General features: G+C 75.2%; 52 protein-coding genes and 1 rRNA gene (1 of these 53 cut by a window edge). 27 read left to right on the top strand and 26 right to left on the bottom strand.

Annotated elements, in window-relative coordinates; all coding sequences use genetic code 11:
* A protein-coding gene (locus KDL28_RS04575) for a malate synthase G (protein ID WP_252435934.1) crosses the window boundary here: on the bottom strand, positions 1-2045 show its 5' portion. 103 nt of this gene lie to the left of the window's left edge; the window shows 2045 of its 2148 coding nt (coding positions 1-2045); the start codon lies at positions 2043-2045; its stop codon lies beyond the left edge, outside the window.
* A gap of 99 nt (positions 2046-2144) precedes the next feature.
* Here KDL28_RS04575 and KDL28_RS04570 point away from each other — a divergent pair, with 99 nt between their 5' ends.
* Entirely contained in the window at positions 2145-2894 is a 750-nt protein-coding gene (locus KDL28_RS04570) for an IclR family transcriptional regulator (protein WP_308215922.1), read from the top strand.
* 14 nt (positions 2895-2908) lie between these two features.
* Here the strand turns inward: KDL28_RS04570 and KDL28_RS04565 are convergent, their stop codons facing one another.
* The gene (locus KDL28_RS04565) at positions 2909-3355 is read right to left on the bottom strand and encodes an SDR family NAD(P)-dependent oxidoreductase (RefSeq protein WP_252435933.1); all 447 of its coding nucleotides are present in this window, start codon (positions 3353-3355) and stop codon (positions 2909-2911) included.
* A gap of 210 nt (positions 3356-3565) precedes the next feature.
* The gene (locus KDL28_RS04560) at positions 3566-3715 is read right to left on the bottom strand and encodes a hypothetical protein (RefSeq protein WP_252435932.1); all 150 of its coding nucleotides are present in this window, start codon (positions 3713-3715) and stop codon (positions 3566-3568) included.
* A 271-nt stretch (positions 3716-3986) separates the two neighbouring features.
* Here KDL28_RS04560 and KDL28_RS04555 point away from each other — a divergent pair, with 271 nt between their 5' ends.
* The 5 genes from KDL28_RS04555 to KDL28_RS04535 all read left to right on the top strand — a co-directional run bounded on the left by KDL28_RS04555 (position 3987) and on the right by KDL28_RS04535 (position 10659).
* On the top strand, positions 3987-5441 hold the full coding sequence (locus KDL28_RS04555; RefSeq protein ID WP_252435931.1) for an FAD-linked oxidase C-terminal domain-containing protein: 1455 nt from the start codon (positions 3987-3989) through the stop codon (positions 5439-5441).
* A gap of 68 nt (positions 5442-5509) precedes the next feature.
* Positions 5510-6637, top strand: a complete 1128-nt coding sequence (locus tag KDL28_RS04550) for an FAD-binding oxidoreductase (RefSeq protein WP_252435930.1) — start codon at positions 5510-5512, stop codon at positions 6635-6637.
* Positions 6634-7971 carry a (Fe-S)-binding protein gene (locus KDL28_RS04545; RefSeq protein WP_252435929.1) on the top strand — a complete coding sequence of 446 codons (1338 nt, stop codon included), beginning with the start codon at positions 6634-6636 and terminating at the stop codon, positions 7969-7971. The genes KDL28_RS04550 and KDL28_RS04545 overlap by 4 nt, the downstream gene beginning before the upstream one ends.
* A 51-nt stretch (positions 7972-8022) precedes the next feature.
* Positions 8023-8808: an SRPBCC domain-containing protein gene (locus KDL28_RS04540; RefSeq protein WP_252435928.1), complete on the top strand. Its 786-nt coding sequence runs from the start codon at positions 8023-8025 to the stop codon at positions 8806-8808.
* A gap of 180 nt (positions 8809-8988) precedes the next feature.
* On the top strand, positions 8989-10659 hold the full coding sequence (locus tag KDL28_RS04535; RefSeq protein WP_252435927.1) for an L-lactate permease: 1671 nt from the start codon (positions 8989-8991) through the stop codon (positions 10657-10659).
* Between the two features lie 343 nt (positions 10660-11002).
* Here the strand turns inward: KDL28_RS04535 and KDL28_RS04530 are convergent, their stop codons facing one another.
* Positions 11003-11983, bottom strand: coding sequence for a thiamine-phosphate kinase (locus KDL28_RS04530; RefSeq protein WP_252435926.1), 981 nt, complete (start codon positions 11981-11983; stop codon positions 11003-11005).
* 74 nt (positions 11984-12057) lie between these two features.
* Between KDL28_RS04530 and KDL28_RS04525 the strand changes: the two genes are divergently transcribed.
* Genes KDL28_RS04525 through KDL28_RS04515 form a run of 3 tightly spaced genes read left to right on the top strand, consistent with a single transcriptional unit; the run spans position 12058 to position 13583 of the window.
* Positions 12058-12294, top strand: a complete 237-nt coding sequence (locus tag KDL28_RS04525) for an Lrp/AsnC family transcriptional regulator (protein WP_252435925.1) — start codon at positions 12058-12060, stop codon at positions 12292-12294.
* Positions 12295-12325: 31 nt separating this feature from the next.
* Positions 12326-12892: a DUF3515 domain-containing protein gene (locus KDL28_RS04520; protein WP_252435924.1), complete on the top strand. Its 567-nt coding sequence runs from the start codon at positions 12326-12328 to the stop codon at positions 12890-12892.
* 19 nt (positions 12893-12911) lie between these two features.
* Positions 12912-13583 (top strand): metal-dependent transcriptional regulator, encoded by a 672-nt coding sequence (locus tag KDL28_RS04515; RefSeq protein ID WP_252435923.1) that lies wholly within the window; start codon positions 12912-12914, stop codon positions 13581-13583.
* 21 nt (positions 13584-13604) lie between these two features.
* Here KDL28_RS04515 and KDL28_RS04510 read toward each other — a convergent pair whose 3' ends face one another.
* From KDL28_RS04510 to KDL28_RS04500, 3 genes are read right to left on the bottom strand one after another with little or no spacing between them, the layout of a single operon-like run.
* Positions 13605-14024: a hypothetical protein gene (locus tag KDL28_RS04510; RefSeq protein WP_252435922.1), complete on the bottom strand. Its 420-nt coding sequence runs from the start codon at positions 14022-14024 to the stop codon at positions 13605-13607.
* 45 nt (positions 14025-14069) lie between these two features.
* The gene (locus tag KDL28_RS04505; RefSeq protein WP_252435921.1) at positions 14070-15170 is read right to left on the bottom strand and encodes a D-alanine--D-alanine ligase family protein; all 1101 of its coding nucleotides are present in this window, start codon (positions 15168-15170) and stop codon (positions 14070-14072) included.
* 52 nt (positions 15171-15222) lie between these two features.
* Positions 15223-16119, bottom strand: a complete 897-nt coding sequence (locus tag KDL28_RS04500) for an isocitrate lyase/PEP mutase family protein (protein WP_252435920.1) — start codon at positions 16117-16119, stop codon at positions 15223-15225.
* A 106-nt stretch (positions 16120-16225) separates the two neighbouring features.
* Between KDL28_RS04500 and KDL28_RS04495 the strand changes: the two genes are divergently transcribed.
* The 5 genes from KDL28_RS04495 (at position 16226) to KDL28_RS04475 (ending at position 22186) form a co-directional block, all read left to right on the top strand.
* On the top strand, positions 16226-16885 hold the full coding sequence (locus KDL28_RS04495) for a GntR family transcriptional regulator (protein ID WP_252435919.1): 660 nt from the start codon (positions 16226-16228) through the stop codon (positions 16883-16885).
* Positions 16882-18936 (top strand): hydantoinase/oxoprolinase family protein, encoded by a 2055-nt coding sequence (locus KDL28_RS04490; RefSeq protein WP_252435918.1) that lies wholly within the window; start codon positions 16882-16884, stop codon positions 18934-18936. Before KDL28_RS04495 ends, KDL28_RS04490 begins: the two co-directional genes overlap by 4 nt.
* A gap of 3 nt (positions 18937-18939) precedes the next feature.
* Entirely contained in the window at positions 18940-20811 is a 1872-nt protein-coding gene (locus tag KDL28_RS04485; RefSeq protein WP_252435917.1) for a hydantoinase B/oxoprolinase family protein, read from the top strand.
* Between the two features lie 85 nt (positions 20812-20896).
* Positions 20897-21508 carry an isochorismatase family protein gene (locus KDL28_RS04480; RefSeq protein ID WP_252435916.1) on the top strand — a complete coding sequence of 204 codons (612 nt, stop codon included), beginning with the start codon at positions 20897-20899 and terminating at the stop codon, positions 21506-21508.
* A gap of 534 nt (positions 21509-22042) precedes the next feature.
* Positions 22043-22186 (top strand): putative endonuclease domain-containing protein, encoded by a 144-nt coding sequence (locus KDL28_RS04475; protein ID WP_252435915.1) that lies wholly within the window; start codon positions 22043-22045, stop codon positions 22184-22186.
* 86 nt (positions 22187-22272) lie between these two features.
* Here the strand turns inward: KDL28_RS04475 and KDL28_RS04470 are convergent, their stop codons facing one another.
* Genes KDL28_RS04470 through KDL28_RS04460 form a run of 3 tightly spaced genes read right to left on the bottom strand, consistent with a single transcriptional unit; the run spans position 22273 to position 25560 of the window.
* Entirely contained in the window at positions 22273-22953 is a 681-nt protein-coding gene (locus KDL28_RS04470) for a response regulator (protein ID WP_252435914.1), read from the bottom strand.
* Positions 22950-24110: a sensor histidine kinase gene (locus KDL28_RS41335; RefSeq protein ID WP_252435913.1), complete on the bottom strand. Its 1161-nt coding sequence runs from the start codon at positions 24108-24110 to the stop codon at positions 22950-22952. Before KDL28_RS41335 ends, KDL28_RS04470 begins: the two co-directional genes overlap by 4 nt.
* 19 nt (positions 24111-24129) lie before the next feature.
* Positions 24130-25560: an alpha/beta fold hydrolase gene (locus tag KDL28_RS04460; RefSeq protein ID WP_252435912.1), complete on the bottom strand. Its 1431-nt coding sequence runs from the start codon at positions 25558-25560 to the stop codon at positions 24130-24132.
* Between the two features lie 118 nt (positions 25561-25678).
* Between KDL28_RS04460 and KDL28_RS04455 the strand changes: the two genes are divergently transcribed.
* The 6 genes from KDL28_RS04455 (at position 25679) to KDL28_RS04430 (ending at position 31333) form a co-directional block, all read left to right on the top strand.
* Positions 25679-26125 (top strand): TIGR03618 family F420-dependent PPOX class oxidoreductase, encoded by a 447-nt coding sequence (locus KDL28_RS04455; protein WP_252435911.1) that lies wholly within the window; start codon positions 25679-25681, stop codon positions 26123-26125.
* A 3-nt stretch (positions 26126-26128) separates the two neighbouring features.
* Positions 26129-26716 (top strand): HAD family hydrolase, encoded by a 588-nt coding sequence (locus tag KDL28_RS04450; protein ID WP_252435910.1) that lies wholly within the window; start codon positions 26129-26131, stop codon positions 26714-26716.
* Between the two features lie 34 nt (positions 26717-26750).
* Complete coding sequence (locus tag KDL28_RS04445) at positions 26751-27956, top strand: MFS transporter (RefSeq protein ID WP_252435909.1); 1206 nt, start codon at positions 26751-26753, stop codon at positions 27954-27956.
* The gene (locus tag KDL28_RS04440) at positions 27940-28689 is read left to right on the top strand and encodes a helix-turn-helix domain-containing protein (RefSeq protein WP_252435908.1); all 750 of its coding nucleotides are present in this window, start codon (positions 27940-27942) and stop codon (positions 28687-28689) included. The genes KDL28_RS04445 and KDL28_RS04440 overlap by 17 nt, the downstream gene beginning before the upstream one ends.
* A gap of 119 nt (positions 28690-28808) precedes the next feature.
* Entirely contained in the window at positions 28809-29795 is a 987-nt protein-coding gene (locus KDL28_RS04435) for a phosphotriesterase family protein (protein WP_252435907.1), read from the top strand.
* Positions 29792-31333: a class I adenylate-forming enzyme family protein gene (locus tag KDL28_RS04430; protein ID WP_252435906.1), complete on the top strand. Its 1542-nt coding sequence runs from the start codon at positions 29792-29794 to the stop codon at positions 31331-31333. The genes KDL28_RS04435 and KDL28_RS04430 overlap by 4 nt, the downstream gene beginning before the upstream one ends.
* Positions 31334-31338: 5 nt before the next feature.
* On the opposite strand, the gene KDL28_RS04425 is transcribed toward KDL28_RS04430, so the two are convergent.
* Both KDL28_RS04425 and KDL28_RS04420 read right to left on the bottom strand, forming a co-directional pair.
* Positions 31339-32337: a lipoprotein gene (locus KDL28_RS04425; RefSeq protein WP_252435905.1), complete on the bottom strand. Its 999-nt coding sequence runs from the start codon at positions 32335-32337 to the stop codon at positions 31339-31341.
* A gap of 261 nt (positions 32338-32598) precedes the next feature.
* Positions 32599-33522 (bottom strand): proline dehydrogenase family protein, encoded by a 924-nt coding sequence (locus tag KDL28_RS04420; RefSeq protein ID WP_252435904.1) that lies wholly within the window; start codon positions 33520-33522, stop codon positions 32599-32601.
* 182 nt (positions 33523-33704) lie between these two features.
* Here KDL28_RS04420 and pruA point away from each other — a divergent pair, with 182 nt between their 5' ends.
* The gene (gene pruA / locus KDL28_RS04415) at positions 33705-35324 is read left to right on the top strand and encodes an L-glutamate gamma-semialdehyde dehydrogenase (protein ID WP_252435903.1); all 1620 of its coding nucleotides are present in this window, start codon (positions 33705-33707) and stop codon (positions 35322-35324) included.
* Positions 35325-35473: 149 nt separating this feature from the next.
* On the opposite strand, the gene KDL28_RS04410 is transcribed toward pruA, so the two are convergent.
* From KDL28_RS04410 to KDL28_RS04395, 4 genes are all read right to left on the bottom strand, one after another.
* Positions 35474-35908 (bottom strand): PASTA domain-containing protein, encoded by a 435-nt coding sequence (locus KDL28_RS04410; protein ID WP_252435902.1) that lies wholly within the window; start codon positions 35906-35908, stop codon positions 35474-35476.
* Positions 35909-36093: 185 nt separating this feature from the next.
* Entirely contained in the window at positions 36094-36333 is a 240-nt protein-coding gene (locus KDL28_RS04405) for a hypothetical protein (RefSeq protein WP_252435901.1), read from the bottom strand.
* Positions 36334-36490: 157 nt separating this feature from the next.
* Positions 36491-37072, bottom strand: coding sequence for a YdeI/OmpD-associated family protein (locus KDL28_RS04400; protein WP_252435900.1), 582 nt, complete (start codon positions 37070-37072; stop codon positions 36491-36493).
* Positions 37065-37280 carry a helix-turn-helix domain-containing protein gene (locus tag KDL28_RS04395; RefSeq protein WP_252435899.1) on the bottom strand — a complete coding sequence of 72 codons (216 nt, stop codon included), beginning with the start codon at positions 37278-37280 and terminating at the stop codon, positions 37065-37067. Before KDL28_RS04395 ends, KDL28_RS04400 begins: the two co-directional genes overlap by 8 nt.
* Positions 37281-37308: 28 nt before the next feature.
* Between KDL28_RS04395 and KDL28_RS04390 the strand changes: the two genes are divergently transcribed.
* Positions 37309-37569, top strand: coding sequence for a hypothetical protein (locus KDL28_RS04390; RefSeq protein WP_252435898.1), 261 nt, complete (start codon positions 37309-37311; stop codon positions 37567-37569).
* Here KDL28_RS04390 and pdxR read toward each other — a convergent pair.
* Positions 37556-38914, bottom strand: coding sequence for a MocR-like pyridoxine biosynthesis transcription factor PdxR (gene pdxR / locus KDL28_RS04385; protein ID WP_252435897.1), 1359 nt, complete (start codon positions 38912-38914; stop codon positions 37556-37558). The two genes, KDL28_RS04390 and pdxR, sit on opposite strands and share 14 nt — an antisense overlap.
* A gap of 68 nt (positions 38915-38982) precedes the next feature.
* On the opposite strand from pdxR, the gene KDL28_RS04380 reads away from it, so the two are divergent.
* The gene (locus KDL28_RS04380; RefSeq protein ID WP_252435896.1) at positions 38983-39642 is read left to right on the top strand and encodes a pyridoxamine 5'-phosphate oxidase family protein; all 660 of its coding nucleotides are present in this window, start codon (positions 38983-38985) and stop codon (positions 39640-39642) included.
* Positions 39643-39661: 19 nt separating this feature from the next.
* Here KDL28_RS04380 and KDL28_RS04375 read toward each other — a convergent pair whose 3' ends face one another.
* Positions 39662-39991 (bottom strand): hypothetical protein, encoded by a 330-nt coding sequence (locus KDL28_RS04375; protein WP_252435895.1) that lies wholly within the window; start codon positions 39989-39991, stop codon positions 39662-39664.
* A 243-nt stretch (positions 39992-40234) separates the two neighbouring features.
* Here KDL28_RS04375 and KDL28_RS04370 point away from each other — a divergent pair, with 243 nt between their 5' ends.
* The gene (locus KDL28_RS04370) at positions 40235-41263 is read left to right on the top strand and encodes a mechanosensitive ion channel family protein (RefSeq protein ID WP_252435894.1); all 1029 of its coding nucleotides are present in this window, start codon (positions 40235-40237) and stop codon (positions 41261-41263) included.
* Between the two features lie 7 nt (positions 41264-41270).
* Here KDL28_RS04370 and KDL28_RS40255 read toward each other — a convergent pair whose 3' ends face one another.
* Entirely contained in the window at positions 41271-41501 is a 231-nt protein-coding gene (locus KDL28_RS40255; RefSeq protein WP_252435893.1) for a nuclear transport factor 2 family protein, read from the bottom strand.
* Positions 41502-41563: 62 nt separating this feature from the next.
* Here KDL28_RS40255 and KDL28_RS04360 point away from each other — a divergent pair, with 62 nt between their 5' ends.
* Entirely contained in the window at positions 41564-41947 is a 384-nt protein-coding gene (locus KDL28_RS04360; RefSeq protein ID WP_252435892.1) for a globin, read from the top strand.
* Between the two features lie 85 nt (positions 41948-42032).
* Positions 42033-43598, top strand: coding sequence for a glycoside hydrolase family 13 protein (locus tag KDL28_RS04355; RefSeq protein WP_252435891.1), 1566 nt, complete (start codon positions 42033-42035; stop codon positions 43596-43598).
* Between the two features lie 15 nt (positions 43599-43613).
* Here KDL28_RS04355 and KDL28_RS04350 read toward each other — a convergent pair whose 3' ends face one another.
* From KDL28_RS04350 to KDL28_RS04325, 6 genes are all read right to left on the bottom strand, one after another.
* A complete protein-coding gene (locus KDL28_RS04350; RefSeq protein ID WP_252435890.1) occupies positions 43614-44276 on the bottom strand; it encodes a DUF8185 domain-containing protein in 663 nt (220 codons plus the stop codon).
* A complete protein-coding gene (locus tag KDL28_RS04345; RefSeq protein WP_252435889.1) occupies positions 44273-44662 on the bottom strand; it encodes an acyl-CoA thioesterase in 390 nt (129 codons plus the stop codon). The genes KDL28_RS04350 and KDL28_RS04345 overlap by 4 nt, the downstream gene beginning before the upstream one ends.
* Before the next feature lie 26 nt (positions 44663-44688).
* The gene (locus tag KDL28_RS04340) at positions 44689-49479 is read right to left on the bottom strand and encodes an NAD-glutamate dehydrogenase (RefSeq protein ID WP_252435888.1); all 4791 of its coding nucleotides are present in this window, start codon (positions 49477-49479) and stop codon (positions 44689-44691) included.
* Between the two features lie 178 nt (positions 49480-49657).
* Positions 49658-53584: a hypothetical protein gene (locus KDL28_RS04335; protein WP_252435887.1), complete on the bottom strand. Its 3927-nt coding sequence runs from the start codon at positions 53582-53584 to the stop codon at positions 49658-49660.
* Positions 53585-53651: 67 nt separating this feature from the next.
* Positions 53652-55331 (bottom strand): energy-dependent translational throttle protein EttA, encoded by a 1680-nt coding sequence (ettA, locus tag KDL28_RS04330; protein WP_252435886.1) that lies wholly within the window; start codon positions 55329-55331, stop codon positions 53652-53654.
* Between the two features lie 25 nt (positions 55332-55356).
* A complete protein-coding gene (locus KDL28_RS04325) occupies positions 55357-55920 on the bottom strand; it encodes a single-stranded DNA-binding protein (RefSeq protein WP_252435885.1) in 564 nt (187 codons plus the stop codon).
* Between the two features lie 213 nt (positions 55921-56133).
* Between KDL28_RS04325 and KDL28_RS04320 the strand changes: the two genes are divergently transcribed.
* A complete protein-coding gene (locus tag KDL28_RS04320; protein ID WP_252435884.1) occupies positions 56134-56775 on the top strand; it encodes a class I SAM-dependent DNA methyltransferase in 642 nt (213 codons plus the stop codon).
* Between the two features lie 52 nt (positions 56776-56827).
* Here the strand turns inward: KDL28_RS04320 and rrf are convergent.
* Positions 56828-56905: ribosomal RNA gene (rrf, locus tag KDL28_RS42385) — 5S ribosomal RNA — on the bottom strand; the annotation flags it as partial.

Here is a 56905-nt window from a genome sequence, read left to right as displayed (position 1 = left end):
AACGACTCGCTGCCCTCGAGGTCCTCCGCCATGGGCCGGTAGCCGGGCTCCCCGGCGTTCTGCTCGTCGACGAGCGCGGCCATCCGGGCGAAGGTCTCGCGCACCTCGTCCTCGGTGACCAGGCCGTGGTGCAGCCAGTTGGCGATGAGCTGGCTGGAGATGCGCAGCGTGGCCCGGTCCTCCATCAGCCCGACGCCCTCCAGGTCGGGCACCGTGGAGGCGCCGATCCCCAGCCCGACCCAGCGCACCACGTAGCCCAGGATCGACTGGGCGTTGGTCTCCAGCTCGTGGCGGCGCTCGTCGGCGGTCAGCTCGCGGTCGAGCACCGGCACGACCAGCAGCTGGCGCCGGTCGGTCCGCCGACCGGCCAGCTCCTTCTGCCGGGCCAGCACGTCGGTGCGCAGGTAGTGCAGGGCGTGCACGGTGGCCGCGGTCGGCGAGGGCACCCAGGCGCAGTTCGCGCCGGCCTGCGGGTGGGCGCCCTTGGTGGCCAGCAGCTCGGCCATGGCGGCCGGCTTGGCGAACATGCCCTTGCCGATCTGCGCCTTGCCCTCGAACCCGGCGGCGAGGGCCACGTCGACGTTGCGGTCCTCGTAGGCGGCGAGCCACGCGGTGGACTTCATGTCGTTCTTGCGGACCACCGGCCCGGCCTCGAAGTCGGTGTGGATCTCGTCGCCGGTGCGGTCCAGGAACCCGGTGTTGACGAAGATGCAGCGGTCCTGGGCGGCGGCGATGCAGGCGTCGAGGGTCAGCGAGGTGCGCTTCTCCTCGTCCATGATCCCGATCTTGAGGGTGCCGTGGTCCAGGCCGAGGGCCTGCTCGACGGCGCCGAAGAGCTCCGCGGTCAGCGCGACCTCGTCGGGCCCGTGCTGCTTGGGCTTGACGATGTAGACCGAGCCGGAGCGGGAGTTGCGGTAGCGGCCCAGCCCCCGCAGGTCGTGCAGGGCGGCGGTGGCGCAGACCAGCGCGTCCAGCACGCCCTCGGCGACCGGCTGGTCGTCGGCGGCGCGCACGGCGTCGGTGCTCATGTGGTGGCCGACGTTGCGCACCAGCATCAACGAGCGGCCCGGCAGCACCAGCTCGGAGCCGTCGGGGGCGGTGTAGGTGCGGTCGCCGTGCACCGCGCGCTCGACCGTCTTCCCGCCCTTCTCGAAGGTGGCGGTGAGCGCGCCGGTCATCAGCCCCAGCCAGGTGCGGTAGGCGTGCGCCTTGTCCTCGCCGTCCACGGTGGCCACCGAGTCCTCGAGGTCGACGATCGTGGTGATCGCCGACTCCAGCACGACGTCGGCGACGCCTGCGTGGTGCTGGCGGCCCACCCGGTGCTCGGCGTCGACGGTCAGCTCGACGTGCAGGCCGTTGCGCCGAAGCAGGACGGCGGTGGGTGCGTCGGCGTCCCCGGTGGAGCCGGCGAACTGCGCGGGGTCGGCCAGGCCCGTCTCCCCCGCCGCGGTGCGCACCACCAGCGCGCCGTCGCGCACGGCGTAGGCCGTCGCGTCGCCGTGGCCGCCCGCGGCCAGCGGGAAGAGCTCGTCGAGCAGGCGGTCGGCCTCGGCGATGACCTGGGCGCCGCGGCGCTCGTCGTAGCCCGAGCCGAGCTGGTAGCCGGGCTCGATGTCGTCGAGGGACAGCACGTCGGTGCCGTAGAGGGCGTCGTAGAGCGAGCCCCAGCGGGCGTTCGCGGCGTTCAGGGCGTAGCGCGGCACGGTGGCCGGGACCACCAGCTGCGGGCCCGGGACGGTGGCGATCTCGTCGTCGACGTTCGTCACGGTCAGCCGCGGCTGGGCCGGGGAGACCAGGTAGCCGATCGAGTTCAGGAAGGACTCGTACTCGGCCGGGTCGCCCGCGCGGTGCTCGCGGTGCCAGGCGTCGATCTGGCGGGCGAACTCGTCGCGCTTGGCCAGCAGCGCGGCGATCCGGGGCGCGAACCGCTGCTGCAGCTCGGCCAGGACCGACCAGAAGCCGTCGGGTTCCAGATCGAGCCCGACCAGCAGCTCGTCGGCCACGAAGGCCCGCAGCGCCGGGTCGATCCGCAGGTCCGTGCTCACCGTGCTCACCGTCCTCGTCTGGACTTCACCGATGTCGCCTGATTTTCTACCAGACGAACTCTGTTTTCCGCAGTGTGGAACTTCCGTAGGATCGGCCGGGTGACCGAACCGAGCTCCGGCGTCCAGGCCCTCACCCGGGGCGTCGACCTGCTCGAAGCGCTCGCCGACGCCGGTGGCGAGGCGGGCGTCTCCGAGCTGGCCGGCCGCACCGGGCTGGCCCCGGGCACCATCCACCGCCTGGTCCGCACCCTGCTCCACGCCGGCTACCTGCGCCAGCTGCCGTCCCGGCGGTACGCGCTCGGACCGCGGCTCATCCGCCTCGGCGACTCCGCCACCCGGATGCTCGGCCGCTGGGCCACCCCGACGCTCACCGAGCTCGTCGCGGCCATCGGCGAGACGGCCAACCTCGCCGTGCTCGACGGCGACCACGCCGTCTACGTCGCGCAGGTGCCCTCGCCGCACTCGGTGCGGGTGTTCGCCGAGATCGGCCGGCGCGTGCCGGTGCACTGCACGGGTGTGGGCAAGGCGCTGCTCAGCGCACTGCCCGCGGCCGAGGCGGAGACGCTGCTGGCCCGCACCGGGCTGCCCGCGGTCACGCCGTCGACGGTCACCGACCCGGACCGCATGCGCGCGGAGCTGGCCGCGACCCGCGAGCGCGGCTACGCCACCGACGACGGCGAGCAGGAACCCGGGGTGCGCTGCGTGGCGGTCCCGGTGGTCGGGGCCCACGGCGCGGTGGCGCTGTCGGTCTCCGGGCCGGAGGGGCGCATGGACGCGGCCGCGCTGCGCCGGGCCGTGCCGCTGGTCGTCGCGGCGGGCGAGCGCCTGCGCACCGCCCTCGCCGCCTGACGCTCCGGCGCCGATCAGGTCAGGGCCATCCCGCCGTCCACCGCCAGCACCTGCCCGGTGACCCAGCCCGCGGCCGGGTCGGCGAGGCGCACGACCCAGGCCGCGACCTCCTCCGGCCCGCCCCGCCTGCCGAGCGGGACCCGAGCGACCTCGGCCCGCTTGACCTGCTCCACCACCTCGGGCGACAGCCCCGCGGCAGCCAGGGCACCGCTCTCGGTCGGACCGGGAGCGACCGCGTTCAGCCGCGCACCATCGGCCGCGAGCTCCAGCGCCCAACTGCGGGTGAGGTGCTCCAACGCGGCTTTCGACGCACCGCGATGCGCCGCCCCCGGCGCGGGCCGGTGGCCGAACGTGCTCGTCACGTTGACGATCGCACCCCGACGCTCGCGCAGCGACGGGAGGGCGGCCGCGGCGAGCAGGCCGGGGGCGACCACGTCGGCGCGGCGACCGACCGCCAGCACGTCGGCACCGGCCGCGCCGAAGTCGAGGCCCGCTTCCCGGGTCTGCTGCCCAGCCTGCCGGCCGCGGCCGCGGCGGAGGGGGTCGGCGACGAGGTCTCCGCGGTGATGCCCGGCGCCCGGCGCTGACCGGCCGACTCGGGGCCTCCTACCGCGTCACCTGTTACGAGCAGTGGCCGGTCCGGCGACGACGCAGCGGGACCCGCGTCGGGCTCAGGGGCGGGCGAACCAGGGCACCATGACGCCGGCCGCGAAGGCGGGAGTCAGGGCGCCGGTGAGCGCGAGGAGCAGCGCGATGGCCGCGGCCAGCAGCAAGGACAGCTGCAGGATCCGACGGGGTCCCAGGAACCGTCGAGGTCGCACGGTCGCCTCCGGATCGGGTCGGTGTCCGACGCCCGCGGACGAGGTCAGTGCGGCGGCGTCGGGCCCCCACGGTAGTTGGTTGCGGCGTCACCCGTTCGGGCGGCCCCGCCATCGCCGGGTGGCAGGCGCGGGTCCGGTGGCGTCGTGGTGACCGGGCGCTTCCCCTCCACCCGGCCAGCCGGCGGGTCGCGGAGCCGGGCGCGATGCCCGTGCGGCACGTAGTCTCCGCACCAGCACAGTCCCGGCCCGAGCGAGCGCGAGGGGTGAGCCGATGACTCTGGACGGCGTGGTCCGGCGGGCCTTCGAGGAGGCGCTCGACCCCCGGGACGTGATCTGCGACGAGGTCCGCTGCCGGGCCTACGAGTGCGACGGCCTGACCGGCTACCGGGTGGTGCCCGAGCTGGTGCTGCTGCCGCGCGACGCCGCACAGGTCGCCGCGGCGGTGCGGGTGTGCGCCGAGCACGCCGTCCCGTTCGTGGCCCGCGGCGCCGGTACCGGCCTGTCCGGCGGGGCGCTGCCGGTCGCCGACGGGGTGGTGATCAGCCTGGCCCGGCTGAAGCGGGTGCTGGAGGTCGACCCCGTCGACCGGCTGGCCGTCGTGGAGCCGGGGGTGACCAACCTGGAGATCACCGCGGCCGCGGCCCCGCACGGGCTCTACTACGCCCCCGACCCGTCCAGCCAGCAGGTGTGCACCATCGGCGGCAACGTCGCGGAGAACTCCGGCGGCGCGCACTGCCTCAAGTACGGCTTCACCACCAACCACGTGCTCTCCTGCGAGGTGGTGCTGCCCGACGGCTCGCTGGTCACCCTGGGCGGCGACAGCGGCGAGCAGGCCGGCCCCGACCTGCGCGGGGTGTTCCTCGGCTCGGAGGGCACGCTCGGCATCACCACCAAGATCACCGTGCGGCTGCTGCGCACCCCGGAGTCGGTGCGCACGCTGCTGGCCGACTTCCCGTCGGTCACCGCGGCGGGCGACGTCGTCTCCGACGTCGTCGCGGCCGGCATCGTGCCCGCCGCCGTGGAGATGATGGACACGCTGGCCATCGAGGCCGCCGAGCAGGCCGTGCACGCCGGCTACACCCTGGGCACCCCCGCGGCGCTCGTCGTCGAGCTCGACGGCCCCGAGGCCGAGTGCGACGTGCAGTTCGAGCAGGTCAAGGAGATCTGCGAGCGGCACGGCTGCACCCGGCTGCACATCGCGGGCTCCGCGGAGGAGCGCGCGGCGATCTGGCGCGGGCGCAAGGCCGCCTTCGCCGCCGTCGGGCGCATCTCCCCCGACTACTTCGTGCAGGACGGCGTCGTCCCGCGCACCCGGCTCGCCGAGGTGCTCGGCCGCATCGCCGAGATGGGCGACGAGGCCGGCCTGCGGGTGGCCAACGTCTTCCACGCCGGAGACGGCAACCTGCACCCGCTGGTGCTCTACAGCGCCGCCGCCGGGGAGACCGAGCGCGCCGAGCACCTGTCCGGGGCGATCGCCGAGCTGTGCGTGGAGCTGGGCGGCTCGCTGTCCGGTGAGCACGGCATCGGCACCGACAAGGCCTGCTCGATGCCCAAGATGTTCGGCGAGGAGGACCTGGAGACCATGCGCCGGGTCCGCTCGGCCTTCGACCCGGCGGGCATCTGCAACCCGGGCAAGGTGCTGCCCACGCCGCGGCTGTGCGGGGAGCGGCCCGGGAGGTACCGCCCGCACGCGCTGGAGGAGGCGGGGGTGATCGAGCGGCTGTGAGCGGGTTTGCGAGCGAACCATCGAGAGCGCCTCTGCGAAGTGCCGACCGAGCGCAGCGAGGGAGAGCGGTGAGTGGGACGACCGGTTCGACGAGCGTCCGCCCGACCGACCTGAAGGCGGTGCGCGACGCCGTCCTCGACACCGCGGGCCCGATCGCGATCGCCGGGGCGGGCACCGCGGCCGATTGGGCCGGCGACCTCGACCCGGTCGACACCGTGCTCGACACCACCGGCCTGACCGGTGTCATCACCCACAACCCCGGGGACATGACGGTGGCGGTGCGCGCCGGCACCCCGCTGCGCGCGCTGCAGGACGAGCTGTCCCCGCACGGCCAGCACGTCTCGTTCGACGCCGCCCGGGTGGCCGACGGGGCCACCGTGGGCGGTCTGGTCGCCACCGCGGACGCCGGGCCGGCCGCGCTGGTCTTCGGATCCCTGCGCGACCTGGTCATCGGCGTGACGATCGTGCTGGCCGACGGGTCGGTGGCGCGCGGCGGCGGGCACGTCATCAAGAACGTGGCCGGCTACGACCTGGCCAAGGTGCTGCACGGCTCATACGGCGCGTTCGGCGTGCTGGCCGAGGTGGTGCTGCGGCTGCACCCGGTGCCCCGGGCGAGCACCACGATCGCGCTGCCCTGCCCGCTGGAGGGCGCCGGCGAGCGGGCCGCGCGGATCCTCGGCGGCCCGTACGAGCCCGCCGCCCTGGAGTGGGTCTCCGACGACGGCGGCCGGCTGCTGGTGCGCCTGGAGGGCACCCGCGACGCCCTCCCCGCCCGCGCCGAGCGCATCCGCGAGCTGCTCGGGCCGGAGGCCGCCGACACCCCCGACGACGTGTGGGAGCGGCACGCCGGGCTCGTGCGGGGCTCGGCCGAGGGCGCCGTGCTGCGCATCGGGGCCCGCCCCAGCCGCCTCCCCGACCTGCTGTCCCGGCTGCGGTGGCGCACCGCGACGGCCGGGCTGGGCAGCGGTGCGGCCACCGTCGAACTGCCCGTCGACGCGGTCGTCGAGGCCCACGGCCTCGTGCACGAGGCAGGCGGCACGTCGGTGCTGCGCCGCCGGCCCGATGGGGCCGGCCTGCCCGGCTGGGGCCCGCCGCTGTCGGCGCTGGCCGTGCTGACCGCCCTCAAGCGCGAGCTCGACCCCGAGGGCCGGTTCGGGCCCGGCCGGTTCAGCCCCTGGATCCAAGGAGCCCCGTGACCACTCCCGCCGGATCGGCCGAGACCAACCTGCCGCAGACCGCGCCGAGCTCCTTCGACGACCGGCGCCCGCCGGAGCGCGAGCTGCTCGACGACTGCGTGCACTGCGGGTTCTGCCTGCCCACCTGCCCCACCTACCAGCTGTGGGGCGAGGAGATGGACTCCCCGCGCGGCCGGATCTACCTCATGGACCTGGCGGCGAAGGGCGAGATCGCCCTGGACGGGCCGTTCACCGAGCACATCGACCAGTGCCTGGGCTGCATGGCCTGCGTGACCGCGTGCCCGTCCGGGGTGCAGTACGACCGGCTGCTCGAGTCGGTGCGCCCGCAGATCGAGCGCAACGTCGAGCGCGACACGGGCGACCGGCTGTTCCGCGACGCGATCTTCAGCCTGTTCCCCTACCGGCGCAGGCTCCGGGCCGCGGCGCTGCCCGGCGCGCTCTACCAGCGGCTGCGCCGGATCCCGGCGGTCGCGAAGCTCGCCGCGAAGCTGCCCGGGAGGCTGGCGGCGATGGAGTCGCTGCTGCCGCCGGTCGCGGTGCGCGACGCCTTCGCCCGGCTGCCGGTGTCCACCCCCGCCGCCGGCCCCCGGCGCGGCGCGGTCGCGCTGCTGTCCGGGTGCGTGCAGGACGTGTTCTTCCACCGCGTCAACGAGGCCACCGTGCGGGTGCTCGCCGCGGAGGGCTACGACGTCGTCGTCCCGCGCGACCAGCAGTGCTGCGGCGCCCTGGAGCTGCACGCCGGCCGCGAGGACAGCGCCCTCGGGCGGGCGAAGCGCACGATCGCCCGGTTCGAGCCGCTGGCCGTGGACGCGATCGTGACGAACGTGGCCGGCTGCGGCTCGTCGATGAAGGAGTACGGCCACCTGCTCGCCGACGACCCGGAGTGGGCGTCGCGGGCGGAGGCGTTCAGCGCCCGGGTGCGCGACGTGCACGAGGTGCTGGCCGACGGCGAGCCGCAGGCCCCGCGGCACCCGGTGCCGGGTCGGGTCGCCTACCACGACGCCTGCCACCTCGGGCACGCCCAGGGCGTGCGCGAGCAGCCGCGGGCGGTGCTGCGCGGCGTGCCGGGCGTCGAGCTGGTCGACATCCCGGAGGCCGCGCTGTGCTGCGGCTCGGCCGGCATCTACAACCTCCTCTTCCCCGACGCCGCCGCCGATCTGGGCGCGCGCAAGGCCGAGAACGTGCGGTCGGTGCGCCCGGACGTCGTGGTCACCGCGAACCCGGGCTGCCTGCTGCAGATCGGCAAGCACCTCGGCCTCGACACCGTGCCGCTGCTGCACCCGGTGCAGCTGCTCGACGCGAGCATCCGCGGCGTCCCGCTGCCCCGGACCTGACCCTGTATTTCGGCATTGACTTATATAAGCTGGAGCCGATAGCTTTCCGGCGTGGCCGCACCCGACCGCCGTTCGCTCGCCTTCTGGTCGCAGCGGCTGTCCGCGCTGGCCACCGAGCTCGCCCGCGGCCACCGCGCCGCCCGCCGAGCCGCGCTCCCGCACGCCCACGACACCGCCCGCCCGACGGGGAAGGGACCACCCATGTCCGAGATCGACGTGGCCGGCCAGCTGGCCGCGATCCACCGCGAGGTCCAGCTCAAGGCGGCCGACACCGCCCCGGAGGGCGGCGACGTCGTCGCCGTGCTCCTGCGCCGCGAGTACACCGCCGACGCCGCCGACGTGTGGGACGCCCTCACCGCCCCCGACCGCCTGCGCCGGTGGTTCCTGCCGGTCACCGGCGACCTGCGGCTCGGGGGCACCTTCCAGACCGAGGGCAACGCCGGCGGCGAGATCCTCACCTGCGACGCGCCCCGCCTGCTCCGGGTCACCTGGGGCGACGCCGCCAGCATCGTCGCCCTGCGCCTCACCGCCCTCGACGCCGACCGCACCGCCGTGGAGCTGGAGCACACCGTCCCGGTCGCCTTCGCCGGCGGCGGCGCAGGCGCGCTCTACGTCGGCCCCGGCTGGGACCACAGCCTGCTCGCGCTGGATCTGCACCTGACCGGTCACCCGGACCCGTCGGGGGTCGAGAGCGGCCCGCAGGGACCGGAGATCGGACGGCGGTCGATCGCGGCCTGGGTCGAGGTCGTGCGGGCGTCCGGGACGGCCACGGCCGACGAGGTCGCCGCCGGGGAGGCCGCCGCGCTCGCCCAGTTCGCCCCGGCCCCGCAGAGCTGACCCGCACCTCCACCACCCCCATCCCCTCCCCCTCCCGACGTCAGGAAAGCCACCATCAGGACACCTCACGTCCTGATGGTGGCTTTCCTGACCCGGGGCCGGACCTGCCCGCACCCGCTTCGGTAGCACTGGGTGACACAGCGCATGACGACGGCGTGACGGTGGCGCACACTCCTGGCCATGTCGCTGCTCCCCGCAACGCTGCTGACGTCATCATCGGAGCTCCTGGCCCGGTACCAGCAGGATCCACAGGCCGTGGGCGGCTCCCTCGGGCTGTCCGCGCTGGTGTCGGTGCTGCCGCTGGCCGTCGTGCTGGTGCTGCTCGGCGTCGTGCGCGTGCGGGCGCAGTGGGCCGCGCTCGCCGGCCTGCTCGCGGCGCTGGTCGTCGCCGTCGTCGGGTTCTCGATGCCGGTCGGCACCTCGCTGCTCGCGGCCGCGCACGGCGCCCTGTTCGGACTGTTCCCGATCATGTGGATCGTGGTGAACGCCCTGTGGGTGTTCAACATGACCGTGGCGACCGGGCACTTCGACGTGCTGCGGCGCAGCTTCGGGACGCTCTCGATCGACGAGCGCACCCAGGCGATCCTGGTGGCGTTCTGCTTCGGGGCGCTGCTGGAGGCGCTGGCCGGGTTCGGCGCGCCGGTGGCGATCACCTCGGTGATGCTGGTGGCCCTGGGCTTCCAGCCGCTCAAGGCCGCCGTGGTGGCGCTGGTGGCGAACACCGCGCCCGTCGCGTTCGGCGCGATGGGCGTCCCGGTGATCACCCTGGCCCGGGTCACCGGGCTGCCGCTGGACCAGGTGGCGTCCATGGTCGGGCGCCAGACGCCGTTCCTGGCGCTGCTCGTGCCGCTGCTGCTGGTGTTCCTGGTCGACGGCAAGCGCGGGGTGCGCGAGGCCTGGGCGCCTGCGCTGGTCTGCGGGTTCGTCTTCGCCCTCGGCCAGTTCCTGACCTCGAACTTCCTGTCCGTCGAGCTGACCGACATCGTCGCCGCGCTGCTGAGCGCGCTCGCGGTGTTCGCGCTGGCCCGGATGCAGCCCGACGCCGTCTGGGCGGCCCGCAGCCCGGCCATGGCCGGCGGTGGCGGCCCGGGCACCGCCCAAGCGCCCGACTCCCCCACCGAGGTGCGCCGCGCCTACGCCCCGTACGTGATCATCATCGTGGTGTTCGCGCTGGCCCAGCTGCCCGGCATCAAGCCGGCGCTGGACGCGGTGGAGATCGCCTTCACCGTCCCCGGCCTGGACGTCCTCGACCCGGCGGGCGAGCCGCACAGCACGACCGCGTACTCGCTGACCGCGATCAGCACCGCGGGCACCCTGATGCTGGTCGCCGGCGCCATCGTCGCGATCGTGCTCAAGGTCGGCGGCGGGCGGGCGCTGGCCACCTACACCCGCACGCTCGACGAGCTGAAGTGGGCGATCCTGACCGTGGCCGGGGTGCTCGCCCTGGCCTACGTGATGAACGCGTCGGCGCAGACCACGGCCATCGGCCTGTTCGTGGCCGGCGCCGGGGGCGCGCTCGCGTTCCTGTCCCCGCTGCTCGGGTGGTTCGCCGTGGCCGTCACCGGCTCGGACACCTCGGCGAACGCGCTGTTCGGCTCGCTGCAGGTGACCGCGGCCCAGGGCGCCGGGCTACCGCCGGAGCTGCTCGCCGCGGCGAACTCCTCCGGCGGCGTGCTGGGCAAGATGCTCTCCCCGCAGAACCTCGCCATCGCCGCCGTCGCGGTCAAGATGGAGGGCGAGGAGGGCGTGCTGCTGCGCAAGGTCATCGGCTGGAGCCTGGGCCTGCTGGTCATCCTGTCCGGGATCATCGCCCTGCAGGCCACCCCGGTGCTGGGCTGGATGCTGCCCTGACCGCGGGTGCGCGGCTCACATCCGCGCGCGCATCGCGGGCAGGCCGTGGTCGCGCAGGGCGGCCACGACCTCGTCCGCGAGCCGGGCGGGATCGGTCGACGGGACCAGGTCCCACCAGTGGTCGCGGTCCTGGGCAGGACGCTGCCGATCCGCTGCTGCCAGGTGAGCGGGCCGTAGAAGACGTTCGGCGACGGCCGCTCCGGCAGCGAGGAGCGGCTCGCCCGGGCCGCCTCCCAGGCCGCGCGGTCGGCCACGGACAGGTTCACCGTGAACCGGACGTGCTGCCACGAGTTGCCCACCGAGGACTGGAACCCCAGCTCCGCGAAGTGGTCGGGGGTCGCGGCTACTGCTGGGAGAAGTGGGTCCAGCCCGGCGCGCCCTCGGTGTAGGGCCTGCCGTCCACCAGGACACCCGGGTCGCCCTCGGCCACCTCGCCGAGGACCATCCAGCCCGACGGGGGCTGACCGGGGAACGTGGCGGCCAGCGCGTGGTCCTCGCCGCCGGTGAGCAGCCAGTGCAGCGGGTCGATGCCCAGCGCCGCCCCGACGTCGACCAGCCGGGGCGGGACGCTCAGCACCGACGTGCGCACGTCGATCAGCACCCCGGAGGCCGTCGCGACGTGCCCGAGGTCGGCCAGCAGGCCGTCCGAGACGTCGATCATCGCGGTGGCGCCCGCCTCGGCCGCCTGCGGTCCGGCCGCGTACGGCGGCTCGGGCACCCGGTGCGCCCCGACGACCACGGCGGGCGAGCGGAATCCGCGGGCCAGCACGGCCAGCCCGGCCGCCGACCAGCCCAGCCTGCCGCACACGGCGAGCACGTCGCCGGGTCGGGCCCCCGAGCGGGTCACCGGCGCGCGGCCCCGCAGGTCGCCCAGTGCGGTGATCGCGATGGTCATCGTCGGCGAGGAGGCCACGTCGCCGCCGACCACGCCGGCCCCGGCGGTGGTGGCCTCCGCCCACAGGCCGTCGGTCAGCTGGGACAGGGTGCTCACCGGTGTGCTGGGCGGGCAGGCCAGCGCGACCAGCAGGGCCGTCGGCGCGGCACCCATCGCGGCCACGTCGGCCAGGTTGGCCGCGGCCGCCTTGCGCCCGATCTGCTCGGGCGCCGACCAGTCGAACCGGAAGTGCACCCCTTCGACCAGCACGTCGGTGGTGGCCACGACCCGCCCGTCCGGGCTGGCGACGACGGCCGCGTCGTCGCCGGGGCCGAGCAGCGTCGTGGCGGGCTGCGTGCGGCCCGCGGTGACCCGGCCGATCAGGGCGAACTCGCCGAGTGTGCCGATCGTCTCGGTCGGCTCCGGATCCGGCGTCGACGATGGGGGCAACGGGGGTACCTCCGGTACGTTGGGCTTCCGACTTTCCTACCCGGACGGTTCGTGATTCGTGGAAGGGGCACGCCGTGGTGCAGGCATACATCCTGGTGCAGACGGAAGTCGGTAAGGCCGCCGCGGTGGCGACGCAGATCGGGGACATCCCCGGTGTGGTCTCCGCCGAGGACGTGACCGGCCCCTACGATGTCATCGTCCGCGCCGAGGCCGCGGACGTCGACCAGCTCGGGCAGCTGGTGGTGGCCAAGGTGCAGGGCACCCCGGGGATCACCCGGACCCTCACCTGCCCCATCGTGCACCTGACCTGAGCGCAGGCGGGGGCGGGGGTCCGGGGCGGTCATGACGCGCGGCACGCGCGAGCGACCGGCGCTGCCGGTGCTGCTGGCCATCTCCCTGCCGGTGCTGCTCGCGCTGGCCGTGGCGGCGATCGGCATCGCCGGGCGGCTGGGCGCGGGCGCGCCGCCGGAGCAGCCGCCCGACACGGGCCCGCTGGCCGTTGTGCCGGTGGACGCCCCGGACGCGACCGGCCCGGACTGCGCGGCGCTGCTCGCCGCGCTGCCCGCCGAGCTCGACGCCGACGCACCGCTGCCCGGGCGCCCGCTGGCCGAGCCCGCGCAGCCCGGGGTGCGCGCGTGGGCGGCGCTGCCGCGCCCGGTGGTGCTGCGCTGCGGGCTGCCCCGCCCGGTCGAGCTGACCCCCACCTCGGCGCTGCTGGAGGTGAACGGGGTGAAGTGGCTCCAGCTCGACGACGGCGTCCCCGACCCGGTCGTGATCAGCTACGTCGCGGTCGACCGGCCGGTCTACACGATCGTCACCATCGCGCCCGCGCTCGGCAGCGGGCCGCTGCAGCAGGTCTCCGACGTCGTCCGGGCGACGCTGCCGCCGACCGCGGTCCGGGTGCGGTAGCGGCGGCTACGCTCTGGGAATGGTCACCATGTCCCGGGCGACCGAGGACTACCTCAAGGCCATCTACCACGTGGCCCACCGCGGCCAGCCGGTCACCACCGGGCTGCTGGCCAGCGAGCTCGGCGTGTCCGCGCCGTCGGTCTCGGCCATGGTGCGCCGCCTGGAGGACGGTGGCCTGCTGCAGCGGGTCGACACCCGCGCCCTGCGGCTCACCGAGTCCGGGGAACGCGCGGCGCTGCGGGTGGTGCGCCGCCACCGGCTGCTGGAGACCTTCCTCGCCCGGGTGCTCGACGTCCCGTGGGACGAGGTGCACGCCGAGGCCGAGCAGCTCGAGCACGCGCTGAGCGAGCGGCTCGAGGACCGCATCGACGCCGCGCTGGGCCACCCCACCCACGACCCCCACGGCGACCCGATCCCGCCCCGCGACGGCCCGCACGAGGAGGGGTGGAGCGCCGCGCTGGACTCCGCCCCCACCGGCTGCCGCTTCCAGGTCGACCGCGTCTCCGACCGCGACAGCGCCGCCCTGCGCCACCTGGGCGAGCGGGGGGTCTTCCCCGGCGTGGTGCTCGACGTCGAGGAGCAGGAGCCGTTCGGCGGGCCCCGGTGGATCCGGGTGGGGGGCCAGCGCCACCCGCTCGGCACCCCGCTGACCCGGCTCGTGCACGGTCACGTGCTCGACGGGCGCGCGTGAGACCGGCCCCGCCCCACGCGCCTACTCGTCGACGACGACCCGCGCGACCTCCCCGGCCACGACCGCCTGCCGGGTCACCCCGGTGACGGCGCTCTGCCCGGCCCGGTAGGCCAGCACCAGGTAGTCGCCTTCTGGCACGTCGGCCAGCTCCAGGGTGCCCGTGTCGGTGCAGCCGGTCCGCACGACCCCGTCGTCGACCAGCTCCACGCAGAAGGCGCCGATCGGCGCGCCGGTCACCGGGTCGGACAGCGCCACCGACAGCCCGCCGGTCGTCGAGCGCGCGGCCGGCGGGTCGTCGACCGTCGTCCCGAAGGTGGTGACGGAGGTGAACGCCGTGGTCGCGGGGCCGGCGTCGGGGTCGGGCCGGGCGGGGTCGGTGAGGGTGGTGAGCGCGATGGACGCCGCCGCGGCGGTCACCGCGGCGGCGAGGAGGCGGCGCACGGCGCGCCTACCGGGACGGATCGTCGGAGGTGGGCGGGGTGGCCGTCACCGCAGGCCGGTTCCGCGCGCGATCGCCGTCTCGACCAGCGTGCTCAGCAGCGTCGGGTAGTCGACCCCGGTCACCGCCCAGGCCCGCGGGTACATCGAGATCGGGGTGAACCCCGGCATGGTGTTGACCTCGTTCACGGTGAGCCCGCCGCCGGGGGCGACGAAGAAGTCGACGCGGGCCAGGCCCTGGCCGTCCAGTGCGCGGAACGCGGCGATCGCCGTCTCGCGCAGGCGCTCGGCCACCGCGTCGTCGAGCTTGGCCGGGATGTCGAACTCGCAGACGTCGTCGAGGTACTTGGCGTCGAAGTCGTAGAACTCCGGCACGTGCCCGTCCTTGCCGACGATCCGGATCTCGGCGGGCACGCTGGCCAGCAGGGTGCCGTCGGGGAGCTCCAGCACGGCGATCTCCACCTCGCGGCCCACGAGCGCCGCCTCGACCAGCACCTTCGGGTCGTGGCGGCGGGCGGCGGCGACGGCGGTGTCGAGGTCGGCCCAGTCGGCGACCTTGGTGATGCCGACCGAGGAGCCGGCCCTGGCGGGCTTGACGAAGACCGGCAGGCCCAGCCGCTCGCGCTGCTCGGCGGTGAGGGTGTCGGTGCCGCGGCGCAGCACGACCGCGTCGGCGACCGGCAGCCCCTCGGCCACGAGCAGCTTCTTGGCGAACTCCTTGTCCATGGCGGCCGCGCTGGCCAGCACCCCCGCCCCGACGTAGGGCAGCCCGGCCATCTCCAGCAGGCCCTGGATGGTGCCGTCCTCGCCGAACGGGCCGTGCAGCACCGGGAAGACCACGTCGACGCCGCTGAACACCTCCCCGGCGCGGTCGGGGTCGAGCACGACCAGCCCGCCGCGGGTGGGGTCGCCGGGCAGGGCGAGCGCGGTGCGGCTCTCGTCGACCCGGGGTAGCCGCCTGCCGTCGATGACCAGCTCGCGGGGGTCGCCGGTGCCCAGCACCCAGGCGCCCTCGGGGGTGATCCCGACCGGCACCACCTCGAACCGCTGCGGGTCGAGGTGGCTCATCACGCTGCCGGCCGAGACGCAGGAGATCGCGTGCTCGCTGCTGCGCCCGCCGAACACGACTGCCACCCGCACCTTGGTCATGGCCGCGAGCGTAGGGCGGCCCGGCAACCGGCCCGGACGCGGCCCGGGCCGGTCACGGCCCGGCGAAGCGCGCCTCCAGGTCGCGGACCTCGGGCAGGCCGATGAGGTCGGTGAACCCGTCGAAGGTGGGCAGCTCGGGCATCGCCGCGGCCGGGGTGCCGTCGGCGCGCAGGGTGGCCAGGAGCGACCGGATGCCCGCGGTGGCCGCGAGCAGGGTGCCGATGGGGAACAGCACCAGCGAGAAGCCCAGCTCGGCGATGCGGGCCAGCGGGATCGGCGGCGTGCGCCCGCCCTCGGCCCAGTTGAACACCAGCGGCGCCACGCCGGCCAGCTCGCCCGCGACGCGGGCGATGTCGTCCTCGCTGGTCGGGGCCTCGACGAACAGGACGTCCGCGCCGGCGGCGGCGTAGGCCCCGGCCCGCGCGATCGCCGAGTCCAGCCCTTCGACGGCGGCGGCGTCGGTGCGGGCGATGAGCAGCAGGTCGGGGTCGCGGCGGGCGGCCACCGCGGCCTGGATCTTGCCGACCATCTCGCCCGCCGGGATCACCTCCTTGCCGCTCATGTGGCCGCACTTCTTGGGGTGCACCTGGTCCTCCAGGTGCAGCCCGGCCACGCCGGCCTGCTCGTACTCGCGGACCGTGCGCAGCACGGTGACGGCGTTGCCGTAGCCGGTGTCGGCGTCGGCGATCACCGGGACGTCGACGGCGGCGGCGATGCGGCGGGCGTTGTCGACCATCTCGGCGCCGGAGAGCAGCCCCACGTCGGGGCGGCCGATGAGCGAGGCGGTGGTGCCGAACCCGGTCATGTAGACGACGTCGAACCCGGCCTGCTCGACCAGCCGCGCGGACAGCGCGTCGTAGGCGCCGGGGGCGACCAGCGGCCCGGGCCCGGCCAGCAGCTCGCGCAGCCGCGCCCGCGGCGACGTCGGTCCCGATAGCAGATCCCCCACCCGACAACCTCCCGGTTTGTATGCAGTAACGAAAAAGTAGCGCCCGGATGCTTGCCGGGCGAGGCCTCCGATCTTAAGTTGCACACAATCTTCGCTGGGAGGCTCCGTGACACGGGCATCGGAACGGGCGGTCGGCGCGCTGCGGGAGCTGATCCTGCACGGCGACTTCCCGGCCGGCGCCCGCCTCGGCGAGGTCGAGCTGGCCGAGCGGCTCGGGGTGAGCCGCACGCCGGTCCGCGAGGCACTGGCCCGGCTGTCGGCGGAGGGGCTGGTCGAGATCGCGCCCAACCGCGGCGCCCGGGTCACCAGCTGGACGGTGGGCGAGCTGGAGGCGGTGTTCGAGCTGCGGGCCGCGCTGGAGCCGCGGCTCACCGCGCTGGCGGTGCCGCGGGCGGCGACGGCCGACGGGGACGCCCTCGACGACCTGGCCGAACGGATGGTCCGCGTCGGGCGCCCCGGCCCGGACCAGGACCTCGACGCGCTGGTCCCGCTCAACCGGGAGTTCCACGGCAGGCTGGTCGCGCTGGCCGACCACCCGGCGATGGCCACCGCGCTGGCCGGGGCGGTGCACGCCCCGATCGTGCTGCGCAACTTCCACACCTACGACCCGGCCTCGCTGCGCCGCAGCCTGGCCCACCACGTCGAGATCGTCGCCGCGCTGCGGGCGGGCGACCCGACGTGGGCGGCGGCCGTGATGACCGCCCACATCCACAACGCCCGCGCGGTGATGGTGCGCGCGGCCCGGCACGCCCAGGAGGGCGCATGACCTACCGGCTCGGAGTCGACGTCGGCGGCACCTTCACCGACGTGCTGCTGGTCGAGGAGTCCAGCGGCGCCACCTGGCGGGCCAAGACCGCCTCCACGCCCGTCGACCAGGCCGTCGGCGTGCTGAACGGGATCGGCAGGGTGTGCGCCGACGCGGGCATCGAGCTGCGCGAGATCGCCCAGGTGCTGCACGGCACAACGGTCGCGACCAACGCGATCCTGGAGGGCAAGGGCGCCACGGTCGGCCTGGTCACCACGCACGGCTTCCGGCAGGTCCTGCAGATCGCCCGGTCCTTCGTGCCGGGCGGGCTGGCCGGCTGGATCATCTGGCCCAAGCCCGAGCCGCTGGCCGCGCTGGAGAACACCGTCGAGGTCCGCGAGCGGCTGGCCAGCGACGGGTCCGTGGTCCGCCCGCTCGACGAGGACGACGTCCGCGCCCAGCTCGGCAAGCTGGCCGGGCGCGGGATCCAGGCGCTGGCCGTCTCGCTGATCAACTCCTTCGCCGACCCTCGGCACGAGCGCCGGGTCGCCGAGATCGCCGCCGAGGTGCTGCCGGGGGTGCCGGTCTCGCTGTCCAGCGACGTGCTGCCCGAGCTGCGCGAGTACGAGCGCACGGTCACCACGGTCGCCAACGGCTACGTGCAGCCGCAGGTCCGCCGCTACATCGGCACCCTGTCCGAGCGGCTGCGCGACGGCGGGGTGGCCGGCGAGCTGGCCATCCTGCGCAGCGACGGCGGGCTGTCCGCCGCCGAGGCGGCGGTCGGGGCGCCGGTCACGATGCTGCTGTCCGGCCCGGCCGGCGGGGTCACCGGGGCGGTGTGGATCGCCGAGCAGTGCGGCTACCGCGACCTCATCACCTTCGACATGGGCGGCACGTCCACCGACGTGGCCCTGGTGCAGGGGCTGTCGCCGCGGATCGGCCGGGAGACCAAGATCGGCGACCTGACCGTGCGCGCGTCCAGCGTCGACGTCCGCACCGTCGGCGCGGGCGGCGGCTCGATAGCGCACGTCCCGGAGCTGACCCGGGCGCTGCGGGTGGGGCCGCAGTCGGCGGGCGCCGACCCCGGTCCGGCCGCCTACGGCAAGGGCGGCACGGAGCCCACCGTCACCGACGCGAACGTCGTGCTCGGCTACCTGCCGACCGCCCTGGCCGGCGGCGAAATCGCCCTCGACGTCGACGCCGCCCGGGCCGCGGTCGGGAAGGTCGCCGAGGGGATGGGTCTGGGCTCGGCGGAGGCCGCCGCGGCCGGGATCGTCGACATCGTCAACGAGAACATGCTGGGCGGGCTGCGGCTGGTCTCCGTGCAGCAGGGCTTCGACCCGCGCGACTTCGCGCTCGTCGCGTTCGGCGGCGCCGGCCCGCTGCACGCCAATGCGCTGGGCAGGCTGACCGGGGCCTGGCCGGTGATCGTGCCCCCCTCCCCCGGCGTGCTCTGCGCGCTCGGCGACGCCACGACCTCCAAGCGCAGCGAGTCGGCCCGCACGGTGCTGCGCCGCTTCGCCGACCTGGCCGCCGGCGACCTCGCCGCGATCCTGCGGGAGCTGGCCGGCGAGGCGGGCGGGCGGCTGGCCGGGCAGGGCGTGGACGCCGCCGACCAGACCGTCTCGTTCCAGGTCGACGTCCGCTACCACGGGCAGGGCTTCGAGATCGGCGTCGAGGTCGACCCGGCCTGGCTGGACGACCCGGCCGCGTTGGACCGGCTGGCCGGGGCGTTCGACGCCGAGCACGAGCGGCTGTTCTCGTTCCTGCTGGGCACCGACCACGAGCTGGTCAACGCCCGGGCCACGGTGTCCGGACCGCGCCCGGAGGTGGCCGCGGTGACCCTGCCCGCCGCCGAGGGGGACCCGGAGCCGGTCGACCGCCACCCGATCCACGTCGCCGGGGAGTCCGTCGAGGCCGCGATCTACGACCGGACGACGCTGCGCGCGGGCCACGTGGTCACCGGTCCCGCGATCGTCACCGAGATGGACTCGACCACCCTCGTCCTGCCGGGGCACGCCGCGACCGTGCACCCGTCCGGCGCCCTGCTGATCAACCCCGTGGAGGGCTGAGCCGTGGCACGCATCGTCGAGACCGCGACCGGTTCGCTCGACCGGCCCGAGGTCGACCCGGTCACCCTGGACCTCATCGAGAACGGGCTGCGCAACGCCCGCTACGAGATGGACGAGGTGCTCTTCCGCACCGCCCTGTCCCCCGGCATCCGCGAGCAGCACGACGAGTTCCCGCTGATCGCCGACCCGAGCGGGAAGATGGTGGTCGGCCAGTTCGGGCTCTCGGTCCCCGACTTCCTCGACGGGTTCGACGGCACCGTCGAGGAGGGCGACGTGCTGCTCACCTCCGACCCGTACGCCTGCGGCGCGGCGATCAGCCACGCCAACGACTGGCTCGTGGTCGTGCCGATCTTCCACCAGGGCCGGGTGGTGGGGTGGGCGTCGATGTTCGGGCACATGTCCGACGTCGGCGGCAAGACCCCGAGCTCGATGCCGACCGACGCGCGCACCATCTACGAGGAGGGCGTGGTCATCCCGCCCTTCAAGCTGTACTCGAAGGGCGTGCTCAACGCCGACGCGCTGCGGATCATCCTCAACCAGGTGCGGATGCCGAACTGGAACCGCGCCGACCTCAACGGCCTCGTCGCGGCCTGCCGCACGGCCGGGCGCCGGGTCGTGGAGATGTGCGAGCGGTTCGGCACCGCCACCTACCTCGCCGCGCTCGACGCCCTGCTGCAGCGCAACTACGACGCCATGAAGGTGCTGCTGGCGATGGTCTTCGAGGAGGGCCGCACGCTCAGCTTCACCGACTACATCTGCGACGACGGCGTCGGCAACGGCCCCTACGAACTCAAGCTCTCGCTCACCCGCACCGGCGAGAAGGTGCACCTGGACTTCACCGGGTCCAGCCCGCAGGCCGCCGGGCCGATCAACTACTACATCAACGAGAACCTGACCCGGATGTTCTTCGGGATCTACATGATCACCGTGGCCGACCCGCAGATCCTCTGGAACGACGGGTTCTACCCGCTGGTCGACGTCACGATCCCGGACGGCTCGTACTGGAAGCCCAAGCACCCGGCCTCGCTCAACGGCCGCAACCACGGCATCGGCCGGGTGTTCGACCTGTTCGGCGGGCTGCTCGGGCAGACCAACCCGGCGCTGCTCAACGCCGCGGGCTTCTCCTCGAGCCCGCACTTCATGTACTCCGGGCACTACTCGTCGGGCGACCGGGCCGGCGAGTGGTTCCAGCTGTACTCGATCGGCTTCGGCGGCATCCCGGGCCGCCCGCTGGGCGACGGGCCGGACGGCCACTCGCTGTGGCCCAGCTTCGTCAACATCCCGTGCGAGTACCTGGAGTCGTACTACCCGCTGCGGATCGAGAAGTGGGAGACGGTGGCCGACACCGGCGGCGCCGGGCTGCACCGCGGCGGCAACGGCGTCGACGTGGCGTACGTGTTCGCCGAGCCGGGCGAGATCGCCATCCACGACGACCGCTGGCTGACCCACCCCTGGGGCGTCAACGGCGGCGAGCCCGGCGCCCGCGGCACGAAGTGGATCGAGCGCGCGGACGGCACCCGCGAGGTGCTGCCCAGCAAGTGCCACGACGTGCCGGTCGCCCCCGGCGACGTGCTGCACTTCGTGACCTGGGGCGGCGGTGGCTGGGGCGACCCGCTGGAGCGCGATCCCGCCCTGGTCGCCCTGGAGGTCCGCCGCGGCCTGGTGAGCGCCGACGGCGCCCGCCGCTACGGGGTCGTGGTGAGCGGTGGGGGCGAGGTCGACGACCCCGCGACCGCGGCCCTGCGCGACCGGCTCCGCGCCGACCGCCCCGCCGAGCTCCCGGTCTTCGACATGGGTCCGCCCATCGACGAGCTCCTCGCCAACTGCGAGGCCGAGACCGGCCTCCCCGCCCCGAAGCGCCCCTCATGGACCTGACCACGCCCCGTCGAGAACGACGTTGTTGTCAGTTGGACCGGTCCAAAACGACGACGACTTCGTTCTCGACGGGTCGGGGGGTGCGGTGAGCGGGCCGCACGGGACCGCGTTCTCCGGGCGGGTCGGCTGGGGCGCGCGGCCTGCGGTGCTGGTGGTGGACCTGGTGCGGGCCTACACCGACGAGGGCGGGCCGTTCCTGCTGCCCGAGCCGCGGCCCGCGGTCGAGGCCACGGCGGCGCTGGTCGACGCGGCCCGGCTCGGTGGGCACCCCGTCGTCTGGACGGTCGTGCGCTACACGCGCGGGATGGCCGACGGCGGGCTGTTCGCGGCGAAGGTGCCGGCGCTGGCCGCGTTCGCCGAGGACGCCGAGGGCGGCTGGGGCGAGCTGGTGCTCGCCCCGGCCCCGGGCGAGCCGGTGGTCGCCAAGCAGTACGCCTCGGCCTTCTTCGCGACGTCGCTGGCGGCCACGCTGCACGCCGCGGGCGTCGACACGGTGGTCGTCGCGGGGGTCTCGACGTCGGGCTGCATCCGGGCCAGCGCCACCGACGCGCTGGGCCACGGCTTCCGGCCCCAGGTCGTGCGGCAGGCCTGCGCCGACCGCACCCCGGAGCTGCACGAGCAGAACCTGCGCGACCTCGACGCCAAGTACGCCGACGTCGTCGACCTGCCCGAGGCGCTGCGGCACCTGGGCCGCTGAGCTACCGCACGCCGAGGGCGTCCGGGCGGTCGGCCGACCCGAGCCGGCCGGGTGACCGCGGACCGTCGAGATCGACGTGGTGCGGCTCATCGGCTCCGTCGAGGCCGATGGGGTCGATCTCGACGGCGGATCCGCCCGGAACGGCCGCGGACGTCGGCCTCGACGCGCGATGCTCCGCGCCATGGAGAGCGTGCCCGGGTGGCGGGTGGCGTTCCGCGGCTCGGACGCCGTCGCCGCGGGGCTCGTCACCTGGGACGTGCTGCTCGGGCCGCGGTTCCGCCACGTCTTCCCCGACACCTACGTCCCCGCCGACCTGGTCCTGGATCCGGCGCTGCGCTCGCACGCCGCCTACCGGTACGCAGGGACCGAGGGCGTGCTCGCCGGCCACTCGGCCACTGAGCTCCCTCGGCGTGTCCTGCGGCCCGTCGGCCGCCCCGGTCGAGCTGATCGGCCCGCCCGCGGGCAGCGCGGCTGCCCGGGACTGGTGGTGCGCCGTGAGCGCATCGCACCCGGCCGCGCACCGCCCCGGACGCCGTGCTGCGCGACATCGCGCGTCACACCGCCCTGGTGGACAAGGGCCGGCGCGTCTACCGGTACCCGAAGGGGGACGTGCTGCACCGCCCGGACCTCATCGTCGCGCAGCTCCGGCGTGCCCTGGCAGCGATGTCGACCCCGTAGGGCTCGGCCGCTCGGTCGGGCCGGATGAGGTCGATCTCGACGCGGCGATCACATCCGGTCGCGGCGCGCCGCATCGCGGCTGCCGGCTAGCTCTCCCCGGCGGGATCGGCCGGGTCCCGGTCGGCCCAGGTGAGCAGCCCGTGCCGGTGCGCGTAGAGGGCCGCCTGCACCCGGCCGGACAGTCCCAGCTTGGCCAGCACCCGCTCCACGTGGACCTTGACGGTGCCCGGCGAGACGGCCAGCAGCTCGGCGATGCGGGCGTTGGAGTGCCCGAAGCCCAGGCAGCGCAGCACCTCGGTCTCGCGGTCGGTGAGCCGGTCGAGCTCGCGCCCCGGCGGGCGCGGTGAGGTCGTGGCGAACCGGTGCACCAGCCGCGGGGTGACCTGCGGGTCGATCAGCCCGCCGCCGGCGTGGGCGGTGCGGACCGCCCGCGCGAACAGCTCGTCGTCGCCGTCCTTGAGCAGGAAGCCCACCGCCCCGGCCTGCAGCGCGCCGAACAGGTGCTCGTCGGTGTCGAACGTGGTCAGGGCGATCACCGCGGGGGCCGGGTCGAGCGCGACCAGCCGCCGGATCGCGGCGACCCCGTCCATCCGCGGCATCCGGATGTCGGTGAGCACGACGTCCGGGCGGCGCCGGCGGGCCAGCGCCACCAGGTCGGCGCCGTCGACCGCCGCACCGACGACGTCGATGTCCGGCTCGGCCCCGAGCAGCATCGCCAGCCCGTCGCGGACGGCCTCCTGGTCGTCGGCGACCAGCACCCGGATCACGCCCGCGTCCCCACCGGCACGGGCGCACCCGGCAGCACGGCCCGCACCCGCCAGCCGCCCCGGCCGTCGGGCCCGGCCTCCGCGGTGCCGCCGAGGGAGTCCGCCCGCTCGCGCATCCCGCGGATCCCGGCGCCGGTGCCGCTCCCGTCCGGTCGGGCCGGGCCGGGATCGTGCACCGAGACCGCCACGGCGCCGCCGGCCCGCTCGATCCGCACGACCGCGGCGCGGGCCGCGGAGTGCCGCAGGACGTTCGCCAGCGCCTCGGCCACGATCCGCACCGCGCACGCCGCGACGGCGACCGGCAGGTCGCGCTCGACGCCGGCGGCGATCCGCAGGCGCACCCGCAGCCCCTGCTCGCCGAGCCGGCGCGCCATGGCGTCGAGGTCGTCCAGCCCCGGGCCGTGCGGCTCGGGCGCCTCCTCGCGCAGCACCCCCAGCAGCCCGCGGATGTCGACCAGGGCCTGGTGGGAGAGGTCGGCGATGGTGCGCAGCGTCCGGTCGGCCGCCTCGGGGCCCGCGGCACCGCGGCGGGCGCCGACGGCCTGCAGGCGGATGGCGCTGAGGTGGTGGCCGACGGCGTCGTGCACCTCGCGGGCGATGCGGGAGCGTTCCTCGGCCCGCTCCACGGCCGCGCGGGCGCGCTCCACGCGGGCCGTGTCGGCGCCGCGGTCGGCCTGCAGGCGCAGCGCGTACCCGATGGCCACCGGGGCCAGACCGAGCCCGCCGTACATGATCAACGCGCTCGGCTCGATGCCGGCGCCCCCGATGAGGCCGAAGGCCGCCGTCCAGGCCGTGGAGCCGATCGCCAGCGGCGCCACCCGGTTCACGGCGTGGTAGGCCGCCGAACCGATCGCGACCGCTGCGCCCAGGAAGCCGACGTCGCGCCCGGCGAGCGCGGCGGCCGCCGTCGTCAGCGCGGCCACGGCGGCGGCCACCGCGACCGGGAACCGCCGCCGCAGCGCGAGCGGTGCGGCGGCGGCGACGGCCAGCAGCGGCCAGGCCAGCTCCGGTCCGCCGTCGAGGAACCGGGCGTCGGTCATCAGCATGGTCAGCATCACGGCGGCGGCGGCCGCCGCGACCAGGACGTCCTGCAGGCCGGGGCGGAGCCCGCGCCACGCCGCGAGCACCCGGTCCCGGCGCGGTGCGTTCCCCGTCACCCGGTCCATCCTCCGCTCGTCAGGCGTTCGGCGGGCACACGGTGTCCGCGGGCGGCAGCACGGCGTCGGTCAGGTACCGGTCGGCGTGCCCGATGACGCAGCGGTTGCCCTCGTTGAGGTAGAGCCCGTGCCCGGTGTCGTCGAACCGGATCGTCACCGAGCCGGGCACCTGGTCGACGACCGCGCGCACCGCGGAGTGCTCCAGGACCGGTCCCGCGCCGAGGAACGGCGGCAGCCGATCGCCCGGCAGCGGGCCCGGCGGGTTCGCCACCGGCCGCGGCCAGCCCGCGCAGGTCGCGAAGTAGGACTCCCGTTCGCCCGCCATGTGCGGGGAGAGCTCGGCGTTGGCGCGGCGGGCGCGGTCGTAGGCCCCGAAGCCGTCGAAGCCGAACCCGTCGGCGCACTGGGTGGCCAGTGCGGCGGCGGGGAGCACCGGGATCGCGCCGGCGCCGGTGAAGTCCATCGGCCCGGCGTCGCCGGTGAGGGCGCTCTCGATCGCGGCCGAGAGGAGCGGCCACTGCGCGGACCGGACCAGGTGGCCGAAGCCCAGGAACTTCAGCAGGGTGCCGTCGAAGGCCACCGGCGGGTCGGACCCGCGCACGGGGATCGGCGTCCGGTCGGCCGCGGCGACCAGGTCGAGCCAGACCGCGCTGACGTCAGCGCCGCGCTGGTGGCACTCCGGCGCGGTGTCGCACCACCGCGCGAACCGCTCGAACAGCACCTCCACGGTGCGGTAGTCGTCCTGGAGCATCCGTTCCACCCCCGACACGTGGTCGAGCACGCTGTCCAGGTACATCGTGCGCACCCGCTCGGGGAACAGCCTCGCGTAGCCGGCCCCGAGGACACCGCCGTAGGAGTTGCCGAAGTAGTTCAGCCGCTCCTCGCCAAGCGCCGCGCGGATGGCGTCCAGGTCGCGGGCCTGGGTCGCGGAGTCGAGGTTGTCGAACAGGTCGGGATCGGTGTCGCGGCAGGGCCGCATGGCCTCGGCCCCGGCCGCCGCCGCGGCGTCGTACTGCGCCTCGTCGAGGGGTGTGCTGAACAGCGGACCGCCGATGCACTGCTCCACCGGCAGGTACCGCCCGTCGCTCCCGCGCGGGTTCCAGGTCACGACGTCCATCCGCGCGCGAAGCCCGGCGAAGGAGTCGATGCTGCGGCCCAGCGCGCGGACACCCGACATCCCGGGCCCGCCCGGGTTCATGACCACGGCGCCGGAGCGGACCGGACCGGTGGCCGGGGCCCGGGCCAGGTCGAGGGTGATCGTGCGCCCGGCCGGGTCGTCCCAGTCCACGGGCACCTCCAGCGAGGCGCACTCCAGTGGCCCGCCGTCCGGGCACGGCGCCCAGCTCAGGGCGGACCCGCCGGCACCGGTGGCCGCCGCGGCGACGGCCGGGCTCGCGACCACCAGCGTCGCGGCCACCGCCACCAGGCCCCCCAGGATCGTCGGTCTCATGTCGTCCTTCCGTCGACGGGCTCGAACGGGGACGACGCTAGGAACGACAGGTCCGCCCGCGCGTCTGCCGATGGGCATAGGGGATCCCGGAGGGGGCCGCAATGGCAGAGTCACGGCCGTGGACACCCCCGATCTCGACCCGGTCCGGAGCATCGTCACCGCCGAGCACGGCCTGGTGGGCGTGAGCGTCGTGCGCGCCGACGGCACTCCGCACAGCTCGCTGGTCAACGCCGGCGTGCTCGACCACCCGACGACCGGGCGCCCGGTGGTCGGGTACGTCACCTACGGCCCGGTCAAGCTGCGCAACCTGCGCGAGCGCCCGGCCACGTCCCTGCTGTTCCGCTCCGGCTGGAAGTGGGTCGGCGTGGACGGCACCAGCGAGCTGATCGGCCCCGACGACCCGGCCGACGGCGTCGACGCCGAGCGCCTGCGGCTGCTGCTGCGCGAGGTCTTCACCGCCGCCGGCGGCACCCACGACGACTGGGACGCCTACGACCGCACGATGCGCGAGGAGCGCCGCACGGCCGTTCTCGTCACCCCGACGCGTGTGTACGGCAACTCCTGACCGGTGCCCGCGCCGCTGATCATCGACCTGGACGGCGTGCTGCGCCGGTGGGAGCCGTTCGACGCCGTCGAGGCCCGCCACGGCCTGCCCCGCGGCGCCCTGCCCGCCGCGGCGTTCGAGCCGGGGCTCCTGCACCGGGTGGTGACCGGGACGATCGACGACGACCGCTGGCGCGCCGAGGTCGCCGGCGCGCTGGCGGCCGCGCACGGCCCGGCGGCGGCGCGGGCGGTGGCCGAGTGGTCGGCGTCGTCGGGGGCCGTCGAGCCGGCCGTGCTGGAGATCGTGCGGCGGTACCGGCGGAGCGCTCCGGTGGTGGCGCTGACCAACGCCACCAGCCGCCTCCCGCACGACCTGGCCCGCCTCGGCCTCGACCGCGAGCTCGACCGGGTCTTCTCCAGCCACGAGCTCGGCGTGGCCAAGCCCGACCCGCGGGTGTTCGCGCTGGTCTGCGGGCAGCTGGGGCGGGAGCCCGCCGAGTGCCTGTTCGTCGACGACACCGAGGGCCACGTGGCGGCGGCGCGGGAGGCGGGACTGCGGGCCCACCACTACCGCTGCCCGGACGGTCTCGCGGCCTTCCTGGACGCGGCTTGACCCTGACGCAGGGTCAGGGTCGGACAGTCATCCCATGGTCATCCGATACCTCCTCGCCGACGCGCTCTCGCTGTTCGGCAACGCCGTGGCCGGCGTCGCGCTGCCCTGGCTCGTCCTGGTCCGCACCGGCGACGCCGCGGCGGCGGGCCTCATCGCCGCCGCGGCGGCGCTGCCGATGCTGCTGGCCGCCGTGGTCGGCGGCGGGGTGGTCGACCGGTTCGGTCGCCGCCGGATCTCCGTGGGCGCCGACCTCGCCTCGGCGGCGGCCATCGCCGCGCTGCCGCTCGTCGACGCCTGGACCGGGCTCACGCTGGGCTGGTTCATCGTCCTGGGCGTGGCCGGGTCGCTGTTCGACGTGCCCGGCATGACCGCGCGGGAGGCGCTCGCCCCGGACGTGGCCGCCGCGGCGGGGGTGCCGCTGGAACGGCTGGCGGGGTTGCGGGAGGGCATCGGCGGGGTGGTGCTGATCGTCGGGCCCGCGGTGGCCGGTGGGCTGCTGGCGCTCCTGGACCCGGTCACCGTGCTGTGGGCGACCGTCGCCTGCTCGGCGCTGGCCGCGGCGGTGACGGCCACGCTGCCGGCCGGGGTCGGCGCGGCCACCGGGCGCAGCGGGTTCCTGGAGATGGGTCCGGCGTGGTCGGTGCTGCGCGGCGACCGGCTGCTGCTCACCATCACGCTGGTGTCGGTGGGCGCCGTCGCGGTGATCGCGCCGCTGCAGGGCCTGCTGCTGCCGGTGCACCTGGTGGCGCTGGACTCGCCGGGGGTGCTCGGGCTGGTGATCACCGCCATCGCGGTGGGCGGGATCGGCGGCGCGAGCGCGTACGCCGCGGTGGGCGCCAAGGTCTCGCGACGGGCGACGTTCGTCCTCGCGCTGCTCACCACGACCGCCGGCATGGTGGTGCTCGCGCTGCTGCCGCCGACACCGCTGCTGCTGGGCGCCGCGGTGCTGGTCGGGCTGGGGATGGGCCCGCTCTCGGCGATCACGACGGTGCTGCTGGGCGAGCGGATCCCGGAGCGGGTGCGCGGGCGGGTCATGGGCCTGCAGAACGCGGCGGTGCTCGCCGTGGCCCCCGTCGGAATGCTGGGGGCGGGACTGCTGGTGGAGGGGATCGGTGTGCGCCCGACGGGCATGCTGGTGGCCGGGCTGTGGCTGCTCGTCGTCGTGGCGACACTGCTGGCCCCGGCCCTGCGCGCGCTCGAACCGGCGATGGAGGTCGTTGCCGATGCTGACGATCGGTGAGCTGGCCAAGCTGGCCGGCACCACGGTGCGCGCGGTGCGCCACTACCACGGCATCGGGCTGCTGGCCGAGCCCGTGCGCGACCACTCCGGCTACCGCCGCTACGGCGCCGCCGCGCTGGTGCGGCTGCTGCGGGTGCGCCGGCTGCGCGAGCTCGGGCTGGCGCTGGACCGGATCGCCGAGCTCCTCGACGGCGCCGAGCCCGCCCTGCACGAGGCCCTCGACGCGCTGGACGCCGAACTGGCCGCGCAGGCCGAGCGGATCGCCGCGCAGCGCGCGCAGCTGGCCCGGCTGCGGGCGGCCAGCCCCGACCCGGAGCTGCCCGAGCCGCTGGCGGTGATCTTCGCGAAGGCCGTCGCCGACGGGGCCCCGGCCAGGGCGGTCGCGCTGGAGAAGGAGGTGCTCCTGCTCGACCTGGCCCTGCACCCGGAGCGCACCGACGCCATCGTCGCCGAGTACGTGCGGGTGTACGAGCGGCTGGTGCAGCGGCCCGACTACGCCGAGCTGGCCCGGCGCTTCGACGCGCTCGCCGACGTCGACGCGGACACCGCGACGGTGGACGGGCTGGCGGCCGACATGGCGGCCATGATCCGCGCCGAGCACGCCGCGGGCGAGCCCCGCGGCAGCTGGCACCCGCTCGCCGAGGTCGTCATGAGCGACTGGGGCACGACGATGCCGCGCTCCCAGCGGCGGGTCATGGACCGCGCCATGGAGCTGGTCGCCGACCTCTACTGAAGCCGGGGGTGGGCGGACCGCACGGTCTGCGCGTGCGACCCGCGGTCCTTGACCACCGGCCGCGGGGACGGCGACGATCACCACGTCGACGGTGCGGTCGGGTGGCGAGGAGGCCAGGCATGGTGGCGGTTGAGACGGTCCGCGGTCCGGTCGAGGTGGACGACCTCGGTGTGACCCTCATGCACGAGCACGTCTTCGTGCTCACCCCGGACGTCTTCAACAACTTCGGCGACCAGTACTGGGACGAGGAGGAGCGGGTCGCCGACGCCATCGCGAAGCTGACCGCCCTCAAGGAGTCGGGGGTCGACACGATCGTCGACCCCACGGTGATCGGGCTGGGCCGCTACATCCCGCGGGTGGCCCGGATCAACGCCGAGGTCGACATCAACATCGTGGCCGCGACGGGGCTCTACACGTTCGACGAGATCCCGCACTACTTCCACTACCGCGGGCCGGGCACCGACCTGGGCGGCCCGGAGCCGATGGTGGACATGTTCCTGCGCGACGTCCACGAGGGAATCGGTGGGACGGGCGTCAAGGCCGCGTTCCTCAAGTGCGTGGTCGAGGAGCGCGGGCTCACCCCGGACCAGACCCGGATCCAGAACGCGATCTGCGAGACCCACCGGCAGACCGGACTGCCGATCACGGTGCACACGAACGCGGCGCACCAGACCGGCCGTCTCGCGCTGGAGTTCTACGCGAAGCAGGACGTCGATCTGACCAAGGTTGTGATCGGGCACGCCGGGGACACCAACGACCTGGACTACCTCAAGTGGATCATGGACCAGGGCGCGACGATCGGCTGCGACCGGTTCGGCGTCGACCTGTACAACCCGACCGCGAACCGCGTGGCGACTATCGCCGCGCTGTGCGCGCAGGGCTACGCCGATCGGATCGTGCTCGCCCATGACGCCTCCTGCTACATGGACTTCTTCGCCGGCGAGGAGACCCAGGCCACCCTGGCAGCGGTCCTGCCCAACTGGAACTTCCAGCACATCGGCCAGGACGTGCTGCCGGCGCTGCGCGAGTCGGGCGTCTCCGACGAGCAGATCACCACGATGATGGTCGACAACCCGCGCCGCTACTTCACGCCCGCGGGCTCGTGAGCGGGGTCGAGCCGCTCCCCCGCGGCGCCGCGCCGTTCGACGCGTCCGGGATCGAGCGCGACGCCGCGGGCGTCGCGCACTACACCGGGCTGGCGCCGTCGCTGGTGGCCCTGCTGCGCGCGGCCGTCGAGGCGAACCCGGACGGCGAGGCGCTGGTCGAGATCGGCGGCCGCAGGCTGACCTACCGGCAGCTCTGGGACGGGTCGGCGCGCGTGGCCGGCGGGCTGGCGGCGGGGGGCGTGCAGCGCGGCGACCGGGTCGCCAACCTGCTCCCGGCCGGGGTCGACTGGGTGCTCGGGTTCCTGGGCACGGTGCTGGCCGGGGCCGTGGCGGTGCCGGTGAACACCCGGTTCGCCGAGCCGGAGATCGACTACGTGCTGGCGGACTCCGGCGCGAAGGCGGTGCTGCGCCCCGGCGGGCCGCTGCCCGACGGCGAGCCGCACGTCGTGGCGGACCAGGCGCACGACGACCTGGCCGCGATCTTCTACACCAGCGGCACGACCGGCTTCCCCAAGGGGGCGATGACCAGCCACGAGAACTTCCTGTCCAACGTCGAGACGGCGTTGCGGGTCATCGACCTCGACCGCGCCGAGGGCCCGTCGACGCGCAACCTGGTGTCGGTGCCGCTGTTCCACGTCACCGGCTGCAACAGCCAGCTTCTCGTGCAGATCGGGCTGCGCGGCACCACCGTGGTGCTGCCGGTGTTCGGCGTGCAGGCGTTCCTGCGGGCGATCGTCGACGAGCGGATCAACGTGCTGACGAGCGTCCCGGCGATCTACGCGCTGGCGATGGCCCAGCCGGAGTTCGACGCGATCGACGTCGGCGCGGTCACCCGGGTCGCCTACGGCGGAGCCCCGATCGCCCCCGCGCTGGTCCGGCGGATCACCGAGAAGTTCCCCAACGCCCGGGTCGGCAACGGCTTCGGGCTCACCGAGACCTCCTCGATCTCGACGTTCCTGCCGCACGAGTGGGCCGCCGAGCACGCCGACTCGGTGGGCTTCGCGGCGCCGGTGGTCGACCTCGCGCTGGCCGAGGTCGACCCGGTCAGCGGGGTCGGGGAGCTGCTCATCCGCGGTCCGAACGTCGTGCGGGGCTACTGGAACAAGCCCGAGGCCACCGCGGCCACGTTCGTCGACGGCTGGCTGCACAGCGGCGACCTGGCCGGCGTGGACGAGCACGGCCTGGTGCGGGTGGTCGACCGGGCCAAGGACATGATCAACCGCGGCGGCGAGAACGTGTACTCGGTCGAGGTGGAGAACGCGCTCGCCGGGGCGCCCGGCGTGGCCGACGCCGCCGTGGTCGCGGTGCCCGACGAGGTGATGGGCGAGAAGGTGGGTGCGGTCGTCGTGCCGCTGCCCGGAGCGGAGTTCGACCCCGAGGAGGTGGTCGCCTACCTGCGCGAACGGCTGGCCGACTTCAAGGTCCCGCAGTTCTTCGCGGTGTCGCCCGATCCGCTGCCGCGCAACCCGGGAGGCAAGATCCTCAAGCGGCGGCTGCGCGACGGCACGCAGTGGGGCGAGCCCGTCTTCGGCCGCTGATCGGGTCAGGGCAGCCGGAGGGTCTGCAGGGCCAGCCGGTAGCCGGCCTCGATCTCCGCTCCGTCGTCGTCGAAGTAGGCGTTGTACCGCAGCGCGACGAGGCCGTCCGCGACCTCCACCACGCAGACCTTCGCCAGGATGGTCTCGCCGTCGCGCTCCATCTGGAAGGCGGCCTCCGCCGCGGGCAGGCCGGCGGCCGCGCGCCGGTCGGTGAAGGTCGGTCGGCGCACCTCGTCGTAGGCGCGCGACTCGCGGGCGGCGGCGAGGTAGTCGAGCAGGGCGCTGCGCGGGTCGCCCGCCGACGCCGGGGCGGTCGCCACGGAGAGGGACCCCCGCAGGCTGACGGGCTCGGTCACCGTGATGTCGCACCTCTTCGCGAACGGGCCGACGGCACCGTCGTCGAAGAACCCGCCGTCCGGGTCGGCCACGGGCTGCCACCCCTCCGGGACCTGGAAGGCCACCGGCAGGTCGCAGACCGGCCCCACCTCGGTCGACGCGGGCGGTCCCGGCTCGGGCTCGGCGGCGGCGACCCGGCCCAGCAGGTCGCCGCACAGCTGCCGCACCTCGATGGCGGCGGCCTTGAACGGGGTCCGGCGCAGCTCGTCGAGGCTGGCCACCCCGGCCGCCCCCTCGGCGGCGGCGAGGGCGGTGTCGAGCACGGGACGCAGGGTCGGGTCGGTGGTCCGCACGGCCACGGCCCGGACGTCCTCGGCGTAGTCGGCCAGATCGGCGCGCAACTGCGCCGTGTTCTCCGGGGTGGGCGGGTCCTCCTGGCCGTCGAAGATGATCTGGAACTTCAGGTTGGCCGTGAGCTTGAGCTCGGTGCACACGTCGACCTCCGCCGATCCGCCGGTGAAGGTGGTGGCCGGCACCTGGCCCAGGGCGGGGGCCGGGGGCGGGGTGCTCCCGCAGCCCGCCAGCACCGCCGCCATCGCCAGCGCCAGCGCCGGGGCGACGGTCGCGCCGCCGGTCCCCGCACGTCGACGCGCACGCGTCGGCACCATCCCGAACCCCGATCCGCTCGCCGCGCCACCGGCGGTCGGCGGGCCGCACGACCGTCCGGGACCGCGGATTCCCGGGCTGGACCGCCCGGCTGTCCCGGACCCGATCGACCGGCGGTGGGGCCGGGGGGAGCGAGCGGGTCCGCACCGGTATCGGCGCGGCGGATCAGCCCATTACCGGTCCGCCCGCCACAGGGCCGGGATCGGCGCCGATTGCGGCCGTTCAGCCGCCGGCCGCTCGCCCGTCCGGCAGGTGGTCGCGGGTCAGGACCGGGTGAGCAGGGCCCGGGCGAAGAACGCCAGGTTGGCCGGGCGCTCGCCGAGGCGGCGCATGAAGTAGCCGAACCACTCGGTGCCGTAGGGCAGGTAGACGCGCATCCGCAGGCCCTCGGCGGCGAGCTCGGTCTGGGCGCGCGGGCGCACGCCGTAGAGCATCTGCAGCTCCCAGTCGGCCGGGCCGCGGTCGTTGCGCGCGGCCAGCACGCGGGCGATCTCGACGAGCCGCGGGTCGTGGGTGGCGACCATCGGCAGGCCCCGACCCTCCATCAGCACCCGCAGGCAGCGCACGAATGACCGGTCGACCTCGTGGGCGGTGCGGAACGCCACCGACGCGGGCTCGTCGTAGGCGCCCTTGCACAGCCGAACCCGGCTGCCCGGCCCGGAGAGGTCGCGGCAGTCGGCCTCGGTGCGGCGCAGCTGCGACTGCAGCACCGCGCCCGTCCACGGGAAGTCGACGCGCAGGTCGCGCACCGTCTGCAGGGTGCGGTCGGTGGTGGTGTGGTCCTCCATGTCGACGGTCACGGTGGTGCCGGCGGCGCCCGCGGCGGCGCAGACCTGCCGGGCCGCGTCCAGGGCGATCTTGTCGGCGTCCACCGGGAGCCGCTGCCCGAGCGCGGAGAGCTTGACCGACACCTCGGTGCGGTGGGCCAGGCCCTCGTCGGCCAGCCGGACCAGCAGCCGCAGGTACGCGGCGACGATCCCGTCGGCCTGGGCCCGGTCGGTGGTGTCCTCGCCGAGGTGGTCGACGGTGATGTAGCGGTCGGTCGCGAGCCTGCGCACGGCGGCGACGGCGTCGTCGTCGCGGGTGCCGGCCACGAACCTGCCGACCAGCGGATCGAACGGTCCCGACTCGACCACCCGCCGCACCAGCGGCGAGCGGGCGGCGGCGAGCACGGCGGTCCTGAGCACGGGCGACCTCCCTGGGGACGGGACCGGTTTCCGGATCGTCGCTGTTCCGGCTCGGTGTTTCCGGATCACAACTGTTGGTGGTGACGATAGTGCGCCCGGCGCTCGCTGGCCGGGGACCGCCGCGCTTCCTAGGGTGGTCGCCACACCCACCACCGAGGCCAACCCGATCGGGAGGCTCCCCCATGGACGCGACGACGACCACCCCGGCCCCGCGCAACGAACCGGTGCGCGACTACGCCCCCGGCTCGCCGGAGCGGGCGAGCCTGCAGGCCGCGCTGGCCGAGCTGGGCGGCCAGCGGCACGAGCTGACGGTGACCGTCGACGGCCGCCGGTACATGGCGGGCGGCGCGCGCTTCGACGTCGTCGCCCCGCACGACCACGCCCACGTGCTGGGCACCGGCGCGAACGCCACCCACGCCGACGCGAAGTCGGCGGTGGAGGCGGCGCTGCGGGCCGGGCGGGAGTGGCGCGCGCTGCCCTACGACGAGCGGGCCGCGGTGCTGCTGCGCGCGGCCGACCTGCTGACGGGCCCGTGGCGCGACCGGATCAACGCAGCGACGATGCTGGGCCAGTCCAAGACCTGCTACCAGGCCGAGATCGACTCGGCCTGCGAGCTGGCCGACTTCTGGCGCTTCAACGCCCACTACGGGCGCCGGATCCTGGAGGAGCAGCCGACCAGCGGCCCGGGCGTGTGGAACCGCATGGACTACCGCCCGCTCGAGGGTTTCGTCTACGCGATCACCCCGTTCAACTTCACCGCCATCGCCGGCAACCTGCCCACCGCCCCCGCGCTGATGGGCAACGCGGTGATCTGGAAGCCCTCGCCCACCCAGTCCCTGGCCGCGCACCTGACGATGCGGCTGCTGGAGGAGGCGGGCCTGCCCCCCGGCGTGATCAACCTGCTGACCGGCGACGGCAGGGACGTCTCGGAGGTGCTGCTGGCCGACCGGGCACTGGCCGGCATCCACTTCACCGGCTCGTCGGCCACCTTCCAGCACCTGTGGAGCCAGGTCGGCGCGCACATCGGCGGCTACGCCACCTACCCGCGGCTGGTCGGCGAGACCGGCGGCAAGGACTTCGTGGTCGCGCACCCGTCGGCCGACGTCGACGTGCTGCGCACGGCGCTGGTCCGCGGCGCCTTCGAGTACCAGGGCCAGAAGTGCTCGGCGGCGTCGCGGGCGTTCGTGCCGCGGTCGCTGTGGGCGCGCCTGCGCGACGACCTGGCCTCGGAGGTGGAGTCGCTGCCCATGGGCGACGTCGCCGACTTCGCCAACTTCCTCGGCGCCGTCATCGACCGGCGCTCGTTCGACAAGGTCTCCCGGGCCCAGGAGCTGGCCCGCGCCGAGCTGGACGTGCTGGTCGGGGGCACCGCGGACGACTCGGTCGGCTACTTCGTGCGCCCCACGGTCGTCGTCGGCGAGGACCCGACCCACGAGATGTTCCGCACCGAGTACTTCGGTCCGCTGCTCTCCCTGCACGTCTACGACGACGCCGACTTCGACGCCGTCCTGGAGCGGGTCGACGCCGGCTCGCCCTACGGGCTGACCGGCTCGATCATCGCCACCGACCGGGCGGCGGTGGTGAAGGCCTCGGAGGCGTTGCGGTTCGCCGCGGGCAACTTCTACGTCAACGACAAGCCCACCGGGGCGGTCGTCGGGCAGCAGCCGTTCGGCGGCGGGCGGGCCTCGGGCACGAACGACAAGGCGGGCTCGATCTACAACCTGCAGCGCTGGGTGAGCCCCCGCACGATCAAGGAGACCTTCGTGGCCCCCACCGCCTCCCCCTACCCCCACCAGGCCTGAGTCCCCCCGGCGGTTCCCGTCGAGAACGAAGTTTGTTGGGGGTGGTCCCGGGCCCAAACCCCCCCACATCGGTGAAGTTGTTGTCGTTTGGACCGGTCCAAAACGACGACAGCTTCGTTCTCGACGGGTGGGCGGGGCGGGGCGAGGGGTCAGCAGGTCTCGTCGAGCTTGACGGCGCCGAAGTCGATCGCGGTGTCCGGGGTGATGGTGGCGCCGGGCGGGACGCTCTGGTCGCAGACCTTCCAGTTGCGGTCGGCCACCTGCTGGCGGTGCTGGCCGGTGGCGTCGTGGCTGGTGGTGACGGCGATGCCGAAGTCGGTGAGGCCCTGGATGGCGTCCTGGGCGTCCTGCAGGCCGGTGCCGACCAGGTCCGGCATGGTCCAGCTGCCGCCGCCGACCGGGACCGTGTCGGCGGCGGCCGGGGTCGCGGTGGGCAGGGCGGCCCCGGCGGACGGGGTGGTCGCGACGGCGGGTGCGGGCGCGGGGGCACTGGGCGCCGTCGGGGTCGGGGTCGGCGAGCCGCACCCGGCGAGCAGCGCCGCGGCCAGCGCGACGAGGGACGGGACGGTGGCGGCGGGACGCACGGGCGGCTCCTGTCGGGTCGGCGTCGGATGTGTCGCCGAGCGCGACCGCGGCATTACTCCGGCGGGACCCCGCTCCACCGCCCCCGCCCCCCGCCGCCCCCCGCCGCCCGGACCCGTCGAGAACGAGGTTGCTGTCGGTTGGACCGGTCCACAATGACGACGAGTTCGTTCTCGACGGGTGGGGGTCAGGGGTTGGTGGGGGCCACCTCGGCGATCGCCTGCACCACGTGCCGGGCCGCGCGGCGGACCTCGATCGGCAGCCGGCGGCCGTTGGTCAGCTCGGTGGCGGCGGCGTACAACGTGTGCGCGACGGCCGCGCGCAGCGGCTGCGGCACCTCCGGCAGGTCGTTCAACCGCTCGGCCGCGGCCTGCATCTCCCGCGATTCCTGGTCCTCACGACTGCTGTACGGGCGCGCTTCGGGCATGGGTCCTCCCCCACGTGTGCGGATGGGCTGCACGGGGCGGGGGAAGCGCTCCGCACGGCGACACTAGCTCGCGGGCAACGCTCTGACCAGCCACAACGCAGTAGTCACCCGGCTACCGAGTGCCCGAACCACCCGTCCGGGGGACGATGTGCGGAGGTCAGCCGCGGGCCCGCTCGCCGACCGCGGCCCGGTCTGCGATCTCGGCCACGCGCTTGGCCCGGGTCTCCGGACGGCGGGCCTCGACCAGCCAGACGAGCATCAGCCGCCGCGGCGAGCGCGGGAACGCCTCCCACTGCTCGCGGGAACCGGGGCGCGCGTCGAAGGCGGCGGCCAGGTCGTCGGGGACGACCAGGTCCTCGACGTCGTCGAGCAGCGTCCACGACCCGTCGGCCTTGGCCGCCTCGACCACCGCCAGCCCCGCCGGGGCCATCTGGCCGGTGGCGAGCAGCCGCTCGATGCGCTGCTTGTTCGGCCGCGCCCAGCCGCTGCGGGCCCGGCGCGGGGTGAAGTACTGCATGGTGCGCTCGGCGTCGAGGCCCTTGGCCTTGCTGTCCACCCACCCGAAGCACAGCGCCTGCTCGACCGACTCCACGTAGCGGACCCCCGGTCCGGGCACGGAGGGCTTGCGCAGGACGAGCCAGACGCCGGTCGCGCGGTCGTGGTTCGCGGCGAGCCACGCGCGCCACTCGTCGAGCGTGGCGGGCTCGACCCGCTCGCCGCCCTCGACGCCGCTACTCATCGTCGGCCTCCGGTTCCGAGCGACCGCGCGCCGGGGGCTGCCGCTTCTGCATCTGGGCCTTCAGCTCGTCGAGGTCGAAGCGGTACTGCCCACCCGGCGTGACGAGTGTGGGCTTGATGAGGCCGCGGGTCACCCAGTGCGAGAGCGACCGCGCCGAGGCCCCGATGGCCTTCGCGGCCTGTCCGGTGGACAGTAGACGTCCGGCCATGGTCTGCACCATACGAGCTGGTCAGGCCTTGATCACTCTCCTTGCGCTGTTCCGGATATTCTCCAGCGCTGTTGCTTGGGACGACGTGGTCGCCCGGCTGCTCAGCGGGCACGCCCGCACCGACGACGGCCTCTGCGCGGGCTGCACGAGACCCGGCCGCGGCACGCCGATGCTGCCCTGGCCGTGCTCGCTGTGGACGCTCGCGCGCACGGCCCGGACGCTCGCCGGCTCCCGGCACGGACCGGACTCACCGCCGCCGGGGGGCGGGCGGCCGGTCAGCGACCGCTGAGCACCTCACCGACCACGGCCAGCGCCCGGTCGAGGTCGGGGCCGCTGGGCCCGGCGTAGCCGAGCACGACCCCGGCCACGCCGGGTCGGTGGACGTGGTGGCGTGCCAGGCCGTCGAGCGCGACACCGCGCGCGGCCGCGGCCTCCCGCACCGCCCGCTCCGCCCGCCCGTCGGCCAGCCGTACGACGACGTGCGCCCCGGCGGCGTCGCCGATGGGCCGGTGCCCGGCGCCGGTCACCGCGGCGACCGCGGCCTGCCGGCGGGCGGCCAGCTCGCGGCGCAGCCGGCGCACGTGCCGGGACAGGTCGCCGTGCGCGGCCAGCCCGGCGAACACCCGCTGCCCGGCCGGTGGCGGGCGCAGCCCGGTGCGCTCGCGCTGGTCGAGCACGGCCCGCCGGACCCCCGGCGGGGCAACCATCCACCCGGCGCCCAGGGTCGGGGTCAGCAGCTTGCTGCAGGTGCCCAGGTGCACCACGACGTCGCGGCCCAGCGCGGCCAGCAGCGGCAGCGGCGCGACGTCGTAGCGCATCTCGCCGTCGTAGTCGTCCTCCATGACCCAGAAGCCGTCGGCGCGGGCCCGCTCGACCAGCGCGACCCGCCGCGCCGCCGACAGCCGCGCCCCGAGGGGGTACTGGTGGGCCGGGGTGCAGTAGACGGCGGCCAGGCCGGCCGGCAGCGCGTCCACGACCAGGCCCTCCCCGTCGACCGGCACGGGCACCACGGTGAGCCCGGCGGCCCGCAGCGCGGCCACCGCCCGCTGGTAGCCCGGCTCCTCGGCGGCCACCCGGGAGCCCGCGGGCAGGGTCCGGGCCAGCTCGGCGATCGCGCCGGTGCTGCCCGCGGTGGCTAGCAGGTCGGCCGGGTCGGCGGGCAGCCCGCGGTGGCGCAGCAGGTGCTCCACCACCGCCGCGCGGAAGGCGGGCACGCCCACCGGGTCGGGCTCCTGGTCGGCGGGCGGGTCGGCGGCGGCCCGCCAGGCCCGGCGCCAGGCCGCCCGGTCCAGCGCCGCCACGCACGGCCGCCCGGCGGAGAGGTCGATGAGCGCCGGCGCCGGCGCCCGCCGCGGCGGCGGTCCGGGGGCCGCGACGACCCGTCCGGGGGCGTCCACGACGAACGTGCCCGCCCCGCGCCTGCCCTGCACCCAGCCCTCGGCCAGCAGCTGCTCGTAGGCCGCGGCCGTCACCGTCCGGCTGACGCCCAGCGCCGCGGCCAGCGCCCGGGTCGAGGGCAGCCGGTCGCCCGCGCGCAGCGTGCCGTCCGCGGTGGCCGCGCGCAGCCCCTCCGCCAGCTGGACGGCCAGCGGGCGGGCGGCGGCGCGGTCCAGCAGCAGCGGCGGCAGCTCCACCGGTGGCCTCCCGGAATCGACGGAAAGTGGCCCTCGCAGGATGCCACCGGGGCGGTCAGGCTGGACCCGTGAGCACCACGACACCCACCCTGTCCAGCACCCCGCGCAGCACCCCGACGCGGTTGCGCGAGCGCGCCCGCAGCGACCGCGCCGACCTGCACGCCGTGCTCGACGCCGGGCTGGTGTGCCACGTCGGGCTGGTCCGCGACGGCGCCCCGGTCGTGCTGCCCACCGGCTACGGCCGCGTCGACGACGTCCTCTACCTGCACGGCTCCACCGGCGCGGGCTGGCTGCGGATGCTCGACGGCGCTCCGGTCTGCGTCACCGTCACCCACCTCGACGGGATCGTCTACGCCCGCTCGACGTTCCACCACTCGATGAACTACCGCAGCGCCGTGGTGCACGGCACGGCCCGCGTGGTGCGCGACCCCGACGAGGTGCTGCGCGCCCTGGAGGCCGTCACCGAGCAGCTGGCACCCGGCTCCTGGACCCACGCCCGCCGGCCGGACCGCCGCGAGCTCGCCGCCACCGGGGTGTTCGCCGTCGACCTGGCCGAGGCCGCGGTCAAGGTCCGCAGCGGCCCGCCCGGCGACGACGAGGAGGACATCGCCCAGGGCGGGCGCTGGGCCGGGGTGCTGCCGGTGCGCACCACGTTCGGCGACCCGATCCCCGACCCCACCCTGCCCGCCGGCGCCCCCGTCCCCGACCACGTCCGCGCCCGCCGCTGACCGGGCGCCCACCCGTCGATCAGGGCAGCGGCTCGGGCGGGCGCCAGCCGGCGATGGAGGACAGGGGCTCGGGGCCGTCGTAGTGCCGGCAGGAGCAGTCGACCCACTCGTAGCGCTTGACGTCGCCGTCGCTGTCCCACTTCGAGGCGCGCTTGACCTGCTGCCGGCAGGCCCGGCCGTCCCTCGTGCGCGCCGTAGCCGTGCTCGCAGGAGCAGATCGCCTTGAGCGGCTCACCGAGGCGGCGGCGCTCCGCGGCGCGCCCGGACACCCGGCCCAGCGCGAAGGCCACCAGCGCGGGCCCCACGGCCAGCCCGGCGCGACGAGCATGGACAGGGTGGTCGGATCCACCGCGGACACCCCCCGTGTGCGGTCGTGCACCGAGGATGCCACCGGGGCGCACCCCCGTCGAGGACGAGGTCGTGGTGATCGACAGACCGCCCGACCACGACGACGTCGTTCCCGACGGGGGTGGGTGGGGCCTCGGGCGGGTGACGTAACCTCGGCCCGCGTGGAGGACGCCCGACCGACGACCCACCCCGGCACCGAGCACCTCGACGTCGTCGAGGTCCCGCGCAGTCACCTGGAGCTGACGTGAGCACCGGCGGCCCCGGTCCCGACGACGACGTCGCCGTGCTCGACGCCGTGGTCGGGCGCCCCGCCTGCGCCGACGACCCCGGCACCTGGTGCGCCCGGTTCTACGACTGGACCAACAACGACTTCCTGGCCAACTCGGCCGACGCCATCGTCTCGGCCACGATCAACATCACGCTGATCGTCGTGCTGGGGCTGGTCGTCCGGTTCTTGCTGCACCGGGCGATCCACCGGGTCGTCGACGGCGCGACCAGCTCGCGGCTGTCGCGGCTGCTCGGGCGCGCACCGCGGCGGCTGCGCCCGGAGACCAACGGCGCGGCCGTCTCGCAGCGGCGCGGCCAGCGGGCCAAGACGATCGGCTCGGTGCTGCGCTCGATCAGCTCGGCCGTCGTGCTGGTCATCGCCTCGATCATGATCCTGGCCGAGTTCGGCGTGGCGCTGGCCCCGGTCCTGGCCTCGGCGGGCATCGTCGGCGTCGCGGTCGGCTTCGGCGCGCAGAACCTGGTGCGCGACTTCCTGTCCGGGATGTTCATGCTGCTCGAGGACCAGTACGGGGTGGGCGACATCGTCGACCTCGGCGAGGCGGGCGGCGTCGTGGAGGCCGTGGGGCTGCGGATCACCACCCTGCGCGACGTCAACGGGACCGTCTGGTACGTCCGCAACGGCGAGATCCTGCGCGTGGGCAACAAGAGCCAGGGCTACGCCGTCGCCGTGGTGGACGTGCCCGTGGCCCACAGCGCCGACGTCACCACCGCCACCGACCTGCTCAGCCGGGTGGCCGTCGAGCGGGTGGCCAAGACCGACATCGCCGACGACGTGCTGGAGCCGCCGGAGGTGCTGGGCATCGAGCGGGTCGGCCCCGAGGGCGTCACCCTGCGGCTGACGGTGCGGGTCAACCCCGGGCGGCAGTTCGCCGTGCAGCGCGCGCTCAACGGTGCGATCACCGACGCCTTCGACGACAACGGCGTGCCGCGCCCGGGGATCATCCCGACCCTCACCCCGCCCTCGGGCGGACCGGTCAAGTCCTGAGACCGGCTCAGGAGCCGACGGCCACCGCCCGGTGCTCGACGAGCTTCCCGTCGCGCACCCGGACCATGTCCGTGCCGCGCAGCTCGACCGGGCGCCCGTCGCGGTGGCCGTGGCTGCGCAGCCTGCGGGCCACCATGTCGCCGTCGACGAGGACCTGCCCGACGTCCACGGTGAGGTCGGGCACGGCATCGCCCCCGCCAGCGGTGCGGCCGCCGATCCCGCCGACCGCGCCGAGCACCTGCTCGCCCTGGTCCTGGACGGGTTGCGCGCCCGACCGGAGCGGGAGGGGATGATGGGGTGGTGAGCGAACCGCAGAACTTCTACGCCGAGGTGGGCGGCGCGCCGGTCTTCGAGAAGCTGGTGGCCCGCTTCTACCAGGAGGTGGCCGCCGACGACGTGCTGCGCCCCCTCTACCCCGAGGAGGACCTCGGCCCGGCCGAGGTGCGGCTGCGGATGTTCCTCGAGCAGTACTGGGGCGGCCCGCGCACCTACTCCGACCAGCGCGGGCACCCGCGGCTGCGGATGCGGCACGCGCCGTTCAAGGTCGGGCCGATCGAGCGCGACGCCTGGCTGCGCTGCATGCGCGTCGCCGTCGACGAGTCCGGCCTCGACGCCGCGCACCGCGACCAGCTCTGGCAGTACCTGCAGTACGCGGCCATGAGCATGGTCAACAGTGACTTCTGAGCGGGGCGCGCTGTGACCGACGAGCGGAACGCGACCCCCGCTCGGGGGCTCCGGTCGCGGCCCCGGGTTTGACAGGATCTGCCTCGTGCAGTGGTGGCGGGACGCGGTGATCTACCAGGTCTACGTCCGGTCCTTCGCGGACTCCGACGGCGACGGCCTGGGCGACCTCGAAGGCGTGCGCACCCGGCTGGGCTACCTGGAGCTGCTCGGCGTCGACGCCGTGTGGCTGACCCCGTTCTACCCCTCCCCCATGGTCGACCACGGCTACGACGTCGCCGACCCGCGCGACGTCGACCCCGCCTTCGGCGACCTGGAGTCCTTCGACGAACTCCTCGACGACGCCCACGACCACGGCATCCGGGTGATCATCGACCTGGTGCCCAACCACACCTCCAGCGACCACGAGTGGTTCCTGGCCGCCCTCGCCTCGGCCCCCGGCAGCCCGGAGCGGGCGCGTTACCACTTCCGGCCCGGCCGCGGCGAGGACGGCGCCGAGCCGCCCAACAACTGGCTCAGCGTGCTGGGCGGGCCCGCCTGGACGCGCGCGCCGAACCCCGCGGGCACCGGGCAGGCCGAGTGGTACCTGCACCTCTACACGCCCGACCAGCCCGACCTGAACTGGGACAACCCCGAGGTCTGGGCCGACATGGAGAAGACCATCCGGTTCTGGATGGACCGCGGCGTCGACGGGTTCCGGATCAGCGCGGCGCACGGCATGAGCAAGCCGGAGGGCCTGCCCGACGCCGCGCACCCGGTCGGCGCGATGGTCACCGACCGCACCGAGGACCCCCGCTTCGACGACGACGGCGTGCACGACGTGCACCGGCTCATCCGCGCCGTCGTCGACGACTACCCGCAGAGCCTGACGATCGGCGAGATCTGGGTGGCCGACGACGAGCGCTTCGCCCGGTACCTGCGCCCCGACGAGCTGCACCTCGGGTTCAACTACCGGCTGGCCCACGCCGGCTGGGACGCCGAGGCCCTCCGCGCCGCCGTCGAGCGCTCGCTGGCCGCGGTGGCCGCCGTGCCCGCTCAGCCCACCTGGACGCTGTCCAACCACAACCTGCCCCGCCCGGCCACCCGCTACGGCGGGGGCGCCATCGGCCGCAAGCGGGCCAGGGCGATGGCGCTGGTCGAGCTGGCGCTGCCCGGCGCCGTGTGCCTCTACAACGGCGAGGAGCTGGGCCTGCCCGACGCCGCGCTGCCCGACGAGGCGCTGCAGGACCCGGTGTGGGAGCGGTCGAACCGGGCCGAGCGCGGCCGCGACGGCTGCCGCGTGCCGATCCCGTGGGAGGACGGCGCCCCGGGCTACGGCTTCACCGACGGCAGCCCCTGGCTGCCGATGCCCTTCGAGTACAGCCTGCTCACGGTGGCCGAGCAGCTCGAGGACACCGGCTCCATGCTGTCGCTGGTGCGCCGGGCGGTGGAGCTGCGCAAGACCCACGTGGGCTTCGAGGGCGACGGCGAGGGCCTGGAGTGGTTCGGCGCGCCGGAGGGCTGCCTCGCCTTCCGCCGGTCCGGCGGGACGCTGGTCTGCGCGCTGAACACGTCCTCGCAGCCGGTGCCGCTGCCGCCCGGGGAGATCCTGCTGCACAGCGGGCCCATCTACGACGACATGCTGCCCCCGGACACCTCCGCATGGCTGCAGTGACCCCGCCGCGCCCGCTCAGCCGATGAGCAGCGGCAACGCGGTGATCCGGCGGCGCACCACGGCGCCGTAGCGGGCGTCCAGGCGCAGCCAGCTGCCGTTGGCCGAGACGCGCACGACGTCGCTGCCGCCGTCGCCGACGGCGCCGAGGAAGCCCATCCCCGACAGCGCGAACAGGCAGCGCATCGGCACCTTCACCGCGGCCGCCCGGCCCGGCGCGGCCGCTGCCCGGTCGACGTCGGGGGCGACGGTGAGCACCACCTGGTCGAGCAGCGAGGTGGGCGGCCCGTGCGGCCCGGCGTTCTCCTTGGCCACGGCCAGACCGCGCTCGGTCAGCCGCTCCAGCTCGGCGACCGGCACGTCGTCGACCGGGTACCAGCCCTCGTCGGGCGGCAGCTCCCCCGGCCACAGCGCGCCCGAGCCCGGGTCGATCGTCTCGGACCGCTCCACGGTGAGCGCCGTGAGCAGCCCGGAGGCCGACGCCGTCACGTCGGTGGGTTCGAGGGTGCCGTGCACGGAGCGGGTGACCAGGGCGTCGAACGGGGTCGGCGCCCACACCGCGACCCGGCCGTCGGTCGCCCGCAGCCGCACCGCGGCCATCTGGTCCAGCCGGACGACGCGGGCGACGAAGGAGCCGAGGTCGCCGCGCTCGGCGCGGTCCGGAATCTTGAGCGAGCTCACCCCGACCATCGTTCCAGGAACGCCCGCTCCTCGGTCAGCAGCCTGCGCGGGCGCTGCGCCGCCAGGTCGAAGGTGGCCATGTCGGTGTGGGCGCTGATGGCCACGGGGTCGCTCGCGGCGGGGCCGTCGTGCATCTCGTAGGAGATGCGGAACGACGCCGCGCGCACCTGGTCGATCCACATGGCCACGTGCAGCGGGTCCGACCGGTAGGAGATCTGGCGCCGGTACCGCACGCCCAGGCCGGTGACCAGCAGGCCGGCCGCGAAACCCGGCACCCCCTCGACCGCGGCCGCGTCGAAGACCAGCGCGATCCGCGCCTCCTCCAGCAACGTCACCGCGCGGGCGTGGTTGAGGTGGCGGTAGGAGTCCTGGTCGGCCCAGCGCATCGGGACCGCCGTGGCGAACCGGGCCACTACCGGGCCAGCCCGCGCAGCTGCCGCGACACCACCGAGAGGGTGGCCAGGTCGAGCACGCCGGTCTTGTCGACCTCGTCCAGGGACGACCGGGCCCGGACCAGCCGGGAGGCGTTGGCCTGCTCCCACTGCTCGATCGCCTCGTCCACCGGGGTGCCCGGATCGGCCTCGCGCAGCGTGTCGAGGGTGATCGCGCGCAGCGACCCGTACAGGTCGTCGCGCAGCGCCAGCCGGGCCAGCGCGTGCCACCGGTTGCCCCGGGCCAGCGCCGACACCGACGACAGCACCCGGTCGAAGCTGAGGTGCTCGGAGATCGCGTAGTAGAGCGCGGCGACCTCCTCGGGGTCGCGCGGCTCGCGGTCGCGCTCGGACAGCTCCACCAGGTCGACCACGTCGAGCAGCCCGAACCCGTACATCAGCGCGGCCGACTCCAGCGCGCAGGCCTCGCCGACGCCGTCGGCGCGCAGCTTCTCCGCGTACGCGTCGACCGCCTCGCGCTCGCGCCCGCGCAGCAGCTCGGGCAGCTGACGGCGCAGCGCGCTCACCGAGGCCGCGAACCGGGCGGTCTCGGCCCCGACGGCCAGCGGCTGGGGCCGGTTGGTGAGGAACCACCGCGAGGCCCGGTCGAGCAGCCGGCGCGACTCCAGCACGATCCGGTCGGAGACCGCGGTCGGGATGTGCGGCGCGCGCATCGCCTTCCACAGCGTCGGCAGCTCGAACACCCGGGTGGTGACCGAGTAGGCGCGGACCACGTCGCTCGGCGCCGCGGACAGCTCCTCGACCAGCCGGAACGCATACGTCGTTCCGGCGTTGTCGACCATCTCGTTGACCAGCTGGGTGGTGACGATCTCGCGGCGCAGCGGGTGCTGGGCGACCGCGGCCGGGAACCGCTCGCGCAGCGGGCGGGGGAAGTACTCCGGCAGCCGCGAGGCGAACGCCGGCACGTCGGGCAGGTCGGTGGCCAGCAGGCGGGCGGTGAGGTCGAGTTTGACGTGCGCGAGCAGCGTCGACAGCTCGGGCGAGGTGAGCCCGGTGCGGGTCTCCTCCCGGGCGGCGAACTCCTCGTCGGAGGGCAGCACCTCCAGGCCGCGGTCGAGCCCGGTGCGCGCGGCGAGGTCGGCGGTGAGCCTGCGCTGCACGTTGAGCATGCCCGGCGCGTGCGCCCGGCTGACCCCGAGCACGGCGTTCTGCTCGCGGTTGTCGTCCAGGACCAGCTCGGCGACCTCGTCGGTCATCGAGCCGAGCAGCTCGTTGCGCCCCTCGCGGTCGAGCTCGCCCGCCACGACCAGCCGGTCGAGCAGGATCTTGATGTTGACCTCGTGGTCGGAGCAGTCCACGCCTGCCGAGTTGTCGATCGCATCCGTGTTGATCTTGCCGTTGGTGTGCGCGAACTCGATCCGGCCGCGCTGGGTCAGACCCAGGTTGCCGCCCTCACCGACGACCCTGACCCGCAGCTCGTGGCCGTCGATGCGGATGGCGTCGTTGGCCCGGTCGCCCACGTCGTCGTGGGTCTCCTCGACCGACTTGACGTAGGTGCCGATCCCCCCGTTCCACAGCAGGTCGGCAGGCGCCCGCAGGATCGCCGAGATCAGCTCGGGCGGGCTGAGCCGGATGACGCCGTCGTCGAGGCCGAGTGCGGCGCGCATCGCCTCGCCCACCGGCACCGACTTCGCCGTGCGCGGCCACACCCCACCGCCCTCGCTGATCACCGAGCGGTCGTAGTCGTCCCAGCTGGAGCGGGGCAGCTCGAACAGCCTGCGCCGCTCGGCGTAGCTGCGCGCGACGTCCGGGTCGGGGTCGACGAAGACGTGGCGGTGGTCGAACGCGGCCAGCAGCCGGATGTGCTCCGAGAGCAGCATCCCGTTGCCGAACACGTCGCCGGACATGTCGCCGATGCCGACGACGGTGAACTCCTCGGCCTGGGTGTCGACGCCGAGCTCGCGGAAGTGGCGCTTGACGCTCTCCCACGCGCCCCGCGCGGTGATGCCCATCGCCTTGTGGTCGTAGCCGACCGAGCCCCCGGAGGCGAAGGCGTCGCCGAGCCAGAAGCCGTAGGAGGCGGCCACCTCGTTGGCGGTGTCGGAGAACTTGGCCGTGCCCTTGTCCGCGGCCACCACCAGGTAGGAGTCGTCGCCGTCGTGGCGGACCACGTCCGGCGGCGGGACCGTGCGGCTGACGCCCGCCTCGTCGTGCACGAGGTTGTCGGTGATGTCGAGCAGGCCGGAGATGAACGTCCGGTAGCAGAACTCGACCTCCTCGGGGGAGGTCTCGCGCCGGACGATGAACCCGCCCTTGGCGCCGACCGGCACGATCACCGCGTTCTTCACCGCCTGCGCCTTGACCAGGCCCAGTATCTCGGTGCGGTAGTCCTGGGGGCGGTCGGACCAGCGCAGACCGCCCCGGGCGACCGGGCCGAACCGCAGGTGCACGCCCTCGACGCGGGGCGAGTACACGAAGATCTCGAACTTGGGCCGCGGCGCCGGCATGTCCGGCACGGCCGCCGGGTCGATCTTGAACGAGAAGTAGGCCCGGTCGCGGAACCAGTTGGTGCGCAGCGTGGACATGATCATCGCCAGGTAGCCGCGCAGGATGCGGTCGGCGTCCAGGCCGGTGACCGCGTCGATCAGCGTTCGGACCCGGCCCAGCGCCCGCTCACCGACCTGCTCGCGCTCCTGGACCGCCGGGTCGAAGCGGGCCCGGAACAGCTCCACGATCGCCCGCGCCGTGGCCGGCTGGGCCAGCAGCGTGTCGGCCATGTACTGCACGCCGTACGGGCTGCCCAACTGGCGGGCGTAGCGGGCGTAGGCGCGCAGCACCGCCACCTCCCGCCACTGCAGCCCGGCCCGCAGCACCAGCGCGGAGAACCGGTCGGACTCCGCGTCGCCGCGCCACGCCGCGCTGAACGCCGCGCAGAAGCCGCTCTCGACCTCGTCCTCCGGCCGGTCGGCCAGCGCGGCGCTGGTGGCGTCGTCCAGGCGCAGCCCGAAGTCGTAGAGCCAGCAGCGGGTGCCGTCCGGGCGGGCGAACTCCGACGGGCGCTCGTCGAGCACGTCGACCCCGAGCTGCTGCAGCAGCGGCAGCACCGCGGTCAGCGTGGCCGGCGCGCCCGCCAGGTACAGCGTGAACCGGCGCTCGCGCTCACCCGGCTCCCCCGACGCGGGGTGGCTGGGCGCGCCCGGCGTGCGGTAGAGCCGCACGTCGAACGAGCCCGGACCGGGCAGCGCGCCGATGCGGCGCATGTCCTCGACCGCGCGCTCCGGCGACACCGCCGCCTTGTATGCCTCGGGCACCCCGTCGAGCAGGTCGGCGACGCCGACCGCGTCGGGCGCCGAGAGGAGCTTGTCGTCCCAGTTGCGGGCGGCCTCGGTCAGCTCGTCCTGCAGGTCGAGCACGTCGACGGCGCCGAAGCCGGGCGCGTCCGGCCTGGCGTGCACGGTGAAGTGCACCTGGGCCAGGTTGGACTCCGACACCCGGGCGGTGTAGTCCACCGAGGTGCCGCCCAACCTGCGCTCCAGCACCCGGGCCATCGCCAACCGCGACGACGTCGTGTACCGGTCGCGCGGGAGGTAGACCAGGCAGGAGACGAACCGGCGGAACGGGTCGGGGCGCAGGAACACCCGCACCACCCGCCGCCCGGCGATGGCCAGCACCCCGGTCGCCGTGTCGTGCAGGCCCTGCGCGGTCGCGGTGAACAGCTCCTCGCGGGGCAGCCCGGAGATCACCTCCAGCATCCGCTGCCCCGAGTAGGACTCCAGCGGCAGCCCGGCCAGCTGGATCGACCGGCGCACCCGGCGCTCGACCAGCGGGATGTCCAGCACACTCTCGTGCTGGGCCAGGACGGTGAGGGTGCCGATGAAGCGGTGCTCGCCGCGCAGGACGCCGTGCTCGTCGGTGTCGCGCAGGGCCAGGTAGTACGGGTGCGCCGGGCGCAGCGGGCTGGGCACCGTGGCGCGGGTGATGAGCAGCAGCTCCGGCTCGGTGCCCGCCGGCGCCACGCCGGGCGCGAACTTGGCGGCCAGGCCGGAGTCGCGCCGCATCAGCCCCAGCCCCGGGTCCGCCTCGTCCGCGGAGCCCTCGGCGGGCTGGTAGCGGTAGCCCAGGAAGGTGAGGTGGCCGTCGGCCAGCCAGCGCAGCAGCCGCCCGACGTCGGCCGGGTCGGTCTCGTCCTCGTCGGTGCCTGCGGTGCCGGGCGGCATCGCGTCGGCCAGCTCACGGGCCCGGCGCAGCATGGCGCCGGAGTCGTCGACGACGTCGCGCACGTCCGACAGGGCCTTGCCCAGCAGGTCGGCCAGCCCGGCCGGGGCCCGGGCGCCCAGGTCGACGTGGATCCAGGACTCCACGATCGTGCCGGGGGGCGGCTCGGCGGGGTCGGCGTCGGCCAGCACCTCGGCGAGCTTGCCGTCGGGGTCGCGGCGGACGACGACGATCGGGTGGATCAGCCGGCTGGCCTCCCCGCCGACGCGCGAGACCGCGGCCAGCACGGACTCGACCAGGAACGGCATGTCGTCGGTGACCACCTCGACGACGGCGCCACCGCCCCCGCCGGACGCCGGGTCGCTGCTCTCGGCGGCGCGCACCCGGATCGCCGGCTGCCCGGGCGCCCGCTGCTCGGCCAGCTGCAGGTGGGCCCGGGCCGCGTCCTGCAGGTGGATCAGGTGCCCGCCCGTCGCGGCGCCCGACGAGCCGGAGACCGGCGGGGTGTCGGTGGCGTGGCGGGCGTACAGCTCTCCGAGGGCGGCCAGCTCCGGATCGGGGTCCGGGTCCGTCCGCTCGCTCGTCCGGCTGGTCACATGCAGCTCCGTGGCTCGTCGGCGCCGGCCGGGTGTCGGCCGACCACCGTGGGTTGCGTGGTCATCTCGTGGGCGACGCCGTCACACTAGTCCGGCGGTCACCCCGTGGCGGGACCCCGGCGGAGGCCTCCCCGCCCCGACGCGGGAGTACCTGCGCCAACGCCGGGCGGTGGGTTCGTCAGATGCCCCGGTACTCGGCCAGGGCACCGGCCAGCAGGTCGGCCAGTCCGAGGCCCTCGGTGGACCCGTCGGCCCGCTCGCGGCCCCGGGCCGCACCGGCCGCCGGGGCGGGATCGGCCTCGGGGGCCGCTCTCGGCCCGTCCGGCGCGGGGTCGTCGGCCCGGCGACGCCCGCCGCGGGGCGCGGTGCCCTGCCCGGCGGTGCCCTGCTCGGCGGCGGGATCGGGGCGGGACGTGCCGCGCCCGGCGGGCGGGTCGGTCTTGTCCTGGCCGTGGCGGCCGGGCACGACGCTCGACATCACGCCCGTCTCGCCGGAACCGTGCCGACCGGTGACCGGCCTGGTGAACGGCGGCGGCGCGGACCGCTCCGGCTCCGACCGGTCGTCCGCCCGGCGCCGACCCCCGCCGCCCGGCCGTTCGAGCGCCTGCGGGCCACCGGCGTCGCGGCGGACGGGACCGGAGGGGGCGGCACCGGGGCCGCGCGGCGCCGGCGCGTCCAGCCGCTGGAGCAGCTGGGCCCCCACCGGGCCATCGGAGTTGCGCACGGCCGCCCGCAGGTTCATGCCGGCGAGATCGCCTGCGTCACCGGGGTCACCGGCGAACCCGTCGAGCACCCCGGGCAGCCGGCCGCGCATCCACTCGGTGGCCGCGGCCCGGCTCCAACCGGGCACCCGGACCACCACCACTCCCGGCTCGTCCTCGTCGATGCGCCCGCCGGCCGGGAGGCGACCGCCCAGTGCCTCGGCGACGGTGCGCAGGACCCTGGCCGAGCGGCGCCCGACCAGCCGCCGCCCCTCCCGGGCGATGTCGATGCCGACCACGCACCCGTCGGTGTCGGGCGGATCCGCGGCGGGGCGCGGCTCGGCTACGGGTCGCCGGTCCGCAGGTGGCCGCTCGGCGGGCCGCGACGTCGTGGGCTCGGCGAGCACCGGCTCCAGCAGCTCCGCGGGCAGCGGGCCGAACAGGGCCGCGTCGGCGGCCGACACGGGATCGGCCGCGGGCCGCGGCGCGTCCTCCGCGGCCGGCTCGGGCCGCACCGCCGGGAACATCGCGGTCTCCGCGCGGGCGTTCGCCGCCTGCCGGGCTCCGCGGCCCGATCGCGCCGGCCCGGCGGGCTTCGCGGCGGGCGTACCGCTCGCCCGGCGACCCGTGGGGCGCTCGTCCCCGGCCTCGTCCGCGGCGGGCTCCGGCTCCGCACGGCGCCGACCGGCCCGGGCGCCGTCGCGGTCGTCGGAACCGTCCCGCCGGAGCGGCGCGCCCTCGGCGGGATCGTCGTCGATCTCGGCGCGGCGGCGGCCGTTCGCACCGGCCGTCGACCGCCCACCCGCCGGAGTGCCGGTTCGACGGCCCTCGAAGGGATCGTCCGACCGACGCTCGGGCTCCACAGCCGGCGCATCGTCCGGCTCGGGCCGACGGCGACGGCCGGCCGGGCGGGCGGCGTCCTGAGCAGCCGCGCGGGACGCGGCGGCACGGTCGCCGACCTTCCCGTTCCCGGCGGCGCCGTCGGCGGAGGGCTCCGGATCGGCGCGCCTGCGCCCGCCGGGGAGCCCGCGGCCGGCGGGCCGGGTCAGGGTCCAGGCGGTCGCCGCCAGTCCGCTCCCGGCCTCGTCGGCTCCGACACGCGGCTGCTCGTCGTCGGCGGGATCGGCTCCCGCCGCGGCCCGACGTGCGGAGCGGGAGGCGCGGGTCTCGTCCGAACCGACGTCGGTCCAGTCGTCGTCACTGGTCGAGCCATCGTCGGTGCTGTCGGCGGTGCTGTGGTCGGTGCCGCTTCCGGAGCTGTCGTCCCGGTCGCGGCGCGCCCGGCCGGAGGGCGCTCCGCCCGGCTCGCCGTCGCCGACCGCCGCGAACCGGGCGCGGCCGCGGGCCGGGTCCGCCCCGTCGCCGCCTGCCCCGTCGCCGCCTGCCCCGTCGCCGCCTGCCCCGTCGCCGCCTGCCCCGTCGCCGCCTGCCCCGTCGCCGCCTGCCCCGTCGCCGCCTGCGCCGTCGCCGCGTCCGCGGGAGCCGGCGTCGTCCCGGTCGTCGCGGGGCCCCGGGTCGCCGCCGGCGGCCTCGTCGGTGCGATCGGGCTGCACGGCCGGCTGCGAGATCCGCTCCCAGATGCGCTCGAGGTCGGCCAGCTCAGCGGCCAGCCACTCGGCCGAGAACGCCGCGGGTCGCGACTCCCGGCGCCCGGCCGCCGTCCGCCGCGCCTCCAGCTCCTCGGCCGCCGTGCGCCTGCGGTTCGGCGGGATCGGGTTGATCCCGCTGTCCAGCCGGTGCCTGCTCGCCGGCCCGGCGGGGTCGGCGCCGAGCGCGCGGCCCTCCGGCCCGGGTTCGTCGCGGTCGGGCGCGTCGTCGGTGTCGCTCACGCGGAGCAGTTCGGTCTGGTCATCGGCGGGCTCCTCCGGCTCGTTGCCGGGCCGCGGCCCGCGCATCAGCGAGTCGCCGGCGGGCGACTCGTCGGCGTCGCCCCGCCGGACGTCCCGGCCCGCGGAGCGCCCGCCGGGGCGCTGGTCGGTCTGGGCGCGCTCGGGTCGACCCGCGGGCTGCGACCGTTCGGGGGCGGGGCGGGCCGGACCCCGGCCACCCCCGCGCCCGGACCGCGACCCGTTGTTCCCACCGGTGGGAGCCGCACCGTCGCCGGCGTCGTCTCCCTGGGTGTCGGCACCGGTGGCGGCGTACTCGCCGAGCTGCCAGGCCCGGTCGACCGCCCGACCGTGCCGCGACCGCGGCCCCCGCTCGGGGACGCTGGAGCGCCCGGGGGCGGGCAGCAGGGCCGTGACCGGTTCCCCGGCGACCGGACCGACCGGCAGCGGACGGGTCGTGTCCGCCGCGCCGCGCCCGCCGTACCCGGCGGGTCCCGAGCCCGACGGCCGGGCCGCCAGCGAGTCCAGTGCCGTGCGGAAGCGCTCGGCGCGGCTGCGGTCGCGCCGCTGCGCGGCGACGCCGCGCTCCACCGTCGTCAGCGCGAAGTCGGGTCGGCCCGCCTTCTGGTAGACCGCCCCGAGCGCCGAGCAGCACAGGGCTTCGAGGTCGGGGGCGTCGCACTCGGCCGCGTCGCGGACCGCCTGGCCGAGGGTGTGCGCGGCGGTCTCGGCCGCCGTGCTGCCGACCGCGTTGGTGCGCGCGACCGCCAGGCGCAACCGGGCCAGCTGGCGGCTCGGGCGGCTGTGCTCCAGGCGCGGGGCCAGCTCCGCGCACCCCTGCCGGGCCTGCTCGGCGTCGCCCGCGTCGAGCAGGGACAGGATCCACTCCGCGGCCAGCGCCGCGGCCAGGTGGCCCGAGCGCGGCCCGGACCCGGTCGCCTCCCGGGCCCGCTCCAGCTCGGCCAGCCCGTCGGCGGCCCGCTCGGCGGCGATCGACGGGCGCCCGGACCGGCGGTGCGCCGCCGCGGCGACCAGCGCCACCGCGGCGCCACCGAGCTCGCGCAGTGGGGGCTCGACCTCCGCCCACGCCTGGCCCGCGCACTCCAGGGCGCCGTCGACCCGGTCGGGGTCGTCGTCGACGGCGCACCGCGCGAGCACCCCGAACGCGTCGCCGCGCAGCTCCGCCGGCCCGTGCTCGGCCAGCACCGGCTCCAGCAGCGCCGCCGCGGCCGCCGACTCCCCCGCGTTGACCGCCACCAGGGCCAGCTCGACGCGCAGCCGGCCCGCGGCCGGACCGTCGAGCACGCCGGGGCCCCACTCGGCCAGGCCGCCGATGACGTCGGCCGCGGTGTCGCGGCCGTCGCCGGTGGCCGACCTGGCGTGCACCGCCCAGCCGGCGGCGGCGAGCCAGCGGTCGCGGTCGTCGACGGCGGCCGCGGTCTCCAGGACGTGGTCGGCGAGGGCGGCGGTGAGGTCCGGCCGGGACCACCGCAGGTCGGCCGCCGCCGCCAGCGGGTCGGCGGGCACGGCCGCCGTGCTGCCGTCCGGGACGTCTGCCCCGGGCCGGATCGCCCTCACCGGACCTCCTGGTGTCACTGCGTCAGGACTCGCCGATCCGCTGGATCAGCGCGGAGTGGGATCGCTGTCAGTCACGGGTGAGCTTACGGTGGGTGACTCGGTGCGGACGCGCCGCGTCGAGCCCCAAGCGGTCGATCTTGTTCCTCTCGTAGGCCTCGAAGTTGCCCTCGAACCAGAACCAGGCCGCCGGGTTCTCCTCGGTGCCCTCCCACGCCAGGATGTGGGTGACCACGCGGTCGAGGAACCACCGGTCGTGGGAGATGACCACCGCGCAGCCCGGGAACTGCTCGAGCGCGTTCTCCAGCGAGGACAGCGTCTCCACGTCGAGGTCGTTGGTCGGCTCGTCGAGCAGGATGAGGTTGCCCCCCTCCTTGAGCGTGAGCGCGAGGTTCAGCCGGTTGCGCTCACCGCCGGACAGCACCCCGGCCGGTTTCTGCTGGTCGGGGCCCTTGAACCCGAACGCCGCCACGTACGCCCGCGAGGGCATCTCGACCTGGCCCACCTTGATGTGGTCGAGCCCGTCGGAGACGACCTCCCAGAGGCTCTTGTGGGGGTCGATGCCGCCGCGGTTCTGGTCGACGTAGGACAGGCGCACCGTGTCGCCGACGCGCACGGTGCCCGAGTCGGGCTGCTCCAGGCCGACGATCGTCTTGAAGAGGGTGGTCTTGCCGACACCGTTCGGGCCGATCACGCCGACGATGCCGTTGCGCGGCAGCGAGAACGACAGGTCCTTGATCAGCATCCGGCCGTCGAAGCCCTTGTCCAGGTGCTCGACCTCGACCACGACGTTGCCCAGCCGCGGGCCCGGCGGGATCTGGATCTCCTCGAAGTCGAGCTTGCGGTGCTTGTCGGCCTCGGTGGCCATCTCCTCGTAGCGCTGCAGGCGGGCGCGGCTCTTGGCCTGGCGCGCCTTCGCCCCCGAGCGGACCCAGGCCAGCTCGCTCTCCAACCGCTTGCGGAGCTTGACGTCCTTGCGGCCCTGGACCGCGATCCGCTCGGCCTTCTTCTCCAGGTAGGTGGAGTAGTTGCCCTCGTAGGGGAAGAACTGGCCGCGGTCGACCTCGAGGATCCACTGCGCGACGTTGTCCAGGAAGTAGCGGTCGTGGGTGACCGCGAGGATCGCCCCGGCGTAGCCGGCCAGGTGCTGCTCCAGCCACAGCACGCTCTCGGCGTCGAGGTGGTTGGTCGGCTCGTCGAGCAGCAGCAGGTCGGGCTTGCTCAGCAGCAGCTTGCACAGCGCCACGCGGCGCCGCTCGCCACCGGAGAGGGTGGTGACCGGTGAGTCCGGCGGGGGGCAGCGCAGGGCGTCCATCGCCTGCTCGAGCTGCGAGTCGAGCTCCCACGCGTCGTTGTGGTCGAGGATCTCCTGCAGCTCGCCCATCTCGGTCATCAGCTCGTCGGAGTACTCGCCCTCGCCCATCTTCATGGCGATCTCGTTGTACCGGTCGAGCTGCTGCTTGATGGTGCCGAGGCCTTCCTCGACGTTGCCGAGCACCGTCTTGGTCTCGTCGAGCGGCGGCTCCTGCTGGAGGATGCCGACGGTCGCGTCGTTGGCCAGCTTGTGGTCGCCGTTGTTGACCGGCTCCAGACCGGCCATGATCCGCAGGACGGTCGACTTGCCGGCACCGTTCGGCCCGACGACACCGATCTTCGCTCCGGGCAGGAAGTTCAGTGTCACGTTGTCGAGGATGACCTTGTCGCCGTGGGCCTTGCGGACCCGCTGCATGCTGTAGATGAACTCCGCCACGCCCACGATGGTAGTTCCGGCCACCTCAGGCCCCGACGCCCGCCTCGACCGGGGCGCCCAGACGTTCCGGCCGGTCGTCGGAGGGTTGCTCCCGCGCCGCCACCTCCCGCACGGCGTCCGCGGCGACCGCTCGACCACCCTCCGGTGGTGACCCGGCGGCCTCCGCCGGGCAGGGCCCGGGGCCGACGGACCGCTCACCGACACCCGCCACGGCGGGCTCCGCGGCACCGCGCCGGGTGCGGGTGAGCACCGCCCGGCAGCGCCCGAGGTCGGGGCCGACGACGTGGCCGGCCATCCTGATCTCGAAGCGCCGCCTGCCCTCCCACTCGTACTCGTCGGTGTAGAGCCTGCCGCGCACGACGACCGGGTCACCGAGGCCGATGGAGGCGAGCACGTTCTCGGCCAGCTGCCGCCAGCAGGTGACCGAGACGAACAGCGCGTCGCCGTCGGTCCACTCCGCATCGGGACCGCGCCTGCGCCGCGGCGTGCTCGCCACCCGGAACTTCGCGACCGTGTCGCCGTTGGGCAGCTTCCAGGCCTTGACCGGGCTCGCCACGTTGCCGACCACCGTCACCTGCGTCTCGTACATGTCCGCCTCCTCGATGTCGCCCGCCGCGGCGAGCCCTGGGACCGAGGATGGGGGGGACCGCGCGACATCGGCAGGTGCGCGGCCCGAACCTGTGGACAACCGCCCTCATGTGCACAGCTCGCCCCTCGGGACCGCCTGCGCGGCCCGCCCTGTCGGTGCCGTGTGCTTCCCGGTCGACCCGTCGGTGTCGGCCCTCCCGGATACGGTCCACGCGTGCAGCAACCCCCCGACCTCGACATCGTCCGCGCCTCCTACGACCGGGTCGCCGACACCTACGTCGATCGCGCCGTCGGCGACCTGGTCTCCGAGCCGTGGCTGCGCGCCGCGCTCGCCGGGTTCGCCGAGTCCGTCCGCGGGCTCGGCCCGGTGCTGGACGTCGGCTGCGGGCCCGGCACGGTGACCGCGCACCTCGCCCAGCTCGGCCTCGACGTGTCCGGGATCGACCTCTCGCCGAGGATGGTGGAGCACGCCCGCCGGCTGCACTCCGGACAGCGGTTCACCGTGGCCTCCGCCACCGAGCTCGACCTCGCCCCGGAGTCGCTGGGCGGCGTGCTGGGCTGGTGGTCGCTGTTCAACCTCCCGCGCGACGTCCTGCCCGGGGTGCTGACGAGCTTCGCGAGCGCGCTCCTGCCCCGTGGACAGGCGCTGATCGGCACCCACGTCGGCGACGGCGACCTGGTGCGCTCGCAGGCCTACTGGGGCATCCCGGTCTCCTGGACGACCCACCTGTGGCGCCCGGAGGAGCTGGTGGCGCTGCTGGAGAGCGCCGGCCTCGACGTGGTCGTCGAGATGCGCCTCTCGGTACCCCCGATGGGGTCGCAGGTGCTGCTCGTCGCGCAACGACCTGTCGGATAACGCAAAAAAGGGCCCGGTTCCGCAAATAGCGGAACCGGGCCCCAATGTTGAATGTCGGCGGCGACCTACTCTCCCACACCCTGACGAGTGCAGTACCATCGGCGCTGGAGGGCTTAGCTTCCGGGTTCGG

It is taken from the genome of Pseudonocardia humida (genome assembly GCF_023898865.1).
GTDB classification, from domain to species: Bacteria; Actinomycetota; Actinomycetes; order Mycobacteriales; family Pseudonocardiaceae; genus Pseudonocardia; species Pseudonocardia humida.
This window is presented reverse-complemented; position numbering and strand designations above follow the sequence as displayed.

What these genes read in the sequence shown, in the direction of transcription:
- KDL28_RS04445 (WP_252435909.1), top strand. Translation starts at nt 26,751, where the DNA reads ATGGTCATCCGATACCTCCTCGCCGACGCGCTCTCGCTGTTCGGCAAC.
- KDL28_RS04405 (WP_252435901.1), bottom strand. Translation starts at nt 36,333, where the DNA reads ATGCCCGAAGCGCGCCCGTACAGCAGTCGTGAGGACCAGGAATCGCGG.
- KDL28_RS04435 (WP_252435907.1), top strand. Translation starts at nt 28,809, where the DNA reads ATGGTGGCGGTTGAGACGGTCCGCGGTCCGGTCGAGGTGGACGACCTC.
- KDL28_RS04395 (WP_252435899.1), bottom strand. Translation starts at nt 37,280, where the DNA reads ATGGCCGGACGTCTACTGTCCACCGGACAGGCCGCGAAGGCCATCGGG.
- KDL28_RS04400 (WP_252435900.1), bottom strand. Translation starts at nt 37,072, where the DNA reads ATGAGTAGCGGCGTCGAGGGCGGCGAGCGGGTCGAGCCCGCCACGCTC.
- KDL28_RS04345 (WP_252435889.1), bottom strand. Translation starts at nt 44,662, where the DNA reads ATGCGCTGGGCCGACCAGGACTCCTACCGCCACCTCAACCACGCCCGC.
- KDL28_RS04505 (WP_252435921.1), bottom strand. Translation starts at nt 15,170, where the DNA reads ATGACCAAGGTGCGGGTGGCAGTCGTGTTCGGCGGGCGCAGCAGCGAG.
- KDL28_RS04440 (WP_252435908.1), top strand. Translation starts at nt 27,940, where the DNA reads ATGCTGACGATCGGTGAGCTGGCCAAGCTGGCCGGCACCACGGTGCGC.
- pruA (WP_252435903.1), top strand. Translation starts at nt 33,705, where the DNA reads ATGGACGCGACGACGACCACCCCGGCCCCGCGCAACGAACCGGTGCGC.
- KDL28_RS04535 (WP_252435927.1), top strand. Translation starts at nt 8,989, where the DNA reads ATGTCGCTGCTCCCCGCAACGCTGCTGACGTCATCATCGGAGCTCCTG.
- KDL28_RS04425 (WP_252435905.1), bottom strand. Translation starts at nt 32,337, where the DNA reads ATGGTGCCGACGCGTGCGCGTCGACGTGCGGGGACCGGCGGCGCGACC.
- KDL28_RS04515 (WP_252435923.1), top strand. Translation starts at nt 12,912, where the DNA reads ATGGTCACCATGTCCCGGGCGACCGAGGACTACCTCAAGGCCATCTAC.
- KDL28_RS04520 (WP_252435924.1), top strand. Translation starts at nt 12,326, where the DNA reads ATGACGCGCGGCACGCGCGAGCGACCGGCGCTGCCGGTGCTGCTGGCC.
- KDL28_RS04490 (WP_252435918.1), top strand. Translation starts at nt 16,882, where the DNA reads ATGACCTACCGGCTCGGAGTCGACGTCGGCGGCACCTTCACCGACGTG.
- KDL28_RS04325 (WP_252435885.1), bottom strand. Translation starts at nt 55,920, where the DNA reads ATGTACGAGACGCAGGTGACGGTGGTCGGCAACGTGGCGAGCCCGGTC.
- KDL28_RS04555 (WP_252435931.1), top strand. Translation starts at nt 3,987, where the DNA reads ATGACTCTGGACGGCGTGGTCCGGCGGGCCTTCGAGGAGGCGCTCGAC.
- KDL28_RS04460 (WP_252435912.1), bottom strand. Translation starts at nt 25,560, where the DNA reads ATGAGACCGACGATCCTGGGGGGCCTGGTGGCGGTGGCCGCGACGCTG.